We start from the raw sequence: 57671 nt of genomic DNA on the forward strand, positions 1-57671 counted from the left end.
GGCAGGTTCGATGCCGGGCTTTGATGTCGTGCGCCCTGAATCAGTTTTTTGCAGGCCGCCACGCTGGAAGGGCTTTGTCGACCTACCTGCTCAGCCAGCGCCACGGCACGCGCCAGTGCCTGCCCCGGCTCCACCACTTCTTCTACCAGCCCGATCCGCAAGGCGGTCTCGGCTGTGACACGTTCACCACAGAGGATCATGCGCTTGGCCCAACCCTCACCGACCAGCCAGGGCAGCAATTGGGTACCACCAGCACACGGCAGCAGGCCAACCGCTGCTTCCGGCAAGGCCATTTGCGCCTGCGTCTCCACGATGCGGATATCGCAGGCCAGCGCGCATTCCAGCCCGCCACCCATCGCATAACCATTGATGGCGGCAATCGACACGCCACGGAATCCGCTCAGTGTTTCAAATGCCTCACCAAACAGGCGCGCCATCGCGCGCGCAAGCGCCTTGTCACCATTGGCAAAGAGCTTCAGGTCCGCACCTGCCGAGAAAAATTTCTGTCCTTCGCCCGTGACGACCAGACTGTAAATCTCGCGGTTGTGGTTGAGATCACTGACCAGCCGCTTGAGGTCCGCCAGACTCTCTGCGGTCCAGGTATTGGCGGGTGGATTGGACAAGGTCAGCACAGCCACATTGCCCTGCACTGCGAGTTTGAGATTGTGATAGTGGGAACCGTTGCTCATCGAATATCCTCATTTGAATCGTTTGCCAGCAGATGACGCGCAATGATCACGCGCATGATTTCATTGGTGCCTTCCAGAATCTGATGCACCCGCACATCGCGGAAGTAGCGCTCCAGCGGATAGTCGCGGATATAGCCGTAACCGCCATGCAGTTGCAGCGCTTCATTGCAGATCTTGAAGCCAAGATCGGTCGCCAGCCGTTTGGCCATGGCGCAATAGGTGGTGGCGTTGGGTGAACCGGCATCCAGCTTGCACGCCGCCAAGCGGACCATCTGACGGGCTGCCACCAGCTCGGTCTGCATGTCGGCCAGCTTGAACTGCAATGCCTGAAAATCGGCAATCGGGCGATTGAACTGACGACGCTCCTTCATGTAAGCATGCGCAATATTGAGTGCGGCCTGGGCAGCCCCAACTGAGCAGGTCGCGATATTGATGCGCCCCCCGTCCAGTCCCTTCATGGCGAACTTAAAACCTTCGCCTTCCGCACCGAGCAAATGACTGGCGGGAACCTTGACGTTGTCGAAGCTGATGGTACGGGTCGGCTGGCTGTTCCAGCCCATCTTGACTTCTTTCTTACCATAGCTGATGCCAGGCGTATTGGCCGGCACCACAATGGCTGAAACCCCCTTGGCACCCTCACCGCCGGTACGCGCCATGACCACCAGCACATCGGTGGCACCTGCACCCGAGATAAAAGCTTTGGAACCATTGAGCACATAATGCCCCTGCTCCAGCCGCGCACTGGTCTTGAGGGACGCTGCGTCAGAGCCGGAACCGGGCTCAGTCAGGCAATAGGAACCGATCTTGCGCCCGGCGGCGAGGTCTTCACACCAGTGCGCCTTAAGCTCGGCGGTGCCCCAGCTGGCAATCATCCAGCTGACCATATTGTGGATGGTCAGATAGGCAGCGGTAGACGGACAGGCAACCGCCAGTTCCTCGAACACCACAGTCGCATCCAGCCGTGACAAGCCCAGCCCGCCATGCTCTTCCGGCGTATACAGACCGCAGAAGCCGAGTTCGCCCGCCTTGGCGATGACATCCAGCGGAAAGTGCGATTCTTCATCCCAGCGTGCTGCGTGCGGTGCCATTTCACCTGCAGCAAACGCACGCGCGGTGTCCTGAAATGCCAACTGATCCTGATTCAGTTCGAAATCCATGTTTGTCTCCGTTGTCGTTCTTTATGTGTTTTTTATCACCGACCTCTCAGGCCGATGGTATTTGAGGAATAGCTTAGCGCAAAAGCACGAGATGGGATGTCGCCGCGGCGACAGTCCCCTACCTGCCAACATACGCTTGCGCACCTTATGCGGCCACCATCTTTGCCTGCACCGATTGCGGCAACTGATAACGGCTTAACAACGCCTGCTGGCGTTGCTGCATCCGCATCAATGCGGCCTGCTTGACATGCCCATAGCCCCGCAATTGCTCTGGCAGGCTGGCAATCTCGATGGCCAGTACCAGCTTCTCCGCGCTCAGGCCCTGTAGCAGCAGTTTCACCGTCTCCCGGTAGCTGGCGATCAAGGCCCGTTCGCCCCGCCGTTCAGCCTGATAGCCGAAGATATCGAGCTTGCTGCCGCGCAAGTGCCTGCCGCTTGCCAACACCTTCAGTAACGGCATGACCCAGCGACCATAACGACGCTTCTGCAACACCCCCTGCGCATCCTTTTTAGCAAACAGCGGCGGTGCCAGATGGAAACTGATGGTGTAGTCGCCCTCAAACTGCTGTTGCAGCGATTGCAGGAAGCGGGCATCGGTGTACAGCCGTGCCACTTCATATTCATCCTTGTAAGCCATCAGCTTGGACAGGTTACGGGCCACCGCCAGCGTCAGCTTGTTACCCAGCCCCAGTGCCTGCTCTTTTGCCCTGACATGCTCCACAAAGTCCGCAAATTGCGTCGCGTAAGCCGCATCCTGATAATCGGTCAGAAAAGCCACCCGGCGCTTGAGCAAGCCATCCAGTGTCTGCGGCATCTGCAACAGCACTGGCTGGGCTGGCACCGCAATGCGCTCGACCTTCTGCAGATCGACGGCGGCACGGCGGCCCCAGAGGAAGCTGCGCTGATTGCTGGCAACCGCAACCCCATTCATCTCGATGGCACGCAGCAAGGCGGCCTCGCTCAGTGGTAAGGCACCGCGCTGAAACGCATAGCCCAGCATGAACAGATTGGTGGCGATGGCATCGCCCATGAGCGCGGTTGCCAGTCGGGTGGCGTCGATGAACTCAGCCTGCTGATCAACCGCTTCCAGAATCAATGTCTTGACTTCCTCCAGCGGAAATTGCCAGTCCGGATTTTTAGTGAACTGGCCCGGTGGCTGCTGATGCAGGTTGACCACGGCACGGGTGCGTCCGGGACGCATCTTGGCAATCGCCTCATGTGCCCCGGCAGTCAACATGTCGCAGCCCAGGATCAGATCGGCCTCACCGGTGGCGATACGCTGTGCGCGGATAGCCTGCGGGTGACGGGCAATGCGCACATGCGAAGTGACCGAACCATTCTTTTGCGACATCCCGGTCATGTCCAGCACCGAGACCCCCTTGCCTTCCAGATGCGCCGCCATCCCCATAAGCGCGCCGATGGTGATCACACCGGTACCGCCGATGCCATTGATGAGGATGTTGAAGGGAGTATCGCAATCCGGAATCACCGGCTCAGGCAAGGCACCGAACTCCTCTTCCCTGGCAGTTTTACCGGTGAGACTCTTGCGCAGCGAACCACCGGACACGGTGACAAAGCTGGGGCAAAAACCTTTGACGCAGGAATAATCCTTGTTGCAGGACGACTGATCAATCACCCGCTTACGACCAAATTCCGTTTCCAGCGGCAGGATAGAGGTGCAGTTCGATTGCACGCCGCAGTCGCCGCAACCTTCACAGACCGCTTCGTTGATAAACAGCCGCTGATTGGGATCGGGATACGCACCCTTTTTGCGACGTCGACGCTTTTCTGCGGCGCAGGTCTGATCGTAGATGATCACGCTGACGCCTGGCACAACACGCAGTTCACGCTGTACGGCATCCATCTCTTGCCGGTCATGCAACGTCACCGCCGCAGGCAACTGGCTGCGATCGGCATAACGTTCCAGATCTTCGGTCACTAGCGCAATGCGCTGCACACCTTCGGCCGCCATCTGCTGCGCAATCATCGGTACCGAGGTGATACCGTCAACCGGTTGGCCGCCCGTCATCGCCACAGCATCGTTGTAGAGAATCTTGTAGGTCATATTGACCTTGGCCGACACCGCCGCCCGAATCGCCAGATAGCCAGAGTGGAAATAAGTGCCATCACCAAGATTGGCGAACACATGCGGCAACTGCGAGAACGGTGCCTGACCAATCCAGGGTGCGCCCTCACCGCCCATGTGCGTCGTCAGTTTGTTGTATTCAGGGTAGATCGCGGTGGCCATCACGTGGCAGCCAATACCGGCCAGCGCCAGACTACCTTCCGGTACCTTGGTGGAGGTATTGTGCGGGCAACCGGAGCAATAATAGGCGGGCCGTGGTGGCGTGCTGACCGCCTTGCTCAGTACCGCATCCTTGGCATCGAGGAAGGCCAGCCTTGCCTTGATCAGGTCGCTCGTGTGAAATCGTGCGATCCGTGCCGCGATGACCCGTGCAATCTGTGCCACCGAAAAGTCAGCCTTGGAAGTCAACAGCCATTCACCGCGCGGCGCAACCCATTCCCCCTTTTCATCAAACTTGCCGATGATCCGGGGGCGCACATCGTCGCGCCAGTTGTAGAGCTGCTCCTTGAGCTGGTATTCGACCATCTGGCGCTTTTCTTCCACCACCAGAATTTCATCCAGACCTTGCGCAAAGGCACGTACGCCTTCCGGCTCCAGCGGCCACGGCATGGCAACCTTGAATAGACGCAAACCCAGTTCGGCAGCAAAGTCTTCGTCAATCCCCAGCTCACTGAGCGCTTCCAGCACATCCATATAGGATTTGCCCGAGGCAATAATACCCAGCCGTGCCTTGGGGCTATCGATCATCACGCGATTGAGCTGGTTGGCCCGGGCATAGGCCAGCGCCGCGTAAATCTTGTAATCCTGCATCAACGCTTCCTGCTTGCGCGCCTGCACGCCCAGCGTATCGGTGGACAGGCGGGCGTTGAGTCCACCCGGCGGCATCACGAAGTCGGCTGGCAGACGAATCTGCACACGATCAGGATTGGCATCGACCGACGCACTTGACTCGACCGTATCGGCCAGTGCCTTGAAGCCAACCACACAGCCAGAAAAGCGCGACATGGCCCAGCCATGCAGACCAAGATCGAGGTATTCCTGCACATTGCAGGGATACAGCATCGGAATCATCGAAGCGGAGAAAATATGATCCGACTGGTGCGGCAAGGTCGACGAATAAGCGCCATGATCATCGCCGGCGACCAGCAGCACGCCGCCTTTGGCGGAAGTGCCGGCATGGTTCATATGCTTGAGCACGTCGCCGCAGCGATCCACGCCCGGCCCCTTGCCGTACCACATGGCAAACACGCCCTCAACCTTGGCTGGGCCGATCAGATCGACCTGCTGCGTCCCCCAGACGGCGGTTGCGGCCATGTCTTCATTGGTGCCGGGGACGAAAGTAATCTGGTGTGCCTGCAGCTGCGGTTGCGCCTTCCAGAGTGCCTCGTCCAGTCCACCTAGCGGCGAACCACGATAACCGGAGACAAAGCCAGCGGTATTGAGCCCGGCCTGCTGATCACGCAGCTTTTGTAACATCGGCAGACGGACCAATGCCTGAATGCCGGATAAATAGATACTGCCCGACGTCGCGCTGTATTTGTCATCCAGACTGACAGCGGCCAGTGGGGTTGCAGGAGGTAAGTCAGAGGAAGCGGCGTGAGGGCTCAGGCTGGCGGGCAACCGGATCGTCTCTCCTGCCACGTCTGGCAGGACAGCCGATCCAGCAGACGGGGCTGCTGTACGGGGATGCATCGAAGTCTCCAAAATGTTGATTCAGATATCGTCTGTCGTTACCGCACCGGGTAGGATGCGCGACCGAGAGACGAGGGACCGTGGTAACGGTCTTCACTTCAGCTGGTCATTGCCAACTGCTGTGACTGAAGTCTAAGCCGATAGGAGAAATGGATGGAAATACCGATTATGGATAGGGGTATAAGTTTTAAATATAGCCCTGCACAGCAACCAGATATGGCTGACTACCCTCTCCCGATACGGACTAATCGGTGTTAACATCAGTAGCCTGCGGCATGGCTTGGTTCGTGCTTGCGACGGTCACCTACTCAAGCAACACGACAACATCGTGTAAAACCCAGCGAAAGCAAGGTTAGAGAAACTTCACCAACCATCAACGAGTCATGAAACGCGTCATTACCAGCATCCTTATTGCCGTCATCCTGTATTTTCTGCTGCCGCTGGTAGCCAGATTCATCCCACATCACCATTTACTGGTCGTCGCCGTGACTGCCGGGCTGGTGTCGCTGGCGGTGATCTCGATCATGGAAAAGGTGTAATCACCGCCCCCCGGGCGCACGCTGCAAGCTGCGCCCATTTGTCGTTCTCCTGCAAGTCCTTCATCACAGCCACCGCTATCGCTGATTGCCACTCAGCGCCGTCATTCAAAACCGGCTTCCAAACCTCCTTTTTTAGTAGGTAGCGACACCTCGCCACGGCATTTTTTTAGCTCATATATAGAGTAAATCTATAGTAAAAATCAGCTTCATAGATAACAGAGCAACTGTCATCCAGCGGTAACAATTGCGCCGTAATATCCGCTCACTTTCTGGCCTAGCCCACTACAGATTGAGTGAAAGAACGCAATGTCCAACCCGCTGTCCACGCCTGCTGATTCTCGCTTCCAACCAGAGGACGAGGCGTTTCTGTCGATCCGTCACGTCGCCAAACGCTTCGATGCTTTCACGGCGCTGGATCAGGTGTCGCTGGACGTGAAGCAAGGAGAGATGGTGTGCCTGCTGGGACCCTCCGGCTGCGGCAAGACCACTTTGCTGCGCGTGATCGCCGGGCTGGAGCGGCATGATCAGGGCAGTATTTTTGCTCACGGTGACGACATCTCGCTCCTGCCACCACAAGCGCGCGACTACGGCATTCTGTTTCAGTCCTATGCCCTGTTTCCTAACCTGACCGTGGCGCAGAATGTCGCCTATGGGTTAAGTGCCAAGCGTCTCTCACGCAGCCAGCAACAACAACGCGTGCAAGAAATGCTGGAGATGATTGGCTTGCCCGACAGCGGCAAGAAGTATCCGGGCCAACTCTCTGGTGGTCAGCAACAACGCGTAGCGCTGGCGCGTGCTCTGGCACCGTCCCCCTCCTTGCTATTGCTCGACGAACCACTCTCGGCGCTCGATGCGCAGGTGCGCGAACATCTGCAACTGGAAATCCGCCGTCTGCAAAAGCAATTCCATATCACGACACTGATGGTGACTCACGATCAGGAAGAAGCGATGGTCATGGCAGACCGTATCGCCATCATGCAACATGGCCGTATTGAGCAGTTTGATACACCGGATCGGATCTATCGTCAGCCTGCCACACCGTTTGTTGCCGACTTCGTCGGACAGGCCAACTGGCTTCCCTACGACCGGGTTGACGCCGCACACATCCGTATCGGCGCGCTGCAGCTTGAGGTTGCGCACAGCGTGCAGCAAGGCAGCGCAGATACCAGCAGTGGTCGCTTGTTCTGCCGACCTGAGGCAGTAGACCTGTTCCCGGCAGCGGACGCCTGTAACCGCTTCAGCGCCCGCGTCGTAGATCAGATTTACCTGGGCGACCGCTATCGCATGCTGCTGGAACTGGAGCAATTGCCCGGTCAGCGCCTGATGGCCGATATCACCAATGCAGTGCGTAGCCAGCTACCCGATATCGCCAGCGATGCACTGTGGATTTCGCTGCCACAACGCAGTCTGCAGTTGTTTTCCTGAAGCTGATATGCGTTCTACTGTCTCCCCTACTTCCCTGTCGACATTACCGAAGGGATCGACCGCCGATGCCTCTGCGCCAACTCAGGCAGCGCAGCGGTTGACCGCATCGCCACTGCAACGTCGCAATCGCAATAACGATGCCATCGTCAGCGGTACGCTGAAATATCTGCTGTTGCTGCTCCTGATTCTGGCGCTCGCCATGCCGCTGCTGGCAATGCTCGGGCAAGCCTTGCTGGATCATGGACAATGGGCTGGTCTGGCTCCGTGGCACAAACTGACGGCCAATCCCAACTTCGTACCGATGGTCGGCCGTAGTATTGGCGTCGCGGCAGCAACTGCACTGCTGGTCGTACCACTGGCTTACCTGTTCGCGTATGGCTTGCAACGCACATTGGCCCCAGCTAAAGGTCTATGGCGGGCGATTGCCTTGCTGCCGCTGCTGGCACCGTCGTTATTGCCGGGGATCGCGCTGATCTACCTGTTTGGTAATCAGGGCCTGTTCAAGGAATGGATGAACGGTAGCATCTATGGCTTCTGGGGCATCCTGCTGGGCGAAACCTTCTATACCTTCCCGCATGCGCTGATGATCCTGTTGTCCGCCCTATCGCTGGCCGATGCACGTCTGTACGACGCCGCAGCAGCCATGGGTGCCGGCAGCTGGAAGACATTCCGCAGCGTGACCTTGCCAGCCACACGCTACGGTATCTTCGGCGCCTTCTGTCTGGTGTTTACGCTGACCATTACCGACTTCGGTGTGCCCAAGATCGTCGGCGGCGCATTCAACGTACTGTCAGTGGAAGCCTATAAAGCGGTAGTTGGTCAGCAGCAATTTGATCGTGGCGCGCTGGTCGGCCTGTTGTTGCTGATCCCGGCACTGCTGACCTTTGCCGTCGATGGCTGGCTGCAACGTCGGCAACGGGCCCAGATGAGTAGCCGCGCCGAACTGCTGGTACCACGTCGGCAATGGCGACGCGACAGCGTCTATACCGTGATCATGCTGCTCATCAGTGCGGCCCTGCTACTGATGATCGTGGTTGCCATCGGTGCTTCACTGGTCAAGCTGTGGCCTTACAACCTCCAGCTCACACTGATGCACTACGACTTCGACAACATGGATGGCGGTGGCTGGCTGGCTTACTGGAACAGCCTGCAGCTGGCGCTGGGAACCAGCGTGGTCGGCACCATCGTGATCTTTACCGGGGCCTGGCTGATGGAAAAAACCCGCAGCAGCCGCCTCCTGAGCGCTGTGTTGCGACTACTGACCTTCCTGCCGATGGCGGTACCGGGACTGGTACTCGGCCTGGGCTTCGTCTTTTTCTTTAATCATCCGGACAATCCACTGAATTTCCTCTACGGTGGCATGACGATCCTGATCCTGTGCTCGGTGATGCACTTCTACACCAGTGCTCACCTGACGGCAGTCACTGCGCTCAAGCAGATTGATCCGGAGTTCGAAGCGGCCTCGGCGTCGCTCAAGGTGCCACTGTGGCGCACCTATCTGCGCATCACCGTGCCCTTGTGCCTGCCGGCGGTGCTGGAGATCTTCCGCTACCTGTTCGTCTCGGCCATGACCACGGTGTCGGCAGTGATCTTCCTCTATAGCCCCAACACCGTACTGGCAGCGATTGCCGTGCTGAACATGGATGATGCCGGTGATGTTGGTCCCGCGGCTGCCATGTCGACCCTGATCCTGCTGACCTCAATTGTCGTCTCGCTGTTGCTGCACTGGGGACTGGGTAGCTGGGTGAACAAGGCACAAGCGTGGCGCACTGCCAGCAAGAGAAGCACATGAATAACCGATTTGAATAGCCGATTTGATTTCCACCACGTCGTTTCTTTTTTTCTTAACCATCAGAAAGCAACCATGAAAACTTCAATCGTTCGTACCCTGCTGGCTGCCGTTCTTGGTACAAGTGCGCTGCTGTCGGCACACGCTGCAACCACATTGACCGTCTACACTGCGCTCGAAGCCGATCAGATCAAGGCGTATGAAACCGAGTTCAAGAAAGCCAATCCCGATATCGAAATCAAGTGGGTACGCGACTCGACTGGCGTGGTCACCGCCAAGCTGCTCGCTGAAAAAGCCAATCCAAAAGCTGACGTGGTCTGGGGTCTGGCGGCGACTAGCCTGGCCATTCTCGACAAGGAAGGCATGCTGACACCTTACGCACCGAAGAATCTGGGCAATATCGATGCCAAGTATCGCAGTGCCGCCAACCCACCAGCATGGGTCGGAATGGATGTCTGGGGTTCGGCCATCTGCTTCAACACCGTCGAAGCGCAAAAGCAAGGTCTGCCAAAGCCAACTTCCTGGGCTGACCTGACCAAGCCTGTCTACGCCGGCAAGATCGTGATGCCACATCCAGCCTCCTCCGGCACTGGCTACCTCGACGTCAGCGCCTGGATTCAAATGATGGGTGAAGACAAGGCCTGGGCCTACATGGACGCGCTGCACAAGAATATTGGTCAATACACGCACTCCGGTTCCAAGCCATGCAAGCTGGCCGCTACCGGCGAATTCCCGATTGGTATCGCTTTTGAATACCGTGCCGTGAAGACCAAGAAGGATGGCGCACCGATTGATATCGTTCTGCCATCGGAAGGTCTGGGCTGGGATGTTGAAGCCACTGCCATCATCAAGGGCACCAAGAATCTGGACGCTGCCAAGCGTCTGGCCGATTTCTCGGCCAGCAAGGAAGCCATGGAGCAGTACGAGAAGAACTTTGCAGTTGTCGCCGTTCCTGGCATTGCCAAGCCTGATGCCCTGCTGCCAGCGGACTACGAAAAGCACCTGTCGAAGAATGACTTCACCTGGGCCAGCACCAACCGTGATCGCATCCTGACCGAATGGAGCAAGCGTTACGAAAGCAAGGCTGAGCCAAAGTAAATGGTTTCATGATCAGGCAACCCTGCCTGATCAAAGCCTGAATTATTCGATCGCATCCTGCCATCAAGAACGACTGCGGCAGGATGCCCTTCTTCGGGATAAATACAAGATGTGTTTGCCCAGTTGCACTGCACTGGCAGTGGATTGAGCCAACGTATTTTTCGCCCAATGCAGATGGAGTATGGAATGAGCACTACCAACAAGGATCATGTTGATGTCGCCGTCGTCGGCGCAGGCATGCTGGGATTGGCGCATGCGTTTGCAGCCCTCAAGCGCGGCCTGCGGGTGGCCGTGTTTGAACGGACCAGCACCCCGATCGGCGCATCGATTCGCAATTTCGGCCAGGCGCTGGTCACCGGTCAGCCGCCCGGCGTCATGCTGGGTCTTGCCAAACAAAGCCGGGAGCTGTGGTTGCATCTGTCACAACGCGCCAATTTCAGCGTACGTGAAGGTGGTGTCCTGCTGTTTGCACGTAGCGCTGCTGAACAGGCCGTGCTGGAAGAATTCATGATCGTGCGCGCACGTCAGCATGGCTACGATGTTTCGTTGCTGGAAGGGGAACAGTTGGCGGCGCTGTATGGTGGCCGCTTCCGCCATCATCGGGCAGCGCTGCACGGCACTGCGGATTTGCAGCTCTATTCGCGTGAAGCGATCCCGGCATTGGTCTGCTATCTGCAATCGCAAGGCGTGCAATTTTATTTCAATACGCTGGTCAAGGAAGCCGGCGATGGGCAGCTCTCCACGACCGCTGGCGAATTCCGCGCTGAGCGTACCATTGTCTGCTCTGGCCATGACTATCAAACCCTGTTTGCCGAACAACTGGGCGCCATGAACCTGAAGGTGTGCCGCCTGCAAATGCTGCGCGCCAAGACCCGTGAACCGCTGGCACTGACGCATCCGGTCCTGACCGGACTGTCCTGCACCCACTATGGTGCATTTTCGGACTTGCCAAGTGCGGCAGCGCTGGACGCGGAGATCGAAGCCAATACACCGGCCATCAAACGTCACGGCATCCACTTGCTGGTCAGTCCGACGCCGTATCAGGAATTGATCATCGGCGACTCGCATTACTACGGTGTCGATGCGCCGCCGTTCAACAACGAAGAGATCGATCAGATCTTCATCGATCTGACCGAACACACGCTGGGTGTAAAGCTGGACGTGCTGGAGCGCTGGCAAGGTGTCTACGGCAGCAAGGGACCGGGACCATTTTCAGTCACCCGTATCGATGACCACACGACAGTCTCGTTAATGCATACCGGCATCGGAATGAGTGTTGGACTGGGATTGGGGGAGCGGGTGGTCAGCGCCTTGCTGGACAATACTGCCCTGCCCGATCCAGCTGTCGACACGCAATAATCACCTTCACCTTCACCTTCACCTTCACCTTCACCTTCACCTTCACCTTCACCTACGCGAAGAGGCTATTGCGAACGCATCAAGGCGTGTGCATGCAACCAGCGACCTGTGCGACACAGGTCGTCGGTCACATCCAGCACCAGTCGTTCAACGGCAGCAGCAGCATTGGTGAGCGGGATGTTCTTCGAAGCACACAAGGCCAGCGTGCGCGACATCGGCTCGCCGCTCATCGGATGCGCCACCATGTCGCCACGCTCAATCTCTGCCAGCAAGGGCGCAACCGGCAAGATGGTAGCGCCGATATCGGCCAGAATTGCCGACTTCAGAATCGCCACCGAGTTGATCTCGATCACGTTCTCCAGCGTCATGCCTTGCGCGCGTACGCGGTTTTCGATTCGTGGCCGCACACCGTGCTGCAAACCTGGCAAGATCAACGGAGCCTGAATCGCCCTGGCCAAGGTCACCGATTTGCTGCGGCCCACGCCATACTGAGAATCAGCGCGGGTGATATACATCATCTGCTCTTCCACCATTGGCGTAGCGGCAAAGGCCGATAGCTGACCATCATCGAACAGCACCGCCAGATTGATGCGCCCTGAGCGCAACTGCACGATCAGATTACCGGTCAGTTCCTCCGTCAGCAGCAAGGTGATTTCAGGATAAGTCGCACGAATGGCCGTCAGCAGTGGCAATGCCAAGGCGCCGGAAACACTCTGCGGGATGCCCAGCGCGACGGTTCCCGATGGCTTGCCGTTCGATTGCGCCACTGCCGATCTGGCATCCATGACCTGTTTCAGAATCGCCTGCGCATGCTCGTAGAAAATCTTGCCGGCATCGGTCGCAATCACCCCTTGCGCCGAGCGGTGTAGCAACTGCGCGGCGAGCTCTTCTTCCAGCTGGCGAATCTGCTGGGTCAACGCTGGCTGCGCAATATGCAGCACCCGTGCCGCACGCGAGAGCGAACCATGATCAACGATCGCAACAAAATACCTGAGTTGGCGCAGTTCCATGCGGACGTGGTGGGTCTTCAGAAAAAAGGAGCGCTCATTGTACGGTGCTTCACGCCGGACCGGAAAAACCGCAAGCACTTGCAACTGAAATACAAGACAGTGGTATCTTTTAGCGTCCTCATTTTCCGAGCCGCACCATGTCGCAACAGCCCGTCAGTTTGCCTTATCTGCAACAATTTTCCTTGTCCGGCAAAATCGCCCTGATCAGCGGCGCGAGCCGCGATATTGGTCTGGAGATCGCACGTGCCATGGCCGGTTGCGGTGCGCATGTGATCCTCAACGGACGCGATGCCACAACTCTTGATGCCGCTGCGGCAGAGATAAGGTCGATGGGAGGCTCCGTGCAGAGTCTGGCCTTTGACGTCACCGATACCGACGCCGTCAAACACGCCTTTGCCACTATTGCACAGCAACATGGACGGCTCGACATCCTGGTCAACAATGCCGGCGTTCGCAATCGCAAACCTCTGCTGGAATTCAGTGACGCCGAAATTATGGCCATGCTGTCAACCAACCTGATCGCCTCCTACACCCTATCCCGCGAAGCAGCCCGTCTGATGCTGCCGCAACGCAGCGGACGTCTGATTACCGTGACCTCGATTGCCGGCAAGGTAGCCCGTGCGGGCGATGCCGTTTATACCGGCGCCAAAGCCGGATTGACCGGCATGATGCGGGCGCTGGCTGCCGAATATGGCCCGCTGGGCATCACCAGTAACGCCATTGCGCCCGGAGGCGTGGCAACTGCCGCCAACGCTGCCGCCATCAGCGACCCGAAAATTAACGCCCACTTCGCCACCCGCACCCCACTGGGTCGCTGGGCGCAGCCGCAGGAAATCGCTGGCGCTGCGGTATTCCTCGCCGGGTCGGCTGCCAGCTATGTCAACGGTCACGTGCTGTATGTCGACGGCGGGATGTCGATCGCCATGTAAGTTTTCTTGCTACACCAGCCCAAGCCAACAAGAAAGGTCACCAGAACCATGAGACAACACTTCATCAACAACCTCTGGGTCGAACCCAGCTCGGGTGAAAGCATCGCTGTCATTGATCCCTCCGACGGCAAGGTGTTTGATGCGCTGGCGCGCGGCAATGCTGCCGATATTGACGCCGCCGTAATTGCCGCACGACGTGCCTATGACAAGGTCTGGCGCAAAACCAGCGCGGCAGAACGTGGCCGTCTGTTGATGAAACTGTCGCTGTTGTTGCAAGCGCATCAGGAAGAGCTGGCACAACTGGAAGCCCGCGATTGCGGCAAACCACTCAAACAAGCGCGGGCCGATGCGGCAGCAATTGCTCGCTACTTTGAATTCTATGCTGGTGCAGCCGACAAGCTGCATGGCGAAACCATCCCTTACCAAAACGGTTACACGGTATTGACCCTGCGCGAACCGCACGGGGTGACTGCGCATATCGTGCCATGGAATTATCCGATGCAGATCTTCGGCCGCTGTGTCGGTGGTGCACTGGCAGCAGGCAATACCTGCGTGGTCAAACCAGCGGAAGATGCCTGCCTGTCTTTGCTGCGAGTCGCCGAGCTGGCAGCCGAAGCAGGCTTTCCGGAAGGGGTGATTAATCTCGTCACCGGTTACGGTCATGAGGCTGGCGACTTGCTGGTCAAGCATGCTGATGTCGACCATGTTTCCTTCACCGGCTCCCCGAATGTGGGCAAGCTGGTCGTACGTGCCGCGGCGGAACACCATACGCCGGTCACGCTGGAGCTGGGCGGCAAGTCACCGCAGGTGGTGTTTGCAGATGCTGACATGGAGGCCATGGTGCCGGTGATCGTCAATGCCATCGTCCAGAACGCCGGACAAACCTGCTCTGCCGGTAGCCGCCTGCTCGTACAGCGCAGCATCTATGAGCAGGTGCTGGAGCGTGTGGGAGAAGCCTTTACCCGCTTGCGCGTGGGTTCATCGGCCATGGATCTCGATTGCGGCCCGCTGATCCGCAAGAGTCAGCAAGAACGGGTTGCTGGTTTCTTGCAAGACGCAGAACACAGCCGGATTGCCGTGGTGGCACAAGGTCGGATTGCCGATGGCGTGCCAGCGGGTGGTTTTTATCAGGCACCAGTGTTGTTACGCGATGTACCACCGCAACACAGGCTGGCGCAGGAAGAGGTGTTTGGCCCCGTGTTGGCAGCCATGCCGTTTGAGGAGGAAACTGATGCCATTACGCTGGCCAATGGGACCGATTACGGCTTGGTCGCCAGCGTCTGGACCCGCGATGGCGGACGCCAGTTACGACTCGCACGCGCACTGCGCAGCGGTCAGGTCTTCATCAACAATTACGGCGCAGGCGGCGGCGTCGAACTGCCCTTCGGTGGCGTCAAGGCCAGCGGCCACGGGCGAGAAAAGGGATTTGAAGCACTCTATGGCTTTACGGTCCTCAAAACCGTCGCCATTAAACATGATTGACCACAAGAACTAAAACACACAACAACCACAAGGAGAAGACATGCGACTCAACGACAAAGTAGCCATCGTCACTGGTGCAGGTTCTGGCTTTGGCGAAGGCATTGCCAAGACCTATGCGCGCGAAGGCGCACGGGTACTGGTCGCCGACATCAACGACAATGCCGGCCAACGGGTTACCGAAGAGATACTCAAGGCCGGTGGCCAGGCAAAATTTGTGCGGGCAGATGTGTCGAAAAGTGCCGATATGGTCAATTTGCTCAGCAGTGCACTTGCAGCGTTTGGTGGCGTGCATATCGTCGTCAACAACGCCGGCACCACCCACCGCAACCGTCCTATGCTGGAAGTCGAAGAAGACGAATTTGACCGGCTCTATGCGATCAACGTCAAAAGCATCTTTCTCAGTGCCAAGACCTTTGTGCCTTACTTCCGCACGCAAGGTGCCGGGGTCTTCATCAACATCGCCTCTACCGCCGGAATTCGCCCACGCCCAGGGCTGACTTGGTACAACGGCAGCAAGGGTGCGGTCATCACGCTGAGCAAGTCAATGGCAGCCGAACTGGGACCCGACAATATCCGCGTCAACTGCGTCAATCCGGTGATGTCCGCAACCGGCTTGCTCACCGAATTCATGGGCGTCCCCGACACGCCCGAGAATCGTAAACGCTTCACTGCAACGATCCCACTGGGACGTTTTTCAACTCCCGATGATATTGCCAACGCCTGCCTGTATCTGGGCTCGGATGAAGCGTCCTTTATTACCGGTGCCTGCCTTGAGGTAGATGGCGGTCGCTGCGTATAAAAAGACGGATAAAGCTCCTGACAAGCCTCCTGAGCTGTAGCTGCAGGCTTGTCAGCCTTGGCAGAAGGACGCATTTTTTTGCATTCGCACATGGTTATTTGTGCCTATAATGGATTTCGCATAAAGAGTATAAAAAAGACGATCAGCACTTTCATTCAACATCTGGCAGGAGCAGCGTTCCGGCCAGGCATAACAAGAAGGCTGAATCGAACATCCAATCTGATACGTATGGAGTGAGACATGTCGTATACAAGTTCTACGAGCATTGCAGCTTCACCTGAACAAAACCTGTCCTTTGAAGAATCCACGTTTCGCAAGGTCACATGGCGGCTCATGCCACTGCTGTTCCTGTGCTATGTCGCCTCCTATCTGGATCGTGTCAACGTCGGCTTCGCCAAACTGCAAATGTTGCAGGACCTCAAGTTCAGCGAAACCGTCTACGGCCTTGGCGCCGGTATCTTCTTCATTGGTTATTTCCTGTTTGAAATCCCCAGCAACATCATCCTGCACAAGGTTGGTGCCCGCATGTGGATTGCCCGCATCATGATTACCTGGGGGCTGATTTCGGGTGCCATGGTGTTCGTCACCACACCGCAGATGTTCTACGTCATGCGCTTCCTGCTGGGGCTGGCTGAGGCTGGCTTCTTCCCCGGCGTGATACTGTATCTGACCTACTGGTATCCATCCCACCGGCGTGGCAAGATCACGGCGCTGTTCATGACAGGTATCGCCATCTCGGGTGTGATCGGTGGCCCCTTGTCGGGCTGGATCATGCACTCGCTGCCGGGCGTCTTCGGTTACGCTGGCTGGCAATGGATGTTCATTCTGGAAGCAGTGCCTTCACTGGTACTGGGCGTGGTCGTGATCGTGCTGCTCAAGGACCGCATCCGCGATGCTCATTGGCTTAGCGAAGACGAAAAGCGGCTGCTGGAATCTCAGATAGAGGCCGAACAAAGCGGCAAGGAACACATGGCACTGGGTCAGGTGTTTCGCGACGGCAAGATCTGGCTCGGGGCACTGATCTACTTTTGCTTTGTGATGGGCTTGTATGGTGTCGGTTTCTGGCTTCCGACCATCATCAAGACGACCGGCGTGACCGATCCGCTCGACATTGGTCTGCTGACCATGATTCCCTACGGCGCAGCAGCGATTGCCATGATTCTGCTGGGGCGCAGTGCCGACATGTATCGTGAACGCCGCTGGCATATTGTGATTCCTGCTCTGCTGGGCGCTGTCGGCCTGCTCTTCAGCACGGCCTATGATCACAATACCCTGTTGGCGATGGCCTCGCTGACACTGGCGGCAATCGGCATTCTGAGCACGCTGCCCTTGTTCTGGAGCCTGCCTACCGCCTTTCTTAGCGGTGCTGCGGCTGCGGCCGGGATTGCACTGATCAACTCACTGGGCAATCTGGCAGGCTTTGTCAGCCCCTTTGTCGTGGGGTGGCTCAAGGACGCGACCCAAAGCACCAATACCGGCATGTATGTGCTGGCAGGCTCCATGTTGCTGGGAGCCCTGCTGACACTGGCGGTTCCGGCCAAACTGGTTAACAAATAGATAACAAACCGGGCGACAATCCAGTCGCTTTAAAATGCTGCACAAGCCTGGTTCCTGCTGACGCAGGGGCCAGGCTTCAGAAAGCCCAGGCCTGCTTGAGCGGGGTGCCCACTTCTCTGTCAGAATGTGGGTTTTCGCTGTCCGCTGGTGCCATGAACTCTCCTCTCCATCCTGCTTTTGCCTCGGTCGCAGCCCATGCACCGGCTACGCTGCCCGGACTGACATTCGGTAATACCTTTGCGCAATTGCCACCAGCGTTCTACACCCATCTGCCACCCACTCCTTTACCCGAACCTTATCTGGTCAGCGTCAGTCCATCTGCTGCAACACTGGTGGAGCTTGATGCTGCACTGACCGATACCCCCGAAGTCATTGCGATACTCACCGGCAATACCATTGCGGCAGGTTCGATGCCGTTGGCTGCCGTCTATTCGGGTCATCAGTTTGGCGTCTGGGCCGGGCAACTGGGCGATGGTCGCGCGATTCTGCTGGGGGATGTGCCGGCTGCCAATGGCACCCGCATGGAGCTGCAACTCAAAGGCGCTGGCCCGACGCCCTATTCACGCATGGGCGATGGCCGTGCCGTGCTGCGCTCGTCGATCCGGGAGTTTCTCTGCTCGGAAGCCATGGCCGGACTCGGCATTGCCACCACCCGTGCGCTCAGCGTGACTGGTTCAGATCTGCAAGTACGCCGTGAACGCATGGAATCGACTGCCGTAGTGACCCGTATGGCACCCAGTTTCATCCGCTTTGGCTCGTTCGAACACTGGTATTACCAGCAACGCCACGATGAGCTCAAGGTATTGGCAGACCATGTGATCAAGCACTACTACCCGCACTTGCAAAGCGCGACCAATCCCTATGCCGCGCTCCTGAAGGAAGTCACGCGTCGCACCGCGCACCTGATTGCCCAATGGCAGGCGGTGGGCTTCATGCACGGCGTGCTCAACACCGACAACATGTCCATTCTCGGGCTGACGCTCGACTACGGTCCGTTCGGCTTCATGGAAGCCTTCGATGCACGCCATATCTGCAATCACACCGACCAGCAGGGTCGCTACTCCTACCAAATGCAACCACGGATCGGACAATGGAACTGCTACGCGCTGGGTCAGGCGATGTTGCCACTGATTGGCAACGTCGAAGAAACCGAAGCCGCACTGGCCGATTACGAGCAGGAATTCGATACACGTCATCGGCAATTACTCCATGACAAGCTGGGCTTGCGGAGTGATACCCCCGAGGATCAGCCACTGCTGGATGCGCTGTTTGCGATCCTGCAAGATAACCATGTCGATTTCACACTGTTCTTCCGCCAACTGGGCAATCTGCATGCCGCCGACAACAGCGCTGACGCGCCCGTGCGCGACCTGTTCATCGATCGCCCGGCATTTGATGCCTGGGCGGTGCAATACCGCGCCCGTCTGCAGCAGGAAGGCAGTGACGATCGCCAACGCAAACCTGCCATGGATGCCATCAATCCGAAATACATCTTGCGCAACTATCTGGCGCAAGTTGCCATCGAGAAAGCTGAACGCAAGGATTTCTCCGAGATTGCCGCACTGTTGCAAGTCTTGCAGCACCCCTTCGATGAGCAACCTGACCATGAGGAATATGCCAGCCTGCCACCAGACTGGGCCAGCCATCTGGAAGTCAGCTGCTCCTCTTGATCTGTGCACACACCGCCATCACTTATTTAGCCTTACCTGTCAGGGAGACTCAACATGAATGCAAAAGTCGAGAAAACAGATGCCCAGTGGCGCACCCAGCTGGACCCGATGGAATATGAAGTGACCCGCCACGCTGCCACCGAGCGCGCCTTTACCGGTAAATACTGGGATCACCACGAAGCTGGCACCTATACCTGTGTCTGCTGCAATACACCCCTGTTCACCTCGGATGCCAAATTTGATTCCGGCTGCGGCTGGCCCAGCTATTTTGAACCTCTCAATGCCGACAATGTCCGTGAGAAAATCGATAAAAGTTATGGCATGATTCGTACCGAAATTATTTGCAATGTCTGCGACGCCCACTTGGGTCACGTTTTTCCTGACGGCCCACCGCCGACCGGCTTGCGTTATTGCATCAATTCGGCGTCACTGCGGTTTGATCCGAGTAAGTGACAACCCTGCCGGATGCTGATGCACCAACCTGATGGCTGAACCCATCAATTCTTGAAAAGACTGAACCGATGAAGTTTTTGTTTGACCTGTTGCCAGTGATCCTGTTTTTTGGCGTCTTCAAGTTAGCCGAAGGCAACCCTGGTGCTGCGCAAGATCTGGTATCGCACTACTTGTCCAACTTCATGTCGGGTGGTCCGGTGTCGGCCACGCTGGTGCCGATTCTGCTGGCCACTGCCGTCGCCATCGTCGCCTCGGTAGCCCAAATTGTTTACCTGCTGGCACGCCGCCGCAAGGTCGACGCCATGCTGTGGATTTCACTGACCATCATCGTCGTGCTTGGCGGCGCCACCATTTATTTCCAGAATGATACGTTCGTCAAATGGAAACCGACCATCCTGTATTGGGCCTTTGCGGTCACGCTGCTGGTCAGTCAGGTATTGCTCAAGAAAAACCTGATCCGTACGATGATGGAAAAACAGATGGTCCTGCCGGATGCGATCTGGGGAAGGCTGAGCCTGTCCTGGATCCTCTTCTTTAGCATCATGGGTCTGCTTAATCTCTACGTGGCATTCCACTACACGACCGATGTCTGGGTCAATTTCAAGTTGTTTGGATCGATGGGGCTGATGTTTGTCTTTATCATCGTGCAAAGCCTGTTTTTGTCCAAATACATGAAAGATGAGCCATGAGCAGTACTGAATCTGGCGTCGATCCACGCGTCGAAACCATCCTCGCCCGTCTGCAAAAAGCGCTGCAGCCAGCCAGCTGCGAGGTCGAAGACGAGTCCGCCCAGCACGCCGGACATGCCGGTGCTGCCAGCGGCGGCGGGCATTATCGGGTACGTTTGGTTTCGGCTGTTTTTGAAGGTAAAAATCGTTTAATTCGGCATCGGCTGGTGTATGATTGCCTCGCTGATATGATGCATAAAGAGATACATGCACTGGCTGTTACCGCGATTGCTCCCTCAGAAATAGTAAATTGACAAGAAACAAATCGAAATAGATTGAAACCGATTACAACAGATCATCTCCCCTGCTCTCCGTTTTCATCGTTCACGCTTGCTCTTGCCTGATCACTGACTACCATTCTTGTATTCTTTTCGCACTCTACCAACCACCCCATTTCCATTTTTTAGGATTCAATAATGACATTTAAACCTGCCCGTTTGCTGGTGTTGTTGTTAGCAACCGCCGCACTGCCTGTGATGGCGCAAAACATTGCTGTCGTCAATGGCAAGGCAATTCCTTCTGCACGTGCTGATGTGATGATCAAGCAAATGGCAGCGCAAGGTCAGCCTGACAGCCCGCAACTGCGAGGCGCCGTCAAGGAAGAACTGATCAATCGCGAAATCCTGATGCAGGAAGCCGACAAGCAAGGCATCAGCAACAATGCTGAAGTCAAGAATCAGCTGGAACTGGCACGTCAATCCATCGTCATCCGTGCATTGATCGGCGACTATCTGAAGAAGCATGCCGTCTCCGATGCGGATATCAAAGCCGAATACGAAAAATTCCGTTCCCAGGCTGGCGACAAGGAGTACCATGCCCGCCACATCTTGGTGGACAAGGAAGAAGATGCCAAGGCAATCATCGCCAAGCTCAAGGCTGGCAGCAAGTTTGAAGACCTGGCAAAGCAATCCAAGGACACTGGCTCCGCAGCTAACGGTGGCGATCTGGACTGGGCTAACCCAGCTTCGTTCGTCAAGCCATTCGCTGACGCACTGGTCGCTCTGAAGAAGGGTGATATCACCGATACGCCGGTCAAGACACAGTTCGGTTACCACGTGATCCAACTGGAAGACACTCGCCCAGCGAAGATCCCGACCCTGGACGAAGTCAAGCCGCAAATCACCGAAGCCCTGCAACAACGCAAGCTGCAAGCGTTCCAGGACGAACTGCGCAAGAAAGCCAAGATTCAGTAATCTGAACGTACCTGACCATGACAGCGCAAGCGTCATGGTCTAAAAAAACGCTCCCATCGGCGACGATGTGGAGCGTTTTTTATTGCCGCTGCCAGTTGCCCTTGATGCAGCGAGCGAAATACCCGTTGCCGCCCCCTGTATCAGCTGTTAACAGGCCCTAGATACCCATCTATAAAAATAGTAATAATAAAAATAAATTTTTGGATATATTCATATTTATTCGAGTCAATAGACCGAACTCTTTCTAGTTTTCATCGCTAAGCCCAAGCAATTCCACCAATAACAATCATCTTGGCAAGCGCCCGACCTGAGTGACTTCACCGGAATACGTTTCCAGTGCACTTCGATTTCAAGCTCACTTCAAGCTTATTTTCAGCTTTCGCAGGCCTCAGTCCATCTGTCGCACCATCAACTTCCAGGGAGTATGAACATGCCAATGCATCATGTCAGCATGCGCAACAACATCGGCCGCCACCAATACAAGAATGACCGGAGTGACCTGCCACATCATCAGCAGGAAAGACTAGACATGCTCGCGGAGCTACAGTCGAAGAATGTGGCCCAAAAGTGTCATCCCTTGGCAATGATGTATTTGGCAGCTTTAATGCTGCCCTATGTCCAGATGGTCAGCAATAGTCCCCGGAGGTTCGAGCACAGATATGACGAGCGGCGAGGTGCATCCCATCATGCATGTTCCCGCCCGGACGATACCGCTTGGTCACGCGCAGTTGCTCCTCGAGAGTGCCTGGAGATGCTACCCAGAGAAATGAGCAAACGACTGATCGCCGCCCGAACCTTACCAGCTCCCTGTACCTCGTTTAAAAACTCCTGGTTGTCGCTCGCCTGCGCAACCGCGATGCCCCTGCCAACCGATGGCGTAGCATGGGACAACGACAATGAGAGCGTGACACTGAGCACCGATGAATCCAAAAATCTTGTTATCTCGCTCTTGAAGCTGGCACTGGTGAAAAATGGAGAAATCAATCCGGAGCAGGCTGAAAGATTGGAATTTGAATGGCGCCTGCGCACCGCGACTGAACCTATCAAATTGAGCATAACAGAAGAAGAAGACTCACGGAGTAAACGTATTTCATTTGCCAATCATGAAAAGAATGTTGCGGCGCATATTGGCGAGCACTGCAGTTTTGAAGAAGAAATCATTCTTGATCTTGAAGGCAAGGACAAGGGAAAGATACTCCTGTTTCATGCACAGGTTGCCGAGAATCCATTTCGCCTGCTGTACGACTCCGGCACGAGTGAGCCATCCGCAAACCAGCGAAGGTTAGCGACCGGCCTGCAGTTCTTCACCGGTGTCGTGTCGATGGGATTCTCTACCCTGATTGGCAATGTACTGGCATCCTACCTCCGACTCAAACACCACCGCGAAAATAACGACAAAATTTGTTCCAGCCGTCAGTCAAGGCTTGTCATTGCCCATCTTGGTTCTTCTCTTGATATGAGTGGCAAGTTATTTACGTCCAGCCTTTCAAACGCCCCCGCACGATCCGCGCAGGCCGCCAGCAAGCCCTCCTTTTTTAGCTACAACAAGCAGACGCAGATACAACGTGAATTAATAGTGACCGCCAGCTCCCCACTCTCCGGTAAACCTGCCCAAAAGGTCACTCTCAACCCCCAGGGCGACAATACGTTCGTCGTCGTTTCTCCCTCTGGCACACCCACCGACGGCGCGCCAGAGCATGTCATTTTTGACGCTGAAAAGAAAATCTGGCGTTATGCGGACGATAAACACGCCAAGCCACTAGAACTTTCCATCGAAGAAGGAAACGCCTTTATCCGCGTTAATGGCCAAACGGTTGAATTGGATATTCAACAGGGCAAACTTGTTGCGCGCCAAGATGAGGGAGGAAAGTTTATGGAGGTCTACCAGAGTCCCCTGTCAAGGACATGGCATATGGCCCCCGCCGTCGATTCTTTGCTGTTAAAACGCCTGCACCATCTCTTGCAGCAACTCCAGGTGATGCCTGATCGCCTGAACCAGTATCGGGAAATCATGAACCATAACTCGGCTGCCTATGGTATGGGCACACTATATGAAGCAAGGCTATTACACAGCGACCCATCCAAAACCCAACCCCTTTACCTACTGGTAGAAATCCTGGGATACCTGCTACCGGTCAGAAGAAAAATGATTCCAGGACAGGGTATTCGCTACGACCTGTTCGACTTGAAGCTGCCAAGAAAGCGAAAACCGACCATCGTCTGGAATGGAAAATCCTGGACCGTTGAACGGATCAGTTCGACCAAGATCTCTGAAAAGCTGAAGTCCAGTATCACAGCAGACATGTTCGATGACACTGCACGCTCCTCTCGATTATCCGCTGCTGACCAACAAGGAATACGATGGACCCATGACCATCGCGGCTACCTGAAGGTCAAAGGAAAGTTCGTTGAAGTCCATCGCGGAGAAGAGACGCTACTCGGTCGACCTAACGGTATACAGATCGTTGTGCGTTATCAGGATGCTCAATTTGATCTTGCACCGCCAAAGAAGCTGAGTTTACCCAGAGTGCTCAGCGAACAGGGCAAGCAGGCTGGCCGACAGGTGGCACAGGAAAGACACGTTATCGAACGTCTCACCAAATCTGATTTCCAGCAACCGATAAAACAGGGCATTTACATCACAGATGCCGGTGCCAAGATACTTTCTGATACCGATGCCGGGCTCATATACCAAGACCACTTGGCAACGGACGAACTTGTCATCACCGCAAGCGATGTCGTCACACTGACGGATATTTATGCATTCGTTGAATCGGCAAGCAAGAGCAAGATCAACAGCGATAAACTACGTGTCGAGCAAATCGCTTCCGCGTCCTTGCAAACCAGACGCTTCAAAATTTCCTACGATGGTACCGAACTGGTCTTGGATGCAGGCATCAATCCGCGCAGTATGCGACTTCTTGATGCAACGGCGAGTGCCCGAGCGTTGACGAAGTACGAAAATAGTCGCTCCAGCAATAACATTCCCAATATCATGACGCTCAGAAGAGGAATGGATATACGCTCCCCTGATCACGACAGGTACATTGCCATCTCCAGACGTATTCAGGAAGGTGCCAGCAGCATCGACAGCCTGCTTGCCGATCGACAGGAAAAGGGCGCGCAGGGAAAGGCATTGGTCCTCGGCGAGAGCGACTTTATCGCGCACTGTTCGCTGGACACATTTGTTTATTGTCCCTTTGAACTCATCTACCAAGGGTTAAAAGACCACTTCATTCCTCTCAGCAAGAAATATCCGGATGCGATCATCGCTCCTGGCTCCCTCTATATTTCATCTCACATTCCTGATCGTGTGCGTGACAATTGCAAAATTTACCGTTTGGGAGATACGACCAAATCGATCAATACTGCCATCAGTTTCTCGACAAAAATTGCGCCTGTATTCAGCGGCGGCAAGTTGATCACGATTGGCAGAAAAGGGGATTATATGAGCCGCTCCGTCAGCGCCGAGAACACGGTAATGACCGATCTGGGACTCTCGATCGCCTCCGATACCGTACTCTCGGCTGCCGATACCGGAAGGATTCATCCAGAAAGCATCTTTACAGGAAAAACCCGTCTACCTGACGAAACCAAGGCGCTCAAAACCCTGTTCGCCAACGATCTCACCGACAAAGCCGTGCGCAACATTCATAGTCTGCACAACAATGAATTCATGGTCGACGGCGTGAAATTTCTGCTAGTCATCGGGAACGAAACAGCCATCCATCCTGCCCCTAATCAAATGTCCCATTTGCGCCGTATCGCCTTGTCCTCCATGCATGCGCCTACCTCAGTCACACACGGTAACCGCTATGACTACCTGCTCCATATCTCCGCATCGCATTGGCTTGATGACATCATGCTATCAACCAGCGCCAACTATGTGCGTGCCGATGCTAGTGAAGAGAGTGTTTTCATTTCCGAAACCAGCGAACGAACATGCCACATCACTGACTGGCCGGAGCAACATATGCTGGTCTATGACTTTCTGCCTACCTGAACTCGATTGATCTGAACAAGGCGTAAAAACGCTCCATGCCGTCACCAGCAGGAGCGTTTTTGCATGCTGTCAAACAGGCCTGTCTTTCTTAGCCGACCCACTTACGTGCATTGCGGAACATACGCATCCAGGGCGAATCCTCACCCCAGCTATCCGGATGCCAGGAATGGATGACGCTGCGGAAAGCACGTTCAGCATGCGGCATCATGACGTTGAAGCGACCATCCGGTGTTGTTACCGCCGTAATACCTTGTGGCGAACCGTTTGGATTGTACGGATAGGCTTCGCTGGCTACGCCCTTGTTGTCGACAAAGCGCAGGCCAACCAGTGCCTTGCTGATATCACCGGTTTGCGAGAAGTCAGCAAAACCTTCACCATGCGCCACCACGATCGGGGTCTGGGTACCGGCCATGCCTTGCAGGAAGATCGACGGCGATTCCTGCACTTCGACCATGGCAAAGCGAGCCTCAAACTGCTCCGACTTGTTACGGGTGAATTTCGGCCACGCTTCGGCACCGGGGATGATTGATTTCAGGTTGCTCATCATCTGGCAGCCGTTGCAGATACCCAGCGAGAAGGTATTGTCGCGCTGGAAGAACTGTGAAAACTGTCCGGACAATTTGTCATTGAACAGAATCGTCTTGGCCCAGCCTTCGCCAGCACCGAGCACGTCACCGTACGAGAAACCACCGACCGCAATCAAGCCGAGGAAATCATTCAGATTGGCACGACCGGCAATCAGATCGCTCATATGCACGTCGACCGCTTCAAAGCCAGATTTGTGCATCACGAAAGCCGTTTCCACATGCGAATTGACGCCCTGCTCACGCAGGATCGCCACCCGTGGGCGGGCACCGGTATTGATGAATGGTGCGGCGATGTCTTCCTGCGGATCGAACGTCAGCTTCGGCGTGATGCCAGGATCGGTCAGATCGAGCAAGCGGTCATATTCGGCATCGGCACAGGCCGGATTGTCACGCAGACGTGCCAGACGCCAACTGGTCTCGCTCCAGATCCGGTGCAGTTCGCTACGTGGCTGGCTGTAGATATTCTTGGCATCGCGCATGAACTCGATCACGTCACGATTGTTCGGCTTGCCGATGATATGGCTGCACGCTCCCAGATTGAAGCTGCGCAGCACATTCATGACTTCGGACTTCTGTTCGGCACGGACCTGGATCACAGCACCCAGCTCTTCACTGAACAATGCGCGCAGCGTCAGTTCATTGCGGCGCTCAGCGACTTGCGAAGCCCAGTTCTTGGAATCACCCCAATCGGAGGCATGTTCGCCCTCCATGGTCAGAATATCCAGATTGACCGACAGACCGCTACGACCGGCAAAGGCCATTTCGGTCAGGGTAGCAAACAAGCCACCATCAGAACGGTCGTGATACGCCAGCACCTGGCCTTGTTGATTCAGTTGCTGGATCGCCGCCAAGAAGCCCTTCAGGTCTTCCGCGCTATCGACATCCGGCACCTGATTGCCGATCTGCTGCATCACCTGCGCCAGCGCCGATGCGCCCATACGGTTCTTGCCACGACCGAGATCAATCAAGATCAGGACGGTGTCGCCCAGATCCTTGCGGATTTGCGGTGTCAGTGTGCGACGGATATCTTGCACCGGCGCAAACGAAGAAACGATCAACGACACCGGCGATGTCACGGCCTTGGCAACGCCGTCATCCTTCCAGGTAGTGCGCATGGACAGCGAATCCTTGCCGACCGGGATCGACACACCCAGCGCCGGGCACAGTTCCATGCCAATCGCCTTGACCGTGTCGAACAATGCTGCATCCTGACCGGGCTGACCACAGGCCGCCATCCAGTTGGCGGACAGCTTGATATCAGAAATCTGACCAATCGCTGCCGCAGCGATATTGGTAATCGCCTCACCCACTGCCATACGGCCCGAAGCTGCGGCATCAATCACCGCCAGCGGGGTGCGCTCACCCATCGCCATGGCTTCACCGAGATAGCCTTCCAGACCCATTGCGGTCACGGCACAGTCAGCCACCGGCACCTGCCACGGGCCGACCATCTGATCGCGCACGCTCATGGCACCCACGCTACGGTCACCAATGGTGATCAGGAACGACTTATCGGCCACGGTTGGCAGGCGCAACACACGCTGTGCGGCCTCGACCAGATCGATACCGGTCAGATCAATCGGTGGCAGCGGATTGGCAACGTGCTGCACATCGCGGTGCATCTTGGGCGGCTTGCCCAGCAGCACCTCCATTGGCATATCGACCGGATTGTTGTCCTGCTCCGGATCAACCAGCTTCAATTGACGTTCTTCGGTAGCAGTACCCACTACCGCAAACAGGCAGCGCTCCCGCTCGCACAGGTATTGGAAGCGTGCCAGCTGCTCCGGCGCAATGGCCAGCACATAACGTTCCTGTGATTCGTTACTCCAGATTTCCTTGGGTGCCAGACCACTTTCTTCGAGCGGGATCTTGCGCAGATCAAAAATCGCGCCGCGCTTGGCATCATTGGTGATTTCCGGGAACGCATTGGACAGACCACCTGCCCCGACATCGTGAATCGACAGAATCGGATTATCGTCACCCAGTGCCCAGCAGGCGTTGATGACTTCTTGTGCGCGTCGCTCCATTTCAGGATTGCCACGCTGTACCGAATCAAAGTCCAGATCGGCCGTGTTGGCACCGGTTGCCATCGACGACGCTGCACTACCACCCATGCCGATACGCATGCCCGGGCCACCCAGCTGGATCAGCAGGCTGCCAACTGGCAGATCATTCTTTTTGGTGTGCTTGGCCGAGATGTTGCCGATACCACCAGCGATCATGATCGGCTTGTGATAACCCTGCACATTGCCGCCCACGTTTTGCTCGTAGGTACGGAAGTAGCCACCCAGATTGGGACGACCGAATTCATTGTTGAACGCTGCGCCACCGAGCGGACCATCGATCATGATCTGCAACGGTGAAGCAATACGGTCTGGTTTGCCATAAATACCTGACTGTGCCAGTGCATCGCGCTGTGCCACCGGCTGAGACACGTCACGCGCGTTTTCCCAGGGTTGCACGGCATGCGTGATCATCAGATTGGAAACGGTAAAGCCCGTCAGGCCAGCCTTGGGCTTGGCGCCACGACCGGTCGCACCTTCGTCGCGAATCTCGCCACCCGCACCAGTGGACGCACCAGGGAATGGCGAAATCGCGGTCGGGTGGTTATGCGTTTCGACTTTCATCAAAATATGGGTGAGCTCATCGCTGGCAGCATAGACATTGCCCTGTTCGGCACCGCGCTGATAAAAGCGCGAAATCTCGGCGCCTTCAATGATCGACGAGTTGTCGCTGTAAGCGACCACGGTGCCTTGCGGATGCAGCTCATGGGTATTGCGGATCATGCCAAACAAGGATTTGTCCTGCTTGACGCCGTCGATGGTCCAGTCGGCATTGAAAATCTTGTGGCGGCAATGTTCGCTGTTGGCTTGCGCAAACATCATCAGCTCAACGTCGGTCGGATTACGCTGGGCGCGTGTAAAAGCGGCGACCAGATAATCGATTTCATCATCCGACAATGCCAGTCCCAGCTCACTGTTGGCCTGCTCCAGCGCACCCTTGCCACCTGCCAGCAGGTCGATAAAGGCCAGCGGTTTCGCTTCCAGCTCACGGAACAGGCCGCTCGCTTCTTCCGCGCTACGCAGCACCATCTCGGTCATGCGGTCATGCAGCAACGCTGCCACGGCCAGCAGACTGGCTTCGGCCAGCTTCTTGACACCACCCAACAAGCCGGTTTTAACCTGCACGTGGTACACAATCCCGCGCTCGATACGGTGGATGTGCGCCATGCCGCAGTTATGCGCGATATCGGTCGCCTTGCTGGCCCAGGGAGAGATCGTACCGAAGCGTGGAATGACGACGAATTCATCGCCGTCTGCAGCGCCGTTGAATGGTTCGCCATAGGTCAGCAAGCCGGTCAGGCGGGACTTGTCCTCTTCCGAGACTGCGCCATGGGCGTCAATGAAGTGGACAAAGCGTCCGGTCACACCGGTAATGGAGGCGTCAACCGACTGCAATTGAGACAAAAGACGTTGGGTGCGGAAGGCAGAGAGGGCGTTAGAGCCCGGCAGAATCAGCATGGCAGAAGTCAAGGATGGCGGTGAAAAATCGGGGCGTTTCATCGGGTCATTTCATGCCATGGCTGCGGGAAACAAACTGCAGAAACCGGGGCTGGCACGAAAACCGGCATTATACCCTGAGCGCCCTGTTCCGGCCCAGCGAAACCGCCATCCGGGCGGCGGCGCAGATACGCCGCCCACCTCCCGCTAGAAATCCTTGAGCACAATCTTGCCAACCGCGCGCCCGGCCTCCAGTTCAGCATGGGCACTCCGCAGATTGGCAGCGTTGATCGGTGACAACAACTTGTTCAGTGTAGTGCGAATCTCGCCCTGATCCACCAGTTGCGCTACCGCATCCAGTAACTTGCCCTGTTCATCCATGTCAGCGGTCTGGAACATGGACCGGGTGAACATGAATTCCCAGACAAAACCGGCACTTTTTGCTTTCAGGAGAGAAACATCGAGTGGTGCTGCATTTTCGACAATGGTCGCGATACTGCCCTGCGGCCGCACCACCTGCGCTGCGGTCGGGAAGTGGCGGTCGGTATCGTTGAGGATCAGCACGTAATCCACCTCGGCATGACCTAACGCAGCCAGTTGCGCCGGGATGTCGCCAAAGTGATCAATTACTGCATGCGCACCAAGCTCTTGCACCCACTGACGCGATTCAGGACGGGAAGCCGTAGCAATCACGTGCAGTGAAGTCAGCCGCGCTGCCAGCTGAATCGCAATCGAGCCCACCCCACCGGCGCCACCGATCATCAAGATGCTGCGCTGGCGCTGACCAGCCAACAGCTGTGCCTGCCGCGGCACATGCAGGCGCTCAAACAGGGCTTCCCAGGCGGTAATGGCGGTCAGCGGCAAAGCGGCAGCCTGTTCCAGACTGAGACTTGCCGGGGCATGGCCGACAATCCGCTCATCCACCAGTTGATACTCACTATTGCTGCCGGGGCGAGTGATATCACCGGCGTAATACACCCGGTCGCCCGGCTTGAAACCGGTGACCTCCGGTCCCACTGCCTCGACCACCCCAGCGGCATCCCAACCGAGCACACGTGGTGAGTCTTCCAGCTTGTCCTTGGGGGCGCGGACCTTGACGTCTACCGGATTAACGGCGATTGCCTTGACGGCGACCAGCAAGTCTCGGCCTTGCGGCTCCGGGCGCGGCAGGGTGACGTCGATCAACGACTCCGGGTGATCAATCGGCAGGTAGCGGTGCAGTGCAACTGCCTTCATGGTGCTGTTTGTCGTATTGTCTGTCGTGTTTGCTGTCGTGCTACTCATGATGCTTCATCCTTATCCAAGACCTGGGACATCCAGGCATGCACACAGTATGAAACGATCGCCAAATCAGATAAATAGCGTTAAATTTGAATTACTTACAAATTTAATTTGAAAATACCTTTCACTATTTCTCATGCTGGCAACCAACGACCTGCAACTCCTGATTCACACTGCGGACAGCGGCAGCCTGTCACAGGCAGCACGCTTGCTCGGCATCCTGCCGGCCACCGCCAGCGCCAGCCTCAAGCGGATTGAACAGCGGCTCAACACACGCCTGTTCGCCCGCTCGACGCGCAGCATGCGACTGACTGCGGACGGTGAAATTTTTCTGGCTTACTGTCGTGATGCACTGGCTTTGCTGACCGAGGGCGAGCACCTGCTCAGCAGCAGCAAAGCAGCCATTGGCGGCCATTTGAGGCTATCGATGCCGTCCGACATAGGACGTAATGTCCTGGTGCCCTGGCTGAACGAGTTTCAGGATGAATATCGCGATGTGCGCCTGACGCTGCAATTCTCAGACCGCATTGCAGACCTCTTTCGGGATGCCATCGACGTCGCTATCCGCTCGGGGCCGCTGGAGGACTCGTCACTGGTATCCCAACAATTAGCCATCGGCCGCCGGGTGCTGGTAGCAGCGCCCTCCTACCTCGACAAGCGTGGCACACCGCAGTCGCCGGCCGATCTGCGTGCGCATAACTGCCTGCTCTTTTACCTCAAGCAGGGCTTATTCAATCAGTGGCGATTTTTCGATGGCCGTCAGCATCAGGACATCAAGGTACAAGGCGACCGCATGACCGACGATGCCGCCATCGCCCGTGAATGGGCTGTCGCTGCCAAAGGTATTGCCTACAAATCCTGGATCGACGTCCGCAGCGATGTGCGTGCAGGCCGATTGATTACCGTTCTCGACAGTTACACGCAAGAGCCGATCCCGCTCAATGCCGTCTACCCCCACCGCAACAGCGCATCGCCAACGGTGCGGGCGCTACTCAAATACTTGCGGCAGCGTTTCGATCAGCTACACGGTGCGGATGAAACGGTTACAGGCTGATGCCGCATCTCACCACCAAACAACAAGGCCCACAGCGCGAGGCACTCTCGCTGTGGGCCTTGCACAACACGCGATGAGCGTCAGACGGCCGGATGGTCCTGCTATTTGACAATCAGGCTGTTTTTGACACCCTTGACCCCCTCAACAGTACGGGCCACTTCTGCCGCCCTGAGCGCCATCGAACTGGAGCCCACGAAACCACTGAGTTGCACGACTCCCTTGAAGGTAGTCACGCTGATTTCGAGCGACTTCAGCGTCGGCTCCTGGAAAATCGCCGTCTTGACCTTGGTCGTCACCACGGTGTCGTCGATGATCTGACCGGTACTCGGTTGTTGCGGAGTATCAGCGCAACCAGCGAGAAACAGCACAACCATGGCCAGGAAGAATGCGGCAAAACGTTTGGAAAATGTCATAAAGTCACCTTTTCATAGGACGAGGGGTTAGTTAATCATACGCAATCGGATCGCGCTTGCTCGTGCTGTACATCCGATGGATTGCCAAGCTAAGAACAGATTCTGCACGCGAGGTTCCCGCCAGCAAAGATTGCCATGATTTCAGAATCCCTGCGTTACAAGAATATCTGCGCCGCATTATTGCACCCTGTACTTGGAAAAAAAACCCGGATCGTCGCTCTCAACCCATGTTGATTTGGTATCATTCAGGCCGCATAACAGCGGCCCGGCGCCGTGATAACGCACCGGCCGGCTTTCATTTAATGACGATACATAGTGACGCACAATAAAACACTAAAACAGATTGCCATTGTCGGCGGCGGACTGTCGGGGGTCTCAACCGCCTATTTCCTGGCCCGTGCCGGTTACGAGGTCAGCGTACTGGAGCGACGCGCCAACGTGGCCGAAGAAGCCACCTTTGGCAACTCCGGGCTGCTCGCGCCCTGTGCCGTGCAGCCGTTGGTGCTGCCCGGCATCATCAAGTCGGCGTTCTCCAATCTGCTCCATAACGAGCCACCGATACTGGTTAAATCCGGGTTCAGCCCACGCAGCTTGCGCTGGGCGCGCAAATCACAACGCGCCGTAGAAGACAGCTTCGCCAGCAACAAGCAGAACCTGACCCGCTTATCCGCCTACGGCCAGATGCTCACGCATCACCTGCAGGAACACTACGCGCTGGAGCAGGAAAACAGCGTCGGCCTGCTCCATCTGTTCCGCCAACAGGCGGATGCGGCGCGCTGCGCGTCGATTCAGGACGAGTTGCAACAGTTCGAATTACCCCGCAAACAGATCGATCCCAAAGAAATTGTCCGCATTGAACCCGCCTTCCAGTCGCCCACACCACTGGTAGACGCTATGTACTACCCGCGTGACAGCGCCGGCAATTGCGTGTTGTTCGTCAAGCAATTGCGCGCCATTGCGCAGTCAATCGGCGTGCAGTTCCATTTTTCAGAGACAGTCACTGCGCTGCGCCCCGAACTTGGCGGCCGCGTCGCCATTGAGCTGGGCGAACAAAGTCTGACCGTTGACGGCGTCGTGCTCGCCGCAGGCATACAGAATCAAGCCTTGCTCAAGCCACTGGGTGTGACATTACCGCTGTGCGCCGTACAAAGCTACAACGCCATGGCACCGATCAAGAACCTCGACGAAGCCCCCAACACGGTCCTGTTTGACGAAACCTATAAGGTTGCTATCGCCCGCGTGGGTAACCGCATCCGGGTCTCCGGCCTGCTCGGTTTTGTCCCGGCCACTGAACAGCCTCACCCAAAAGCCATCGCTAGCCTGCTCAAGGTCGCTAATGACTTTTATCCGAACGCGGCCAACTTCAATACTGCCAACTTCTGGGCCAGCACGGTCGCCTTACAGCCCAACGGCATGCCACTGGTCGGCGCCACCACGCACGGCAACATCTACCTCAATACTGCACATGGTGCGCACGGCTGGGCAGCCGCCGTCGGCTCGGCCAAACTGCTGGCCGACGCCATCAGTGGCCGTGAACCGGAGATTGACAGTACCGGGCTGCTCACCACTCAAGCCGGTGCCTGAGCAGATCCTCACGCATGGCAAGTCTGATAATACAGATTTGCCATGCGCATACGACCGTGCAGGATCAATGCAACTTGGCATAGAATAGATTCGACGGCAGGTCCTCTGCGCCAATCCCCTGCATTTTGTCCGATTCACACGATTCACCACGATTAAACTCACCGGGCTGCGTGACCTATGAATGCGCTTTATTCGGTTGCCGAAATTCGCCAGATCGAACATGCCGCCCAGGCAGCGCTGCCCCCATTCACCCTCATGCAACGTGCCGGCCAGGCCTGTGCCCGGCGTACCTTGCAACTGCTGGAAGGCAAGCTTGCAGATCCGGCGCAGCTGCACGTTCTGATTCTGGCGGGCCCCGGCAATAATGGTGGCGATGCACTCGAAGCAGCGTTCCACCTCGCTCAGGCGGGACTGCAAGTCAGCATCGCCCTGGCTGGCGACGAGCAGGCCCGCTCCGAAGAAGCTCGCCAAGCCCTGCAACGCGCTCGTTCGGCAATACCGCACTTCCTCGACCTGAACGACCCATCGACTGCAAACCTGCTCGCCGCGCACCCATGGGCGCTGGTGCTGGATGGCTTGCTCGGCATCGGCCTGACGCGGCCGGTTGATGGCAAGTTGCGCAGCTGCATCGAACAGGTCAATCGTCTGACCTGCCCGATCCTGGCTATTGACGTTGCCAGCGGCCTCAATGCCGACACCGGCAGCATCATCAGCGGCGGCAGCGCCATTCGCGCTACCCACACCCTCAGCTTCATCGGCGACAAGCCTGGCCTGCACACCTGCGATGGTCAGGATTACAGCGGCGAGGTCAGCGTTGACGCGCTCGCTATTCCTGCCAGCCTGTTCCTGCCGGCCCAAGCACATCTGAACGACCTTGACCTGTTCGCCAGCGCGCTCAAGGTACGCCCCGGCAACAGTCACAAAGGCAGTTACGGCGACGTCATTGTGGTAGGTGGTGCGCATGGCATGGGCGGCGCACCGGTACTGGCTGCGCGTATGGCTGCCTATGCCGGCAGCGGCCGAGTATTCATTGCCTTCGTCGATGATGCGCCCGCCTATGACAGCGTGCATCCCGAGTTGATGATGCGCCAGGCTGACCGGGTCGAGTTTGGTTCCGCCAGTGTCGTGGTCGGCCCCGGACTGGGTACGTCGCGTCATGCACATGATGTGCTGGCGCGTGCGCTCGATGCACAGGGCCGCATTGTCGTTGATGCCGATGCCCTCAATCTGATCGCCGCCGAACCCGGTCTGCAATTCAAGCTGCAAAACCGCGCACCGGAGGGCGATGATGTGCTCTGCAACAGCATCATTACGCCGCATCCGCTGGAGGCGGCACGCCTGCTCGACAGCACCACTGCCAAGGTACAGGGTAATCGCCCACTAGCGGCACGTTTGCTGGCGCAGCATTTCAGGTGCATCGCCATTCTCAAAGGTGCCGGTACGGTGATTGCGTTCCCTGATGGCCGCATTGTGATCAATCCCACCGGCAATCCGGCGCTGTCTACGGCCGGTACCGGCGATGTGTTATCCGGCCTGAGCGGTGCTCTGCTGGCACAAGGCTGGCCCACGGCAGAAGCCGCGCTGGCGGCGGTCTGGATGCATGGCAAGGCTGCCGATGTGCTGGTCGAACAAGGAATCGGGCCGGTCGGCATGACTGCCAGCGAAGTCATTCCAGCAATTCGCCGACTCTTCAATCAAATCATTCGCGAGCACGCACGGGACTAAACCGGCTGGGTTGCTGCTTCCTCTGCATCAGCCTCTTCGGTGCTGAGGTCCATCTCGTTGAAGAACGCCACTTGCCGCCGTGCTTCATCGCGTAAGAGCCCGGCGGAGGCAATCGCTAGCCGTTTCAACTGATCCGAATACACGATGCCGACGGCTGGTGCGGCTGTCTGACCGTCATCGGCATCGTCATTGGCGGCGCGTTCGAGTTCGCTGGAATAAATGATTTGCAGGCAGGCGTGAATGCCGGCGGAAACATCGAGCGTGGTTTCAACAAAGTTGCCGTAGCTACTGCCTTGCTGTTCGCCTTCTATCCAGTGAAAATCTTGATGGGTGGGAGTGTTGGGGTTGGGGCGGTTGTTAGTGGAATGACGGGCGGAACTGCTGTCGTTGTCGATCATGGAGCCTCCGTTGGGTACGCTGAAAGGTACCAGCCAGCTCCTCGCCTGTTGAGGGTGGCGGGCACAAGACAGGGTTGACGAACCGGGGCTATATCAAACCGGCACACCCGAAGGTGTCCCTGCCAAGACCCGCCGTAGAGACGAGCAAAAGCAGGACGAAAAAAACGCGTCACAAGGACGCGGCTTTTCGCCGATATAACCAACAGGTCGTCAAACCTGATCCCTCTCTTTTTTAGGGATGCATTGAGGATACCGTTCGCTAAAACGATGGTCAACGTTTATTGCCCAATTCCCAATTACATGTCTTCGCTGATTCTGGTTTTTCTTCGGACGACCTAGCCGGGGGTGGCCCGAAGAAAAACCAGAATCAGCGAAGAAATGGACCGCCTACCGCTGCTCCACCAAGCGACCAGCAGCAATCGTAATCGACTGCGCACAACGTGCCGCAATCGAAGCATCATGCGTCACCAGCACCAATGTCGAGCCCCGTTCACGATTCAATGCAAACATCAGCTCGATGACCGCAGCCCCGGTAGCAGCATCCAGACTACCTGTTGGTTCATCGGCCAGCAGCAACGGTGGCTCCGTCACAAACGCGCGCGCCAACGCCACCCGCTGTTGTTCTCCACCGGAAAGATAACGCGGATAGTGTTTAAGGCGGCTACCAAGACCAACTCGCTCCAGCATCTGCTCAGCCTTACGCCGCGCCTCGCGGTCGCCGCGCAGCTCCAGCGGCAACATCACATTTTCAAGCGCATTCAGATGCCCAAGCAATTGAAACGACTGGAACACAAAGCCCAGCTGTTGCTTACGCACAGCAGCACGCCCATCTTCATCAAGGGCAAAAATATCAACGCCGCCAATCTTGACGCACCCTTCGCTCGGCGTATCAAGACCGGCCAACAAACCGAGCAACGTCGACTTGCCCGAACCGGACGCGCCGACGATCGCCAACGTGGTTGCGGTAGCCACGTTAAAATTGATATCGCGCAAAATCTCCAGCTGGTGTGCAGGGTCAGCACCGGTCGTGCCGGAAACATCGGCAACGCGCTTGGATAAATGGATGACTTCAATGGCAGCAGCAGAACTTACTAAGGAATCAGGCATGCAATACGAGGACGTCAGGTTAATCGGAATGAGGATACGGGCATGCTTGGTATCGATCGCATTATTGAGCATGCTGATCATGCCAGCGGCTGCTCATTCTGCACCAAAAACCTTGCTCGTGCTGGGCGATAGTCTCTCGGCTGAATATGGGCTGGGCCGTGGCACCGGCTGGGTTGCCTTGCTGGAGCAACGTCTCAAACAGCAAAAGATCGACGTCACCATCGTTAATGCCAGCATCAGCGGCGAAACCACCATCGGCGGCAAAACCCGGCTGCCCGCGCTATTGAGCAAACACGCACCGGCTGTGGTGATCATCGAACTAGGCGCCAACGATGCACTGCGAGGCCTGCAATTGAGCGACACCAAGGCCAATCTGCAAGCAATGATTGACATGGCACGTCAGGCCAAGGCCAAGGTACTGCTGGTCGGCATGCAGATTCCGCCTAATTACGGCCCTGACTATACCCGGCAGTTTGCCAATCTGTTCCCACAGGCGGCGCAGCAGAACAAGCTGGCGCTGGTGCCCTTCCTGCTACAAAACGTGGCCGATAAACCAGCCCTGTTCCAGGCGGATCACCTACATCCGATTGAACAGGCGCAGCCGACATTGCTGGACAATGTCTGGCCGCATCTCAAACCGTTGGTGAAATAAGGCTGCTCAGTGAGCCCGTTCAGGCGTGCAGGCGCAGGAAGCGGCGCAACAGTTCAATCGACTGTGGCGTCTCTTTGACGCACTGGCACAACTGGGTAGCGTCGATGCCATTTTCCCGATAGGTATCGGTGTAATAGGTCAGATGCGCCTTGACGAAGTCAGTGCTGAACTCTGGATGGAACTGGGTTGAATAGATCGTCGGAGCCAGCTTGAGCATGTGATACGGATCTTTCGGCGAGCTGCCCAAAACCACCGCACCTGGCGGCGGTTCCAGCACTACCTGGGTATGCAGCATGTGCGCTGCGAAGCTCTCAGGTGCATCTTGCAGCAAGGCATCATTGGCTGCGGCGGCATGCTTGGTAACCGCCATCGTGCCAGCCACCTTGCCGTTCGGGTTGTAACCAACCTTGCCGCCAAAGGCATAGGACAGCAACTGATGGCCATAGCACACCCCAAACATTGGTAAACCAGTTTCCGCCGCCTCACGTAACCATTGCGCTGTTTGCTCGCTCCACGCGACCTGATCGGTGACCATGGTCGGCGATCCGGTGATCAGCACGGCACGATAGTGGTTTGGCGCACGCAGTGCATGCCCCTGAAAGACGGAAACAATTTCCGTCTCGTGATCAGCCAACCCTGCCGCCTGTTGCAGCTGCACGGCATAGTTACCAAAGGCATCTTTCAATTCGTCATTGGGATCGCCAGTGTGAATGATGAGAACCGGTGCAGAAGTGGAGCCAGAAGTGGAGCCAGAAGGTGAGCCAGAAGAAGAAGTTGGTGCTGACGCAAACGTTTGGGAGGACATTGGAGCAGACATCGAAGCAGGTTTTAGGGAGGTGCTGCGCAGGTTGATGAGCCTTTGTTGCTTTTAATTGTACGTTCAGCTGACCGTTTTGGGCATAAAAAAAGGCCACTTCCGTGACCTTTTTGTGCCTTCTTGGTGACTTATTCCTCACCTTCTTTCGGATTCGGACAAAAAATTTGTGATTTATTCAATAAAAACCACTTTTTTTGCCCGATTTACCCGCGTTATCCGTTTTCCTCAATTGGCCTTGTCGGCATTACCAGCAACAGCTGGCGCAGGCAAGTTAGCGCCCTTGAGCAACTTGGTCTTGGCCTTTTCGCGGAGGAAATCGATATAAGCCAGCATTTCCTGTTGCGCCAAGGAATTGCCGATCTGGTCCTGCTCTGCCTTACGGCGGGCAACATCCGGATTGGCAGGCTCAGCCAGCTTGGTAATGCGGAACACGCTATAGCCCTGCCCTGGCAGCTCCACACCGGTAAAGGCTGGCAACTTGGTGGCATCAGCCTTCATCACAGCCAGCAATGCTGCCTGATTCCAGCCCTCGGTCTTGGCACGCGAGGCGACCCGCTCAGCACCGAAACCGGCGCTGTCATCCTTGATCTTCAAGGCCGCCAATTTGGCTTCACCAGCCTTTTGCGCCAACACCAGCGCTTCTTGCTGTACGACCAGCTCACGTACCTGGCTCTTGACATCGTCAAATGCACGCTTGGTCACTGGCTTATATTCAACGATACGACCAGAGATGAGCGTATTGGGAGCAACCTGTACGGCTTCAGTATTGTGCTTGCCCTTGATGGCGTCATCCACAAACAGTGCCGCCAGGAACTTGGGATTATTGAACGGCGCTGTCGCAGGGATGGCCAGATTAGGCTGACGGGTAACGCCCGCAGCCGACTGGACTGTCAATTTCAGCTTGTCAGCGACCGGCTTGAGGCTATCGCCCTGTTCGTAGACGGTATTGCTGAAGGTATCAGCCATTTCGGCATATTTTTTGGCAGCCAGCTGCTTTTTGATGTCAGCACTGATCTCGGCTTTCACTTCGTCAAACGGCTTGGCAGCCGCAGCCTTGATGCCGGTCAGTTCAATGATGTGATAACCGAACTCAGATTCAACGGGTGCACTGATCTCGCCTTGCTTCAAGCCAAAAGCGACATCTTCAAATGCCTTCACCATGGCGCCACGGGCAAAGAAGCCCAGATCGCCACCCTGCTCCTTGGAGCCTGGATCTTGCGAATTGGCCTTGGCCAGCTTGGCGAAGTCACCCGGATTCTTGCGCAACTGCGCCACCAGTTCATCGGCGCGCGCCTTGACGGCAGCCTTTTCAGCAGCCGATGCATCGGGCTTGACGGTCAGCAGGATATGGCTGGCGCGACGTTGTTCTTCGGTCGAGTATTGCTTGATGTTTTGATCGTAGTAGGACTTGGCATCTGCATCCGACACAGTGACCTGGGATGCCACAGCAGCATTGTCCAGCACCACATATTCAATCTTGGCTTGCTCAGGCACTTCAAACTTGCTGATGTTCTTGTCGTAGTAAGCCTTGAGCATATCGTCGGTGACCTTGACCTGCGAGACAAAGTCAGATGCCTTGAAGCTCAGTTCCTGCACGGACCGTTCCTGATCGTTCAGGTCCGACAGGCGTTGAGCCACGGTCTTCGGTGCAAAGGCAGTGCCTTCGATCGCGCCAGTCAGTTGCTGCACGGTCAGATCACGTCGCAGGCTGGCCGAAAAACCCGCCGGCGTCAGGCCTTGCGCGGCCAGCAGCACGCGATATTGTTCCTTGTCAAAGCTACCGTCGGCCTTGAGCAGACCCGGAATTTGCATGATGCGTTGTTGCAGCGTCAGATCCGACACGTTCAGATTTTGCTTGCTCACTTCGGCTTGCAGGGCATGTTGGGCAATCAGGTTGTCCAGCACCGCACGGCGTGCTTCGGGGGTATCAAAGACCTTGCTGTCAATCTGGCCACCGGTCATCTGACGCAGGCGCTCTAGCTGCTGTTGCTGGGCGTTATCCCATTCCTGACGGGTAATGGTCTGGCCGGCCACTTTGGCAACGGCATTGTCGCCATCACTGAGACGGCTATAGCCTTCCAGGCCGAACAGCGCAAACGACGGAAAAATAAGCAACAGCAACAAGAATTGCATCAAGCGCTGATGATTACGAATAAATTCAAACATGGTCAGCCGATCACAAACGAAGACATCAGTTACCGCACACAAACTGCCACACTCAGGAACCATATTGCCAAATTAGCGAGCGCGACCGTCTACATGCACGTGGAAACAAAAAAGGCGAACTCACGTTCGCCCTGCATACTCAACTGGCGCAGCGGACCGAATCCGCTTTTTGGTGCACGCTTTGAGCACGTCAAAATCTTTTCAAGGCCAATTAAGCCTTTTCAAGCCCGCTTGAACGGTCCAAAGCGACATCCGCGCGTCATTATACACAGCCGACATCGCATCGTCACCGATCTGGTGCCGGAGCGAGTGCTTCCGGCATGTGAAAAGGCGCATCTTTTTAGCGAATCTGTGCTTTGTTACGTTAATACGTTACTGCCTTATCGCTTTCTATCGTCTCCATCAACTTGCCTTGCCGATACAAGCGGCTTGAACGGAAACGCTTGCTGCTTCAAAAAGCCATTCGGTACATAATCGCCGACCACACCATACTTTTGAGGAAAGCGCTTTTCCGAGTCGACCGCAGTGCCAAACATCCAGTCGATGAACGAAAAATGTGCTGCGTAATTCTTGTCGATTGCCTCGTCATCCGAGGAATGGTGCCAATGGTGAAAATCAGGCGTCACGAATACCTTGCGCAAGGGTCCCCAGTTGATATGAACGTTCGCGTGATTAAACACCGCCTGAAAACCCACCACAATAATGTAGGCATCCAGCACCGGCTTTGAAAAGCCGACGACATACAACGCACCCAGAATCAGCACACGGGTCGCGATGATCTCGAACATATGGAGCCGACTGCCGGCAATCCAGTCCATCACCTCCGATGAGTGATGCACTGCGTGGAATTTCCACAAGTACGGAACCTCGTGGTAGGCACGGTGCACCCAGTATTCGACGAAATCAGCTACGAATACGCACAGCAACAATTGCGGCACGAACCAGATGCCGCTCACGACATCCTGGAGCGTGTCGCGCGCCATCCATCCAAACACGTTGTGGATCACATAGTTTACGACCAGAAGCATGAAGCCAATCAGCAAGTGATTCACGCCAAAATGCACTAGATCGTTTTGCCACGCCTTACGGAAGATCGCCTGCCCCTTGTAGAGGGGAAAGATCTTTTCAAGCGCGATGAAGATGATCGATGAACCCAGCAAATCCAGAATCAACCAATCGAGCCCCAGGTAAGGCGTCCCATCAGCAAAATCTCCCACGGGCACACGTGATCCGCCCAACGCCACGGTCGCCAGAACCAGCAACAGCGCAGCACCGTTGACGCCGCGACTGAGCTTGCGCGCGACATTGGCCAGCGACCAGCCACCGGCAATCAGCAACGCTCCAAGCATGATCTGCCGGATCACGCCAACATCATATTTGGCGCGCAACTCCGGCGTGGTCAGGTACTGAGGAAAATGGAAGGCCAGCACACCCAAAAAGCACAGGATCGCCAAAGTCAACGCCAGAACCCCGCTTGCCAGACCATGTCCGGGCAAGATCTCTCCATCCGTCTGGAGCAGATGCGTGGTCTTGCCTACGACTTCACTGGCAACCTTGACTGGTGCCTGCGCCACAATCCCCGCCATGTGTTTGATATTGCGCTTTGACGCTGCGCGTTCTGAGTTCCCCCTGTCGGACATCTTTACTCCCCAAGTATGATCGTCGCTCGATTTTATCAGCGGCAACATAAATTTAGCGTGCAGAAAATGTGCGCGGCGCAACCAATTCTTAGTGTCGATCATCCAAGGTAAATGCGATGCAAAAATCGTCGTGCAGACACTTGCTTGCTAACATTCCGACGTCGAACTTGATATCATCTTGCTCCGTCCAGCTTCCTGAGACCACCGCAGAACCTTGCTCAATACCCTAACTATGGCCAAGCTCGAAGATATCCTCAAAAAACAAAAACAAGGCGCCCAGTTCGTCCTCTCAGCACCAATGCTGGGCATGTCACTAGAAGAATTCGACACCATTGCGCAGTTGTGGGTCAGCGAAGGCGGTCCCGGATTTTCTGCTGCCGGGGTGCCATTTCGCAAGGTGATCAATGGGGAGTTTCTGATCGCGCGGCTGACCGTCGTCAAGACCGCTGCGGATTAAACAAGCAGATTAAGCAAGCGCCTTAACTAAGAGGCTGTTACGAAATTAGCATAGCTAAGCGCGGTGACACAGACAGTACGAGTAGTACGGCAAGGAGCCGCAACAACGCCACGCTCATTTCGCAACAGCCTCTAGGCATAACTGCGGGCATCTTCGATCACCTTGCCATCATTGGGCAAGCTGCCCAATGCGACAAAGCAGACTTCACCGCGCAGTTTGGTGACATCACGCAAGCTGTCTGCGACCGCAGCGTTCTGCCCTGCTACACCTTGCGGGTCGCTGGTTTCGCAAAGCAGCGTCATGCTGTCGTTGGCCATCTCGCCTGTCACTACCAGCCTCGCCTTGCGGATAGCCGGATGCCGGCGCAAAACATCCGCGACCTGTGAGGGATGGACAAACATGCCACGCACTTTGGTGGTTTGATCTGCACGTCCCAGCCAGCCTTTGATCCGCGTATTGGTCCGGCCGCAGGGTGAGATACCCTCCAGCACCGCCGACATATCGCCCGTCGCGAAACGGATCAACGGGTAATCAGGGTTGAACGAAGTCACAACCACTTCGCCAACTTCACCGGGCTGGACCGGATCACCGGTTCCGGGTCGCACGATTTCAAGAATCAGACTTTCGTCGAGGACCATGCCGGGGTTGACCGCGCCATCGGTCTGGGTCTCATAGGCAATGCTACCGATATCAGCTGATGCATACAGTTGCAGCACCTGCCCGACACCATGCCCATGAAACCAGCTACGCAGCGACGGTGGCAAGGCTTCGCCACTGACCAGTGCACGTTGCAGACTATCAGTCGCCAGCCCCAGTTCAGCGGCCTTCTCGATGATGATCTTAAGGAACGATGGCGTGCCGATATAGGCATCCGGCTGCAAGGCTGCCATGGTGTGCGCCTGCAACTCGGTTTGCCCGATGCCAGCCGGAATGACGGCGCAACCAAGTTTGATGGCCGCGCCTTCCACCATGAATGCGGCTGGCGTGAAATGATAGGAAAAGCAGTTCTGGATCACCTGACCGGCATGCAGGCCGAGCGCCCGTAGTGGTCGCTCGAAGCGCCACCAGTCGGGTGCATGGCCTTCCGGATCGTAAATCGGCCCGGGCGAGACAAACAGGCGCTTCAATGCGCGTGGCGGCGTGACAGTCATCCCGCCAAACGGTAACTGCGCTGCCTGCAAGGTATGCAAATCGGATTTGCGCGTCACTGGCAATTGCGCCAGTGCAGCCCGATGATCAATCGCCTGCGGTACCACACCTTGCAAGATGCTGGCCCAGCCGCTTGCAGCTTGCGCGCGCGCGATCAGGTCGGGCAAGGCCGCCATCAGACTGGCCTCGCGCAGTTCGGGTGAGCGCTGCTCCAAAGAATCGAGGTGGTCGGCCATGAGAGTTCCGTCAGGGGTATCAAAAAAGAAGGTGGTCGATCCGTTCAGGCCAGCCAGCGTTTGCGACGCCGGTAGAACTTCATGTCACGGAAATTCTTGCGTCCTGCTCCGGATACACCGAGATAGAATTCCTTGACATCTTCATTGCTGGCCAGGTCATTGGCAGCGCCTTCCATCACCACCCGGCCATTTTCGAGGATGTAACCGAAGTCGGCATAGCGCAGCGCCACCATGGTGTTTTGCTCGGCCAGCAGGAACGAAACCTTTTCCTTGGTATTGAGATCGCGCACGATTTCGAAAATCTCTTCCACAATCTGTGGTGCCAGTCCCATCGAAGGCTCATCAAGCAGAATCATCGAGGGCTTGGCCATCATGGCGCGACCAATCGCGGTCATCTGCTGCTCGCCACCCGAGGTGTAGCCAGCCTGCGATTGCCGCCTGACCTTCAGGCGCGGGAAATAGGTGTAGATTTTTTCCAGCTCGTTCCTGACCTCGGCATTGCTGATGCCACGGGTGTAGGCACCGGTGAGCAGATTCTCTTCCACCGTCAGGTGACCAAAGCAGTGCCGCCCTTCCATCACCTGAATCACGCCTCGCTTGACCAGATCATGCGGCGTCAGCTGATCCACCCGCTCGCCATTGAACTCGATGCTGCCCTTGGTGACATCCCCACGCTCGGCCGAGAGCAGATTGGAAATCGCCTTCAAAGTGGTGCTCTTACCGGCACCATTGGCGCCCAGCAGAGCCACAATCTTGCCCTGCGGCACCGCCAGAGAAACGCCCTTGAGGACCAGAATCACATGGTCGTAGATGACTTCGATATTATTGATATTGAGTGCAGTACCCATCTGCTGCGACCTTTCCTGCTGGTTTTCGGGAGCGATTGAAGACATAGCGCCGATTACTTCATGCAGGCCGGAGTGATGCCCTTTTCCTTCGCGTACTTGGCAGCCGAGGCTTTGAACAAGGGATGGATCAGGTTCTTGTTACCCTCGATCCAGTCCGATACCAGTACCCATTTGCTGCCATCCCATTGCTGGATCTTGACCTTGCCTGAGCCCTCGTGGTTGTCGCAGGAAGTCTGAATTTCAGGCAACAGACCGGTAGCACCAAGCTGGGTCAGCCGGGCATTGTTGATGTTCAGGTTTTCCAGACCCCAGCGCACGTTCTCGCCACTCATGACTTTGCCTTTGCCGAACTTGGTCTGTGCCGTACGCACCGCTTCAACGGTAGCAATTGCAGCGGAAACGCCACGGTTGTAAAGGATCGATCCAATCTTGGCCTTGTCCTGCAGGTTGCCCTTGCCCGCGCCGTAGACCACCTTTTCAATATCGGCAATGAGCGGCACGTTCTTGCCTGCCACATTCCAGGTGGCAGACATGTAGCCCTTGGCAGCTTCGCCAGCGGGAATCGTGTCCTCTTCCGAACCAGCCCACCAGGAACCAATGATCTTGTCACGCGCATAACCGACCTTTTGCGCAGCCTTGAGTGCGGTCTGGTTCATCACGCCCCAGCCCCAGAAGATCACGTAATCCGGGTTCTCTTGCCGGATTCGCAGCCATTGCGCACCCTGCTCATTGCCGGGATGGGCGACAGGAATTTCCACCAGCTTGAACTTACCCAATGTAGCCTCGGCTTCCAGCGCAACGATGGGTTCTTTGCCATAGGCTGAATCATGGTAGAGGAATGCGATCTTCTTGCCCGCCAGCGAGCCACCGTTCTTGGTGGTCAGGAACTTGACGATGGCGGACACCTGCATCTGATACGTGGTCACAAGCGGAAACGCATACGGAAACACCGAGCCATCCACCGCATCGGTACGACCGTAGCCCATCATCAGCAGTGGCACCTTGTCTTCGACGCTCTTATCGATCAGCGCGTAGGAGATGCCAGTCGCCATGGAATTGATGGCAGTACCGTGCGTTACCGGATTCTTGTTCTTGAGACGCTCGTAGCACTCGACACCCTTGGCATTGTTGTACTCGGTCTCACACTCTTCCCAGGACAGCTTGACACCGTTGATGCCGCCTTCCTTGAGATTGACGTAGTTGAGATAATCCACATAGCCGCCGTAATACGATTGACCATTGGTGCCGTAAGGACCGACCCGATAACTGGGAATCGCGATGAACTGCTCCGTCGCCTGTGCCATCGCAGGCACGGCCGTGACCGACAGGCTGGCTAGCAGACTGGCACCGAATAACAAGCGTTTGAGTGTCTTCATGATCTGGTCTCCTTGGTGTAATTTTCTTTGTAGTTCGTTTCAACAGGCATTCACGGACAGGTTCAATGCGGGAAAGGCCACAGACGTAGTTTCTCTTTGGTGATCTGCCATAACCGGGCCAAACCATGCGGCTCGACAATCAGGAAGAAAATAATCAATGCGCCAAACAGCATCAGCTGAATATGCGACACCGTCGCATTGGTGAACGGCAGGTGCAGAAAGCTCGCCAGCGGCGGCAAGACATTGTCGAGAAAAATTGGCAACAGCAGGATGAAGGCGGATCCGAGGAAGGCCCCTAGAATACTGCCAACGCCACCAATGATGATCATGAACAGAATCCGGAACGACAAATCCAGCGCAAAGCCATCCGGCTCCACCGAGCCGAGGTAGCAGAACGCATACAAGGCACCGGCAACACCACAAAAGAAGGAACTCACGGCAAAGGCCAGCAGCTTGGTCTTCATCAGATCGATACCGATTACCTCAGCGGCAACATCCATGTCGCGCACTGCCATCCAGGCACGTCCGGTAGAAGAACGCACCAGGTTCTTGGCCAGCAAGGCCATGACGCAAACGATACTGAGTACAAACAGGTATTTCTTGACTGGCGTATCGATGTCGATGCCCAACACAGCCATTTTCTGTGTGCTGATGACACCCGATGAACTATCGTTGGAAAACCAGGCAAACTTGGTCAACACCCATACGACAAAAAATTGCGCCGCCAGCGTCGCCACGGCCAGATAAAAACCCTTGATCCGTAGCGACGGCAAACCAAACAATACGCCAACCAATGCCGCGCAAACTCCAGCCAGCAGGAACGACAGCACAATCGGCATGCCCTCGATACGTAACTGAAAGTTGTAAGCGGCATATGCCCCAACGGCCATGAAGGCGGCCGAACCCAGCGACAGTTGCCCGGCATAGCCGGTCAGAATATTGAGCCCCAGCGCCGCCAATGCGAACACCAGAAACGGAATCAGAATCGCCGAGAACCAGTAGGTACTGCCCACTGCGGGAATCACCACGAACGCCAGCGCCAGTAACAGCACCATGCCAATTCGATCTTGCCGGATCGGGAATATCTGGCTATCGGCGATATACGACGTCTTGAACTGTCCTGCCTCACGGTAAAGCATGTTGATTCTCCTGATATTTCTGCAACTTCAACAATCGTATTCAGACCCGATCGATATATCGCTCGCCAAACAAGCCCTCGGGGCGTACCAGCAGGAACAGCAGCGCAAACACGTAAGGGAACCAGCCTTCAATACCGCCGAAGTTGCCGCCAAACAGGTCCTGCAGTACCGGCGGGATATAAATCTCGGCGAGCTTCTCGGAGGCACCGATGATCAAGCCGCCGACAATCGCACCCGGAATCGAAGTAAAGCCACCCAAAATCAAGACCGGCAATGCCTTCAATGCCGTCATGGTCAATGCAAACTGCACGCCATTGCGCGAGCCCCAGAGCAAGCCTGCTACCAGCGCCACAAATCCGGCCACGCCCCACACCACCGCCCAGATATGTTGCAACGGGATACCGAGCGACAAGGCGGCCTGATGGTCATCTGCTACCGCACGCAAAGCACGACCGACACGGGTTTTCTGGAAAAACAGCGCCAGCAGTGCGACCAGCGCAATCACCATGCCCGAGGCAAACAGATCGAACTTGGAAATCCCCAGACCGACGCTGTCCATGATCGCCATGATCGGCTCATCCACAATGCCAAGATCAATCGCCCGCACTTCGCTGCCAAACAGCAAGGGACCAAGCCCTTCGAGAAAAAACGCCAGGCCGATGGTGGCCATGAACAGTGTGATCGGTGGCTGATTGACCAGCTTGCGCAAGACCAGACGTTCGGTGCCGATGCCAACGATGATCATCACCACAAACGCCCCGATGATCGCAGCCCACAGCGGAAAGCCGTGGTCCATCAACCCCACCACCGCCAGCGCAGCGAAATACACCATTGCCCCCTGGGCAAAATTGAACACGCCTGACGCTTTGTAAATCAGCACAAAACCCAGCGCCACCAGCGAATACATAAGGCCGGACAACAAGCCGCTGAGGGTGACTTCGATAAAGAATTGCATGGACGAACTCCCGATTCTGAGACGCAGTGTCAGTGTGAGGTGCCGAGATAGGCCTTGATCACTTCCGGATTGGCCATGACCTCGGCCGGTGTGCCGTCACCGATCTTCTTGCCGTAGTCGAGCACCACCACGCGGTCCGAGATATCCATGACCACGCCCATATCGTGCTCGATGAGTACGATGGTGGTACCAAACTGTTCATTGACGTCGAGAATGAAGCGACACATGTCCTGCTTCTCTTCCACATTCATCCCGGCCATCGGTTCGTCGAGCAGCAGCATGCTGGGTTCCGCTGCGAGCGCACGCGCCAGCTCGACACGCTTTTGCAGGCCGTAAGGCAAGCGCCCGACCGGCGTCTTGCGGATGTGCTGGATTTCCAGAAAGTCGATGACTTCCTCCACCTTGTGCCGATGCTGCATTTCTTCCTGACGGGCGCGGCCCCACCACAGTGCATTGGCAAGGAAGCTGCTGTGCATTTTGGTATTGCGTCCGGTCATGATGTTGTCGAGCACCGTCATACCCTTGAATAGCGCAATGTTCTGGAAAGTGCGGGCAATGCCCTGCCGCGCAATCTGGCTTGGCGCCACACCAGCCCGTCGCTCGCCACGGAACAGGATGTCACCCTGCTGCGGGTGGTAGACGCCGTTGATGACATTGATCATCGAGCTTTTACCGGCGCCGTTGGGGCCGATGATGGCGCGGATCTCATGCTCGCGGACATCAAAGGAGATATCGGTGAGCGCCTTGACGCCTCCGAATGACAGAGAAATATGCTGCAGATCGAGCACCACCTCACCAATACGGCTCGCCCTTGGATCGAAGGCAACTGTGTCGGCTGCGGACTCGTTCTGCTCCGGCTGCATCGGCAGCACTTCTGCGCTGATATGTCGTTTCATGGGGGCGCTCATGCCGGCCTATGCCGCTTGATGAAGGTTGGCGAAGGTCTTGACGTCGGCGATGCGCAGATCGGCGGCGATCATGCCCTGCCGTCCATCTTCGAACTTCACCTGGGTCTCGATGTATTGGGACGACTTGCCCGCATACAGCGCTTCGATCAGTACTGCATATTTCTGCGCAATGAAGGCGCGTCGGACCTTGCGGGTACGGGTCAATTCGTCATCATCTGGATCGAGCTCCTTGTGCAGGATCAGGAAACGATGAATCTGCGAACCCGCCAGCAGCGGGTCTTGGGCCAGATCGGCATTAACCTTTTCAACACACTCGGCCACCAGCGCATAGACCTTCTCATGCGCGGCCAGATCGGTATAGCCGCTGTAAGCAATATGACGTCGCTCAGCCCAGTTGCCGACCGCATCCATATCGATATTGACGAAGGCCATGCATTGCGCACGCTGGTCACCAAAGGTGACGGCTTCCTTGATGAAAGGGAAGAACTTCAGCTTGTTTTCAATGTACTTAGGCGCGAACATCGTGCCATCTGCCATCTTGCCGACATCCTTGGCACGGTCAATGATCTTCAGGTGGCCATCGGCATCAAAAAAGCCTGCATCGCCGGTATGGAAGTAGCCCTGTGCATCAATTGCTTCGGCCGTCGCATCGGGCCGCTTGAAATAGGATTTCATCAGGCCGGGCGAACGCACCAGTACTTCACCGTTGTCGGCAATGTGTACCTCGACGTTTTTCATTGGCCGTCCGACGCTATCGAGCTTGACGTCACCCGATGGCTGCATGCACACCGTAACGCAGGTCTCGGTCATGCCATACAGCTGCTTGAGGTTGATCCCCAGCGAGCGGTAAAAGTCGAACAGGTCTGGCCCGATTGCTTCGCCGCCGGTATAGGCAACGCGAATACGTGAGAGACCTAATACATTCTTCAGCGGTGCATACATGAGCAGATTGCCCAGCGCATACAGACAACGATCTGCCAGCGAGACATCGGGCTTGTTGTCGAGGATACGCATACCAACCCGGCGCGCTAGTTTCATGCTTGCATGAAACAGCTTGCGCTTGAGCCAGCCGGCATCTTCGATACGGATCATGACCTGAGTGAGCAGGTTTTCGTAGACACGTGGTGGTGCGAAATAGTAAGTCGGCCCAATCTCGCGCAAATCCGTCGCAACGGTACTGGGTGACTCCGGGCAATTCAGGCAAAAGCCTGCTACATGGGCCTGCGCAAAGGAATACAGAAAGTCGCCTACCCAGGCCAATGGCAGGTAGCACAAGACGTCATCATTGGCATTGAGCTGATCGAACTCGACCAGCGTACGCGCCGTGGCAATCATCGCCGCGTGAGAATGGCAGACGCCCTTGGGCTTACCGGTGGTGCCGGAGGTATAGAGAATGATGGCAATGTCGTCCGCAGTTAACGAGGCGACCTGCTGCGTAAAGAAATCGGGATGTGCCCGGTCATAGGCACGTCCCAGCTCCTGCACCTGTTTGAATGCCTGCAGCTCGGGCTGATCATAATTGCGCATGCCACGCTCATCGTCATAGATGATGTGACTTGGACGGTTTGATTCTGCCGACAGGTTGAGCTTGATATCAAAGACCTTGTCGACCTGCTCCTGATCCTCGGCAACCACAAAATCGACCTCGGCATCCTCAATCACATAGGCCATATCCGCAGCCGGCGCATCCTGATACAGCGGCACCGGCATACCACCCAGGCATTGGGCGGCCGACATGGCCCAGTACAGACGCGGACAGTTGTTACCGATAATCGCCAGGCTCATGCCGCGCTTGAAGCCCAACGCTGCCAGCCCACAGGCAAAGGCACGCACTTCATCGGCGACTTCGGCCCAGGTCGTGGTTTGCCAGATACCAAGATATTTCTCGCGAAAAGCCGGCTGCTGCGGGCGTACGCGTGCATGTGTCAGCAACAGCTGCGCAAAGGTCTGCGCGGCGGCTGTGTCGCTTGTCTCCACCATCGTTCCACCTTTTTATCTGACGTACCGAGATCGTCGGCACGCGTTGGGTGATATGCATGTGTCTTCGCAGTCTGAACCGCAAGCCTTACGGCGCACTTACTGAAAAATCATCCATTCTGTGCAGGGCAAGACCGGCAGACGCTGTCTGGTTTTGTGCGATGATAGTAGAGTGACTAGAACATCCTGGTTGTCATTTCGCAGACAATTGACAAACTTTCGATACCGCATTGCAGCATCATTCAGTATGGCCACGCATGATTAAAACAGAAACATCCATCAGGGAGATGCTGGAAAAGTCCCTCTGGGCGCAAGCGCTCACCCAGGAGCAGCTTGCCCGTGTGCAGGCGGAAGTAACCAGCCGTCGTATTACCGCTGGCAGCTTTGTCTGCCGCAAGGGTGATCCGGTGGTGCACTGGATCGGCGTACATGAAGGTTTGCTCAAGATGAGCAGCGTCTCGCCGGAAGGCAAGACCGTCTCCTTCGCCGGTATGGCCAATGGTGGCTGGCTGGGCGAAGGCTCGCTGCTCAAGGATGAACCGCGTAAGTATGATGTGGTAGCACTACGTGATAGCGAACTGCTGTACATGCCCAAAGCGACTTACCTCTGGCTGCTCGACAACAGTATTCCTTTCAACCGTTTTCTGGTGACCCAGCTCAACGAACGGCTCGGCCTGTTCATTTCGCTGGTGGGATATGATCGCATGCTGGAGCCGGATGCCCGGGTAGCGCGCTGTCTGGCAGCCCTGTTCAACCCGTATCTGAACCCAGGCATTGGCCTGGAACTGCAGATTTCCCAGGAAGAAATTGGCAATCTCTCCGGTGCCTCGCGGCAACGTGCCAACCAGGCCTTGCAGGTACTGGAAAAGGCCGGCTTGCTCCGGGTGGACTATGGCAGCATTACCATTCTCGATCTGGAAGGTCTGCGCCAGTTTCACACTTGATCCTCCGCGAATTCTCCATCATGATGAAAGCAGCAATTCACAGCGTCCCCGCTATTGCCAAAAAACTGCTCCACAGCATCCTGTTGTTCTCCGTCATCCATCTCGCCCACGCAGAAAAAATCGGCGAAGGTGCCGGCGTACAGCTTGCCGATATTGCCGGCACGCCAATACAGCTGTTCACTTATCGTCCCAGTGGCTGCACGCCGAAGGCATTCTTGCTGGTGTTTCACGGCGTCGCCCGCAATGCGTCGACCTACCGTAATGCGGCGCGTCCGCTGGCAGATCGGCTGTGCATGATCGTTGCCGCGCCGCTGTTTGATCTGCAACGCTTTCCAACCTGGCGTTATCAGAAAGGTGGTCTGGCCCACAAAGGCGCGATTGAGCCCGCCGAACACTGGACGGGACAAATCGTCCCCCAACTGGCACAGTGGCTGCAACAAAATGAGGGGAATCCCGCACTGCCCTATTTCCTGATCGGTCATTCCGGCGGCGCGCAATTTCTGAGCCGGGTCGCGGCTGTCATCCCGAATCAGGCGCAACGTATCGTAATTGCCAATCCCTCGACCTATGTCTTGCCCAGCACGGAGGAAGACCCGCCGTTTGGCCTGCATCATCTGCCCGATGCCCAGAGCCTGCTGCGCCACTATCTGGCACAGCCGGTGGTCATTTTGTTGGGACAGGAAGATCAGGGCACCAAGGAGCTCGACGAGAGTGGTGAGGCCCAAGAGCAAGGCAGTACCCGACTGGACCGGGGCGAGCAGACTTTCAGGAAAGCCCAGTCAGTCGCTAGCGCCCATGGCTGGCCTTTCAACTGGAAACTACTGGAAGTCCCGGGCACCGGACATAGCGCGACGAGCATGTTCCGCTCGTCGCAAGCGATTGAAGCGTTGACCATACCCGCACCATGAGTGTGAAACAGTGACCGCGAGAAACACCAACGGCTCAGCGCACTACCTTGTTACGATTGACCCAGTACTCGCCAGCATCGGCAACGGTGCCAATGAATTCACGCGGGTCAGCGGCTTTCATCAGATAACCGTTGGCACCAAGTTGATAACTGTCAACGATGTCACGCTGATCATCCGAAGATGAAAACAGTACAACCGGGATATGCGCGGTGTCGCGGGTGGTCTTGAGCATGCGCAGGAAATCATGGCCGCTCATCAACGGAAGATGCAGATCCAGCAGAATCAGTCGCGGTTGCATGTCTCTCGAAATCGGCACGCCGGGCGAAGGAAACATGAATTCGACCGCCGTTTCGGCATCGGCACACCAGGTCATACGGTCGCCGAGCTTCTTGGTATCGAGGGCAATGCGGGCCAGCTCGGCAACTTCCGGGCTGTCATCAACCAGCAGGATGTCCACTTGTACCATGTCAGATTCACTTTCTAGAGTATTCAACCGCCTTGCGACTGAGTCGATCCGAGGTGACCGACGCAGTCAGAAGTGTGAATCATTATGGCATAGCGTCACGTTGATTTAATCAGGATATTCCTTAATTTTGCCAGAGTGACAAGCTCCATTTCAAGACAGTAAAAAGAGATGCGCTACTGCTACTTCTGCGTTAACTATTTCTCCGATGTGGTCAACCCGGTGCGAATCGCATAGCGCACCAGTCCTGGAACATCGCGAATTTCCAGGCGTTCCATCAACTGCGCGCGATGAGTCTCGATGGTCTTGGCGCTGATATTGAGACGGTAGGCAATCTCCTTGGTGTTATTGCCCTCGGCGATCAGTTGCAGGATCTCTCGCTGTCGCGGCGTCAGCACTTCAACCGCACTACCATCCTGCGCGACCTTCTTCATATACAGCTCGAGTGCTTCCCGCGAGATATGGGAATCCAGATACTGTTCGCCGCGAATCACTTCGGCAATAGCCTTTTCCAGTTCATAGGCTGCCGAGTCTTTAAACAGGTAGCCGTTAGCGCCGGCGTTAATGGCCTGCATCACGTATTCCTCGCTGCCATACATCGACACCATCAGGAACTTGATGTGCGGATAATCAGCGCGCAGACGACGGACCGCCTCCAGCCCGTTCATGCCCTTCATGGCGATATCCATGACCACGACGTCAGGCCGCAGCTGCGCCGTCATTTCAATGGCAGCATTGCCATCATCGGCCTCTCCGACCACTTCGATATCAGGCATGCTGGTGAGCAGAGAGCGAATGCCGCTACGTACCAATGCATGATCGTCCGCCAGTAAAATTCTCGTCAACATCGTCAATTCCTCCGCATCACAGGTGCTACTGGTAATTGAACCGTTATTTCCGTACCGCGACCGGGCGCGGAACACATTTCCATGGTGCCCCCGACGAGCGCCGCACGTTCCTCCATGTTGAGCAAGCCAAAACTGATGCCAGAGACTGCGTTATTGCGTGCCAGATCAAGATCAAAACCGCGGCCGTCGTCGCGAATGCTGACGTGCAGTTGATCCTCGTGCTGCACTACCTGAACCCAGATATTGCTGGCCATGGCATGCCGCAGAATATTGGTCACCACTTCCTGCACGATCCGGAAACAGGTGTTTTCGATGTCGTGATGCATGGGCATGGGCAAGGGTGCGCTTTCGAACCAGCACTTCAGATTGGCAAGACCGGCCTTGTTTTCGACATAGGAGCGCAAGGTCGCGATCAGTCCCAGATTGTCTAGCTGTGGCGGCCGCAGATCGAGTGACAGACTGCGTACCTGCGACAACACTGCACTGACGATATCAATCCCGTTCTGCAGCGCCGGGCCATCCAGCGACCCGGTCTTCTTGATTGTTTCCAGATTGATTTTGAGCGCCGTCAGTGACTGCCCGACATCGTCATGCAAGCCACGCGCCAGATGCTGACGCTCGCGCTCCTGTACTTCAATGACGCGACTGGCAAGAATCTGCTGACGTTGCATCGCCAGTTCCAGCTCGTTCTGTGACTGCACCCGCTCGGTGACATCAATGGCCAGACCCGCTGCCAGAATATTGTCATCGCTGATCAGCGGAAAGCGCGTGACGTCCAGAATGCGTGGGCGATGCGCAGCGTCAATAACGGTTTCCTGAGTGTGTATCTCATGCCTGCTGAGTCGCACTTCATTATCATTGGTTTGTGCATTCTGAGCGGCACCGTTCGTCATCAGGTCCATCTCGGACATGCCGATCATTTCCGCCGGGGTCAGCCCAAAAAATGCCGACTGGGCTGGATTGACGTACAGATAGCGGGAGTCGGCATCCTTGATCCAGGCCGGCATCGGTGCTGCGTTCATGAACGCATGAAAGCGTGCCTGCATTTCGCGCAGCGCTGCCGCACTGGCGCGTTGCCTGCGCCGGACCTGAGCATCACGCAATTCACGCTCGACAGCAATTGGCAAGCGCGCCATGCTGCTCTTGAGGAAATAATCCTGGGCGCCAGCCTTCATCACCTCGACCGCTGTCTGCTCACCGATGGCGCCAGAGACAATAATGAATGGTATCTCGGCATCATGACGCTGCAACAATGCCAATGCCTCGACACCACTGAAGCTGGGCATGGCGTAGTCAGAAATCACGATGTCCCACTGTTCCTGCAACGCCTGCTGCATCGCCTGTTCGGTATCGACGCGCAGCCAGAATGGTTCAAAGCCACCGCGCACCAGCTCGCGCAGCATCAAGGTGACATCCTCTTCCATGTCTTCAACAAACAGTACGCGTAAGGAAATACTCATAGTGCTCCTGATGCTCCCGCGACGTGGTCGTATCTGCCAGCATCAACCAGGATCATTGCGATAATCACGACATACTCAACAGTATTTAATCCAGATGTTTCTTGATCACGCCTGCCAGCTTGCCAAACGCGGTAGCGATCTCGTCACTGGGGACGCTGGCATAACCCAGTAGCAAACCACAACGTGCCGATTTCGGGCTCATGTAGTAGGTTGACAATGGTCGCACAATAATGCCCCGCTGGCGTGCTTCTTCACAGATCAGTTTGTCATTGCAGTGTGGTGGCAACAACAAGGTCAGATGCAAACCCGCCTCGCCACCGGTGATGGTCAACTTGTTCCCGAAATGATGCTCGATTGCCTGGAGCAATATCTGTAGTCGCTCGGCGTACAGCACGCGCATCTTGCGTATGTGCGACGAAAAATGTCCTTCCGCCATGAAATCGGCCAAGGCAGCCTGCAAAAACACCTGCCCGCTACGGTACAACTCGGCCAACCCGGTACCGAAAGCCTCCGCCAAAGACTCTGGCACCACCAAAAAACCAATCCGCAAGCCCGGGAACATGATCTTGCTAAACGTGCCCATGTAGAGCACACGGTTGTGGATATCCATGCCCTGCAGCGACGCCAGCGGCCTTCCCCCATAACGGAACTCGCTATCGTAGTCGTCCTCGATAATCCACACCTTATGGGTGGCGGCATACTCCAGCAACATGCGTCGGCGCGACAGACTCATCACCATGCCCAACGGATATTGATGCGAAGGCGTGGTGCAGATAAAGCGTGGCGGACGACGCAGGTTGGCCAGTCGCATGCGCATCCCCTCCTGATCCACCGGAATCGGTACCGTGTCAATGCCCAGTGAGTTCAACACGCTGCGGGTTCCCCAGTAACAGGGATCTTCGACCCAGGCTGAGTCACCATGCTCGCCCAGCAGTTTGACCACCGTATCGAGCGACTGATGGATACCGTTGGTAATCAGAATCTGGCTGGCATTGCAGTTAACCGAGCGTGCCAGCCGCAGATATTCGGCAATCTCTTCACGCAGGGCTGCGTAGCCTGCACCGGGACCATACGTCAGCATGTCGGAGCGGTTACCGCGCCAATATTTGTTTTGCAGACGACTCCAAACCTTGTGCGGGAATTGCGTCACATCCGGCACACCCGGCATAAAGGCCCCCCATTGCTTGTCACTGACGCCGGCCTTGCGCACCAGCATGGCACCCCGTGCCGACAGTTCCGATTTGCCAGAGGGATCTGTCAATGGCGTATTACGCTCAATGCTTTCCGGGATTTGATCCGGTGCGGTGTCGGCCACGAAGGTACCGGCACCGGCACGGGTTTCGAGATAGCCCTCCGCCAGCAACTGCTCATAGGCGAAGGTCACTGTGTTACGCGACATACCCAGCTCGGTTGCCAGGTCG

At 56.3% G+C, this 57671-nt stretch carries 45 protein-coding genes (2 of these 45 cut by a window edge); 22 read left to right on the forward strand and 23 right to left on the reverse strand.

The genetic code is table 11. The annotated features are described in order from the left end of the window. From FHW66_RS00270 to FHW66_RS00280, 3 genes are all read right to left on the reverse strand, one after another. A protein-coding gene (locus FHW66_RS00270; RefSeq protein WP_183377728.1) for an enoyl-CoA hydratase crosses the window boundary here: on the reverse strand, positions 1-689 show its 5' portion. Its footprint begins 103 nt before the window's first position; only the first 689 of its 792 coding nucleotides appear in the window; its start codon is at positions 687-689; its stop codon lies beyond the left edge, outside the window. Further along, positions 686-1846, reverse strand: coding sequence for an acyl-CoA dehydrogenase family protein (locus tag FHW66_RS00275; RefSeq protein ID WP_183377729.1), 1161 nt, complete (start codon positions 1844-1846; stop codon positions 686-688). Before FHW66_RS00275 ends, FHW66_RS00270 begins: the two co-directional genes overlap by 4 nt. Before the next feature lie 145 nt (positions 1847-1991). Further along, positions 1992-5624 carry an indolepyruvate ferredoxin oxidoreductase family protein gene (locus FHW66_RS00280; protein WP_183377730.1) on the reverse strand — a complete coding sequence of 1211 codons (3633 nt, stop codon included), beginning with the start codon at positions 5622-5624 and terminating at the stop codon, positions 1992-1994. Positions 5625-6007: 383 nt separating this feature from the next. Between FHW66_RS00280 and FHW66_RS00285 the strand changes: the two genes are divergently transcribed. From FHW66_RS00285 to FHW66_RS00305, 5 genes are all read left to right on the forward strand, one after another. Beyond that, positions 6008-6163: a hypothetical protein gene (locus FHW66_RS00285; RefSeq protein ID WP_183377731.1), complete on the forward strand. Its 156-nt coding sequence runs from the start codon at positions 6008-6010 to the stop codon at positions 6161-6163. A 306-nt stretch (positions 6164-6469) separates the two neighbouring features. After that, entirely contained in the window at positions 6470-7588 is a 1119-nt protein-coding gene (locus FHW66_RS00290) for a putative 2-aminoethylphosphonate ABC transporter ATP-binding protein (protein ID WP_183377732.1), read from the forward strand. 7 nt (positions 7589-7595) lie between these two features. Further along, positions 7596-9380: a putative 2-aminoethylphosphonate ABC transporter permease subunit gene (locus FHW66_RS00295; RefSeq protein ID WP_183377733.1), complete on the forward strand. Its 1785-nt coding sequence runs from the start codon at positions 7596-7598 to the stop codon at positions 9378-9380. A 72-nt stretch (positions 9381-9452) separates the two neighbouring features. After that, entirely contained in the window at positions 9453-10475 is a 1023-nt protein-coding gene (locus FHW66_RS00300) for a putative 2-aminoethylphosphonate ABC transporter substrate-binding protein (RefSeq protein ID WP_183377734.1), read from the forward strand. Positions 10476-10661: 186 nt separating this feature from the next. Further along, the gene (locus FHW66_RS00305; RefSeq protein ID WP_183377735.1) at positions 10662-11834 is read left to right on the forward strand and encodes a TIGR03364 family FAD-dependent oxidoreductase; all 1173 of its coding nucleotides are present in this window, start codon (positions 10662-10664) and stop codon (positions 11832-11834) included. A 65-nt stretch (positions 11835-11899) separates the two neighbouring features. On the opposite strand, the gene FHW66_RS00310 is transcribed toward FHW66_RS00305, so the two are convergent. Next, a complete protein-coding gene (locus tag FHW66_RS00310; RefSeq protein WP_183377736.1) occupies positions 11900-12844 on the reverse strand; it encodes a LysR substrate-binding domain-containing protein in 945 nt (314 codons plus the stop codon). A gap of 137 nt (positions 12845-12981) precedes the next feature. On the opposite strand from FHW66_RS00310, the gene FHW66_RS00315 reads away from it, so the two are divergent. The 10 genes from FHW66_RS00315 (at position 12982) to FHW66_RS00360 (ending at position 25658) form a co-directional block, all read left to right on the forward strand. Continuing rightward, on the forward strand, positions 12982-13773 hold the full coding sequence (locus tag FHW66_RS00315; RefSeq protein WP_183377737.1) for an SDR family oxidoreductase: 792 nt from the start codon (positions 12982-12984) through the stop codon (positions 13771-13773). Between the two features lie 48 nt (positions 13774-13821). Further along, positions 13822-15255 carry an aldehyde dehydrogenase family protein gene (locus tag FHW66_RS00320; protein ID WP_183377738.1) on the forward strand — a complete coding sequence of 478 codons (1434 nt, stop codon included), beginning with the start codon at positions 13822-13824 and terminating at the stop codon, positions 15253-15255. A gap of 40 nt (positions 15256-15295) precedes the next feature. Continuing rightward, positions 15296-16054: an SDR family oxidoreductase gene (locus FHW66_RS00325; RefSeq protein WP_183377739.1), complete on the forward strand. Its 759-nt coding sequence runs from the start codon at positions 15296-15298 to the stop codon at positions 16052-16054. Between the two features lie 240 nt (positions 16055-16294). Next, complete coding sequence (locus tag FHW66_RS00330) at positions 16295-17611, forward strand: MFS transporter (RefSeq protein ID WP_183377740.1); 1317 nt, start codon at positions 16295-16297, stop codon at positions 17609-17611. Positions 17612-17763: 152 nt separating this feature from the next. Continuing rightward, complete coding sequence (locus FHW66_RS00335; RefSeq protein ID WP_183377741.1) at positions 17764-19281, forward strand: YdiU family protein; 1518 nt, start codon at positions 17764-17766, stop codon at positions 19279-19281. A gap of 54 nt (positions 19282-19335) precedes the next feature. After that, positions 19336-19734 carry a peptide-methionine (R)-S-oxide reductase MsrB gene (msrB, locus tag FHW66_RS00340; protein WP_183377742.1) on the forward strand — a complete coding sequence of 133 codons (399 nt, stop codon included), beginning with the start codon at positions 19336-19338 and terminating at the stop codon, positions 19732-19734. Between the two features lie 68 nt (positions 19735-19802). Beyond that, positions 19803-20423 (forward strand): septation protein A, encoded by a 621-nt coding sequence (locus FHW66_RS00345; RefSeq protein WP_183377743.1) that lies wholly within the window; start codon positions 19803-19805, stop codon positions 20421-20423. Then, a complete protein-coding gene (locus FHW66_RS00350) occupies positions 20420-20716 on the forward strand; it encodes a BolA family transcriptional regulator (RefSeq protein ID WP_183377744.1) in 297 nt (98 codons plus the stop codon). Before FHW66_RS00345 ends, FHW66_RS00350 begins: the two co-directional genes overlap by 4 nt. Positions 20717-20878: 162 nt before the next feature. Continuing rightward, positions 20879-21655 (forward strand): peptidylprolyl isomerase, encoded by a 777-nt coding sequence (locus FHW66_RS00355; RefSeq protein ID WP_183377745.1) that lies wholly within the window; start codon positions 20879-20881, stop codon positions 21653-21655. A 430-nt stretch (positions 21656-22085) separates the two neighbouring features. Continuing rightward, positions 22086-25658: a hypothetical protein gene (locus FHW66_RS00360; RefSeq protein ID WP_183377746.1), complete on the forward strand. Its 3573-nt coding sequence runs from the start codon at positions 22086-22088 to the stop codon at positions 25656-25658. Positions 25659-25746: 88 nt separating this feature from the next. On the opposite strand, the gene purL is transcribed toward FHW66_RS00360, so the two are convergent. Further along, positions 25747-29766 carry a phosphoribosylformylglycinamidine synthase gene (purL, locus tag FHW66_RS00365; protein ID WP_183378593.1) on the reverse strand — a complete coding sequence of 1340 codons (4020 nt, stop codon included), beginning with the start codon at positions 29764-29766 and terminating at the stop codon, positions 25747-25749. A 186-nt stretch (positions 29767-29952) separates the two neighbouring features. Further along, positions 29953-30981 (reverse strand): zinc-binding alcohol dehydrogenase family protein, encoded by a 1029-nt coding sequence (locus FHW66_RS00370; RefSeq protein ID WP_183378594.1) that lies wholly within the window; start codon positions 30979-30981, stop codon positions 29953-29955. A 181-nt stretch (positions 30982-31162) separates the two neighbouring features. Between FHW66_RS00370 and FHW66_RS00375 the strand changes: the two genes are divergently transcribed. Beyond that, complete coding sequence (locus FHW66_RS00375; protein ID WP_183377747.1) at positions 31163-32080, forward strand: LysR family transcriptional regulator; 918 nt, start codon at positions 31163-31165, stop codon at positions 32078-32080. A gap of 101 nt (positions 32081-32181) precedes the next feature. Here FHW66_RS00375 and FHW66_RS00380 read toward each other — a convergent pair whose 3' ends face one another. After that, positions 32182-32493: a BON domain-containing protein gene (locus tag FHW66_RS00380; RefSeq protein WP_183377748.1), complete on the reverse strand. Its 312-nt coding sequence runs from the start codon at positions 32491-32493 to the stop codon at positions 32182-32184. Between the two features lie 315 nt (positions 32494-32808). Here FHW66_RS00380 and FHW66_RS00385 point away from each other — a divergent pair, with 315 nt between their 5' ends. Together FHW66_RS00385 and FHW66_RS00390 are read left to right on the forward strand one after the other, a co-directional pair. Then, positions 32809-34077 carry an FAD-dependent oxidoreductase gene (locus FHW66_RS00385; protein ID WP_370543423.1) on the forward strand — a complete coding sequence of 423 codons (1269 nt, stop codon included), beginning with the start codon at positions 32809-32811 and terminating at the stop codon, positions 34075-34077. A gap of 177 nt (positions 34078-34254) precedes the next feature. Beyond that, positions 34255-35802 carry an NAD(P)H-hydrate dehydratase gene (locus FHW66_RS00390; protein ID WP_183377749.1) on the forward strand — a complete coding sequence of 516 codons (1548 nt, stop codon included), beginning with the start codon at positions 34255-34257 and terminating at the stop codon, positions 35800-35802. Here FHW66_RS00390 and FHW66_RS00395 read toward each other — a convergent pair. Both FHW66_RS00395 and FHW66_RS00400 read right to left on the reverse strand, forming a co-directional pair. Beyond that, a complete protein-coding gene (locus FHW66_RS00395; protein WP_183377750.1) occupies positions 35799-36200 on the reverse strand; it encodes a hypothetical protein in 402 nt (133 codons plus the stop codon). The genes FHW66_RS00390 and FHW66_RS00395 overlap by 4 nt on opposite strands. Before the next feature lie 387 nt (positions 36201-36587). Next, complete coding sequence (locus FHW66_RS00400) at positions 36588-37307, reverse strand: ABC transporter ATP-binding protein (protein WP_183377751.1); 720 nt, start codon at positions 37305-37307, stop codon at positions 36588-36590. A 70-nt stretch (positions 37308-37377) separates the two neighbouring features. On the opposite strand from FHW66_RS00400, the gene FHW66_RS00405 reads away from it, so the two are divergent. Beyond that, complete coding sequence (locus FHW66_RS00405; protein WP_304607788.1) at positions 37378-37959, forward strand: arylesterase; 582 nt, start codon at positions 37378-37380, stop codon at positions 37957-37959. Positions 37960-37978: 19 nt separating this feature from the next. On the opposite strand, the gene FHW66_RS00410 is transcribed toward FHW66_RS00405, so the two are convergent. From FHW66_RS00410 to FHW66_RS00420, 3 genes are all read right to left on the reverse strand, one after another. Further along, complete coding sequence (locus FHW66_RS00410; protein WP_183377752.1) at positions 37979-38764, reverse strand: glutamine amidotransferase; 786 nt, start codon at positions 38762-38764, stop codon at positions 37979-37981. A gap of 237 nt (positions 38765-39001) precedes the next feature. Further along, positions 39002-40942 carry a SurA N-terminal domain-containing protein gene (locus FHW66_RS00415; protein WP_183377753.1) on the reverse strand — a complete coding sequence of 647 codons (1941 nt, stop codon included), beginning with the start codon at positions 40940-40942 and terminating at the stop codon, positions 39002-39004. 380 nt (positions 40943-41322) lie between these two features. Further along, the gene (locus FHW66_RS00420) at positions 41323-42528 is read right to left on the reverse strand and encodes a sterol desaturase family protein (RefSeq protein WP_370543427.1); all 1206 of its coding nucleotides are present in this window, start codon (positions 42526-42528) and stop codon (positions 41323-41325) included. 268 nt (positions 42529-42796) lie between these two features. On the opposite strand from FHW66_RS00420, the gene FHW66_RS00425 reads away from it, so the two are divergent. Then, the gene (locus FHW66_RS00425) at positions 42797-43039 is read left to right on the forward strand and encodes a hypothetical protein (RefSeq protein WP_370543422.1); all 243 of its coding nucleotides are present in this window, start codon (positions 42797-42799) and stop codon (positions 43037-43039) included. 131 nt (positions 43040-43170) lie between these two features. On the opposite strand, the gene FHW66_RS00430 is transcribed toward FHW66_RS00425, so the two are convergent. The 7 genes from FHW66_RS00430 to FHW66_RS00460 form a co-directional block, all read right to left on the reverse strand. After that, a complete protein-coding gene (locus FHW66_RS00430; RefSeq protein WP_183377755.1) occupies positions 43171-44424 on the reverse strand; it encodes a phenylacetate--CoA ligase family protein in 1254 nt (417 codons plus the stop codon). Between the two features lie 44 nt (positions 44425-44468). Then, positions 44469-45272, reverse strand: a complete 804-nt coding sequence (locus FHW66_RS00435; protein WP_183378598.1) for an ABC transporter ATP-binding protein — start codon at positions 45270-45272, stop codon at positions 44469-44471. 53 nt (positions 45273-45325) lie between these two features. Then, on the reverse strand, positions 45326-46648 hold the full coding sequence (locus FHW66_RS00440) for an ABC transporter substrate-binding protein (RefSeq protein WP_183377756.1): 1323 nt from the start codon (positions 46646-46648) through the stop codon (positions 45326-45328). 62 nt (positions 46649-46710) lie between these two features. After that, entirely contained in the window at positions 46711-47787 is a 1077-nt protein-coding gene (locus FHW66_RS00445; RefSeq protein ID WP_183377757.1) for a branched-chain amino acid ABC transporter permease, read from the reverse strand. A gap of 40 nt (positions 47788-47827) precedes the next feature. Further along, positions 47828-48742, reverse strand: coding sequence for a branched-chain amino acid ABC transporter permease (locus FHW66_RS00450; RefSeq protein WP_183377758.1), 915 nt, complete (start codon positions 48740-48742; stop codon positions 47828-47830). 29 nt (positions 48743-48771) lie between these two features. Continuing rightward, a complete protein-coding gene (locus FHW66_RS00455) occupies positions 48772-49605 on the reverse strand; it encodes an ABC transporter ATP-binding protein (protein ID WP_370543426.1) in 834 nt (277 codons plus the stop codon). Positions 49606-49656: 51 nt separating this feature from the next. Then, on the reverse strand, positions 49657-51630 hold the full coding sequence (locus FHW66_RS00460; RefSeq protein ID WP_183377760.1) for a long-chain fatty acid--CoA ligase: 1974 nt from the start codon (positions 51628-51630) through the stop codon (positions 49657-49659). Positions 51631-51914: 284 nt separating this feature from the next. On the opposite strand from FHW66_RS00460, the gene FHW66_RS00465 reads away from it, so the two are divergent. Both FHW66_RS00465 and FHW66_RS00470 read left to right on the forward strand, forming a co-directional pair. Further along, the gene (locus tag FHW66_RS00465) at positions 51915-52571 is read left to right on the forward strand and encodes a Crp/Fnr family transcriptional regulator (protein ID WP_183378599.1); all 657 of its coding nucleotides are present in this window, start codon (positions 51915-51917) and stop codon (positions 52569-52571) included. Between the two features lie 20 nt (positions 52572-52591). Beyond that, complete coding sequence (locus FHW66_RS00470) at positions 52592-53479, forward strand: alpha/beta hydrolase (RefSeq protein ID WP_183377761.1); 888 nt, start codon at positions 52592-52594, stop codon at positions 53477-53479. A gap of 34 nt (positions 53480-53513) precedes the next feature. On the opposite strand, the gene FHW66_RS00475 is transcribed toward FHW66_RS00470, so the two are convergent. From FHW66_RS00475 to FHW66_RS00490, 4 genes are all read right to left on the reverse strand, one after another. Continuing rightward, positions 53514-53945, reverse strand: a complete 432-nt coding sequence (locus tag FHW66_RS00475; RefSeq protein WP_183377762.1) for a response regulator — start codon at positions 53943-53945, stop codon at positions 53514-53516. A 194-nt stretch (positions 53946-54139) separates the two neighbouring features. After that, a complete protein-coding gene (locus FHW66_RS00480; protein ID WP_183377763.1) occupies positions 54140-54790 on the reverse strand; it encodes a response regulator transcription factor in 651 nt (216 codons plus the stop codon). A 2-nt stretch (positions 54791-54792) separates the two neighbouring features. Beyond that, positions 54793-56250 carry an ATP-binding protein gene (locus tag FHW66_RS00485; protein ID WP_183377764.1) on the reverse strand — a complete coding sequence of 486 codons (1458 nt, stop codon included), beginning with the start codon at positions 56248-56250 and terminating at the stop codon, positions 54793-54795. An 85-nt stretch (positions 56251-56335) separates the two neighbouring features. Beyond that, positions 56336-57671, reverse strand: partial view of a PLP-dependent aminotransferase family protein gene (locus FHW66_RS00490; protein WP_183377765.1) — the 3' portion only. It continues 200 nt past the right edge of the window; the window shows 1336 of its 1536 coding nt (coding positions 201-1536); its start codon lies off the right edge, out of view; it ends in the stop codon at positions 56336-56338.

The sequence above is a fragment of the Herbaspirillum sp. Sphag64 genome (genome assembly GCF_014192645.1).
Classification (GTDB): Bacteria; Pseudomonadota; Gammaproteobacteria; order Burkholderiales; family Burkholderiaceae_D; genus Herbaspirillum.

Bases quoted from the DNA above. Each gene is read 5' to 3' on its own strand.
- FHW66_RS00360 (WP_183377746.1), top strand. From the start codon at position 22,086: ATGCCAATGCATCATGTCAGCATGCGCAACAACATCGGCCGCCACCAA.
- FHW66_RS00450 (WP_183377758.1), bottom strand. From the start codon at position 48,742: ATGCAATTCTTTATCGAAGTCACCCTCAGCGGCTTGTTGTCCGGCCTT.
- FHW66_RS00315 (WP_183377737.1), top strand. From the start codon at position 12,982: ATGTCGCAACAGCCCGTCAGTTTGCCTTATCTGCAACAATTTTCCTTG.
- FHW66_RS00480 (WP_183377763.1), bottom strand. From the start codon at position 54,790: ATGTTGACGAGAATTTTACTGGCGGACGATCATGCATTGGTACGTAGC.
- FHW66_RS00375 (WP_183377747.1), top strand. From the start codon at position 31,163: ATGCTGGCAACCAACGACCTGCAACTCCTGATTCACACTGCGGACAGC.
- FHW66_RS00355 (WP_183377745.1), top strand. From the start codon at position 20,879: ATGACATTTAAACCTGCCCGTTTGCTGGTGTTGTTGTTAGCAACCGCC.
- msrB (WP_183377742.1), top strand. From the start codon at position 19,336: ATGAATGCAAAAGTCGAGAAAACAGATGCCCAGTGGCGCACCCAGCTG.
- FHW66_RS00475 (WP_183377762.1), bottom strand. From the start codon at position 53,945: ATGGTACAAGTGGACATCCTGCTGGTTGATGACAGCCCGGAAGTTGCC.
- FHW66_RS00325 (WP_183377739.1), top strand. From the start codon at position 15,296: ATGCGACTCAACGACAAAGTAGCCATCGTCACTGGTGCAGGTTCTGGC.
- FHW66_RS00345 (WP_183377743.1), top strand. From the start codon at position 19,803: ATGAAGTTTTTGTTTGACCTGTTGCCAGTGATCCTGTTTTTTGGCGTC.
- FHW66_RS00415 (WP_183377753.1), bottom strand. From the start codon at position 40,942: ATGTTTGAATTTATTCGTAATCATCAGCGCTTGATGCAATTCTTGTTG.
- FHW66_RS00470 (WP_183377761.1), top strand. From the start codon at position 52,592: ATGATGAAAGCAGCAATTCACAGCGTCCCCGCTATTGCCAAAAAACTG.
- FHW66_RS00455 (WP_370543426.1), bottom strand. From the start codon at position 49,605: ATGCAGCCGGAGCAGAACGAGTCCGCAGCCGACACAGTTGCCTTCGAT.
- FHW66_RS00440 (WP_183377756.1), bottom strand. From the start codon at position 46,648: ATGAAGACACTCAAACGCTTGTTATTCGGTGCCAGTCTGCTAGCCAGC.
- FHW66_RS00405 (WP_304607788.1), top strand. From the start codon at position 37,378: ATGCTGATCATGCCAGCGGCTGCTCATTCTGCACCAAAAACCTTGCTC.
- FHW66_RS00435 (WP_183378598.1), bottom strand. From the start codon at position 45,272: ATGGGTACTGCACTCAATATCAATAATATCGAAGTCATCTACGACCAT.
- FHW66_RS00395 (WP_183377750.1), bottom strand. From the start codon at position 36,200: ATGATCGACAACGACAGCAGTTCCGCCCGTCATTCCACTAACAACCGC.
- FHW66_RS00400 (WP_183377751.1), bottom strand. From the start codon at position 37,307: ATGCCTGATTCCTTAGTAAGTTCTGCTGCTGCCATTGAAGTCATCCAT.
- FHW66_RS00420 (WP_370543427.1), bottom strand. From the start codon at position 42,528: ATGGCGGGGATTGTGGCGCAGGCACCAGTCAAGGTTGCCAGTGAAGTC.
- FHW66_RS00290 (WP_183377732.1), top strand. From the start codon at position 6,470: ATGTCCAACCCGCTGTCCACGCCTGCTGATTCTCGCTTCCAACCAGAG.
- FHW66_RS00295 (WP_183377733.1), top strand. From the start codon at position 7,596: ATGCGTTCTACTGTCTCCCCTACTTCCCTGTCGACATTACCGAAGGGA.
- FHW66_RS00275 (WP_183377729.1), bottom strand. From the start codon at position 1,846: ATGGATTTCGAACTGAATCAGGATCAGTTGGCATTTCAGGACACCGCG.
- FHW66_RS00465 (WP_183378599.1), top strand. From the start codon at position 51,915: ATGCTGGAAAAGTCCCTCTGGGCGCAAGCGCTCACCCAGGAGCAGCTT.
- FHW66_RS00300 (WP_183377734.1), top strand. From the start codon at position 9,453: ATGAAAACTTCAATCGTTCGTACCCTGCTGGCTGCCGTTCTTGGTACA.
- FHW66_RS00445 (WP_183377757.1), bottom strand. From the start codon at position 47,787: ATGCTTTACCGTGAGGCAGGACAGTTCAAGACGTCGTATATCGCCGAT.
- FHW66_RS00350 (WP_183377744.1), top strand. From the start codon at position 20,420: ATGAGCAGTACTGAATCTGGCGTCGATCCACGCGTCGAAACCATCCTC.
- FHW66_RS00390 (WP_183377749.1), top strand. From the start codon at position 34,255: ATGAATGCGCTTTATTCGGTTGCCGAAATTCGCCAGATCGAACATGCC.
- FHW66_RS00310 (WP_183377736.1), bottom strand. From the start codon at position 12,844: ATGGAACTGCGCCAACTCAGGTATTTTGTTGCGATCGTTGATCATGGT.
- FHW66_RS00430 (WP_183377755.1), bottom strand. From the start codon at position 44,424: ATGGCCGACCACCTCGATTCTTTGGAGCAGCGCTCACCCGAACTGCGC.
- FHW66_RS00410 (WP_183377752.1), bottom strand. From the start codon at position 38,764: ATGTCCTCCCAAACGTTTGCGTCAGCACCAACTTCTTCTTCTGGCTCA.
- FHW66_RS00285 (WP_183377731.1), top strand. From the start codon at position 6,008: ATGAAACGCGTCATTACCAGCATCCTTATTGCCGTCATCCTGTATTTT.
- purL (WP_183378593.1), bottom strand. From the start codon at position 29,766: ATGCTGATTCTGCCGGGCTCTAACGCCCTCTCTGCCTTCCGCACCCAA.
- FHW66_RS00305 (WP_183377735.1), top strand. From the start codon at position 10,662: ATGAGCACTACCAACAAGGATCATGTTGATGTCGCCGTCGTCGGCGCA.
- FHW66_RS00485 (WP_183377764.1), bottom strand. From the start codon at position 56,250: ATGAGTATTTCCTTACGCGTACTGTTTGTTGAAGACATGGAAGAGGAT.
- FHW66_RS00280 (WP_183377730.1), bottom strand. From the start codon at position 5,624: ATGCATCCCCGTACAGCAGCCCCGTCTGCTGGATCGGCTGTCCTGCCA.
- FHW66_RS00370 (WP_183378594.1), bottom strand. From the start codon at position 30,981: ATGAAGGCAGTTGCACTGCACCGCTACCTGCCGATTGATCACCCGGAG.
- FHW66_RS00460 (WP_183377760.1), bottom strand. From the start codon at position 51,630: ATGGTGGAGACAAGCGACACAGCCGCCGCGCAGACCTTTGCGCAGCTG.
- FHW66_RS00320 (WP_183377738.1), top strand. From the start codon at position 13,822: ATGAGACAACACTTCATCAACAACCTCTGGGTCGAACCCAGCTCGGGT.
- FHW66_RS00380 (WP_183377748.1), bottom strand. From the start codon at position 32,493: ATGACATTTTCCAAACGTTTTGCCGCATTCTTCCTGGCCATGGTTGTG.
- FHW66_RS00335 (WP_183377741.1), top strand. From the start codon at position 17,764: ATGAACTCTCCTCTCCATCCTGCTTTTGCCTCGGTCGCAGCCCATGCA.
- FHW66_RS00330 (WP_183377740.1), top strand. From the start codon at position 16,295: ATGTCGTATACAAGTTCTACGAGCATTGCAGCTTCACCTGAACAAAAC.